Here is a 57,671-nt window from a genome sequence, read left to right on the forward strand (position 1 = left end):
ATTAGGGCGTGTCTTCAATTCATCTTACAATGAATGATAGTACACGCCAGATAAAGCATTGACTTAAAATTACGAGCCAACTTCTCATAGCGAGTGGCGATACTACGAAAGTGTTTAAGCCTTGCAAACATATTTTCAACAAGATGACGCAGTTTGTATAAGTAGCTATCAAATTCTGGATTAGGCTGTTTGGCATTCTTCCTTTTAGGAACGACAGGTATCATATTATGGCTTCGAGCTTTGTCTCTGATACACTCTGAATCATAGCCCTTATCAGCGATAAAGTAATCAGCTTGTCCAATCATGTCAATCAATTCACCTGCAATTTGACTGTCATGGACGTCACCCCCAGTGATTTTAAAATCGAGCGGATATCCATCGGCATCACAGGATAGGTGTATCTTTGTAGTTGCGCCGCCACGGCTTCGTCCAATTGCTCTATCTTCACCACGCCGAGCTCCACTTGCATGCTGGTGACAGCGAACATAGCTTCCGTCTGTGAATACCCATTCCGTATCAACTTCTTTTCGTAGGCTAAAAAAAAATCCTCCCATAAGCCAGTTTTCGACCATCGATTAAAGCGACTATAGGCTGTTTTCCACGAACACAATTCTTTAGGTATGTCACGCCAAGGCGCCCCTGTGCGCAGTTTCCACAGTATGGCTTCCATGATCTCTCGACTGTTTTGAGTTTGATAGCAGCCATGCTGTGTCATTGTTGATTGCAATTGATCCCAAAGCGTATCTGTTAGTGCTGTTCTTGCCATAACTTGTATTTCTCGCATCGTCTCAATAGATGCGGTATTGTAACTATTATTTATGGCTTATCCAATTGAAGACACGCCCTAATATTTTCAAAAAATTTACACCATAGTTATATGTGATAGTAAGTAAAATAATTTTTTGATATAGGATAAATACCAGTATAAACTTTTAAAGAAGAAAAAAAGCAGCACCCCAAAAGGAGTGCTACTATCATCTAAAAACCTTATTTCTAACCCAAAAACCTAACCCCGCACATTTACCACATAACGCCCAACCGTCTTGCTCGCCATAAAGCGATCTAAATACTCAGGTGTCTGCTCAAGTGTAATCTCCTCAGCATACTGTTCGAGATTAGGCAATTTCATATCAGTGGCGACGCGCTGCCAAATAGCCTTTTTATCAGCCAGTGGAATATAGACTGAATCGATACCGAGTAGGGACACTGCGCGAGTGATAAACGGCAATACCGTCATCGTAAACTCAGCACCGCCCGCTAAGCCACAACTGGTGACCGCGCCGCCCGCTTTGGTTTGTTTGAGTAAGTTTGCCAAATAGTCGCCGCCGATGGTATCAATAGCGTTTGCCCATAGCTCACGACCGACGGGTTTATCGCCGACCTCGTTAATGGTATCGCGATGACGGACTTCGCTTGCGCCAAGCTCTTTTAGATAGTCGCTTTGCTCAGGCTTACCGGAGAAGGCGATGACCTCATAGCCAAGCTGACTTAATATGGCGATGCTGATACTGCCGACGCCGCCCGTTGCACCCGTCACCGCAACTGGACCGTCTTTAGGTTTTGCGCCCATTTTTTCAAGCTTTTGTACGCTTAAGGCTGCGGTGAGACCGCCCGTACCATAGATCATCGCTTCTTTTAGTGTGAGCGATGACGGGCATTCGACCGCCCAATCGGCAGGGATAGAGATCATCTGACTGAGACCGCCATCGGTATCCATGCCCAAATCATAGCCAAAGACCACGACTTCTTGGCCTTCAGAAAACGTGCCAGACTTGTCGCTTACCACCACGCCTGCAGCATCAATGCCAGGAGTGTGCGGGTAGTTTTTGGTGATTCTTTTATTGCCCGATGCCGACATCGCATCTTTGAAGTTTAATGATGAGTAATACACTTCAATCAATAGGTCATTTTCAGGCAAGTCGTTGACACTGCACTGCTCAATGCTTTTTTCAAATTCACCGTTGCTAGTCTCGTGAACCACTAAGGCTTTAAAGGTTTTGTTATTCGACATGGTATTAATCCTTTTTTATTGCTTTTATAGTAAATGCTCTTTGCACAAGCAGCTTAAGGCTTAATCAATATCTTACCTTTTTTCTCTGACTGGACGTCTTCTGAAACCGCTTTTTGAATATCGTCTAAATCATAGATACCGCCAATAGGTAATTTTAGGATACCGCTTGAGGCACGCTCAATCAGCTCTTTAATTAAACGCTGCTTATCATCGGCGCTGATCTCTTGCATCAAATCGCTTGCCCAAAAACCTTTAACTTTAGTCAAATTAAAAATCAGATTGCTTGGGTTTAGCATTAGTGGTTCGCCAGACACTGATCCTAATGACGCCATTGCGCCATGCTTACCGAGTAGTGACAGCAGCTCACCGCCTGATTTGCCGCCGACCGCATCAACCGCGCCGCTTATTTTGGCGTCACCAACGATTTTTTGTACTTGCTCTTTCCAGTCGTCGTTATCGGTCACGATGTTATTTTCAGTGATACCAAGCTCGATAAGCTCTTGTTGTGACTCTTTACTGCGTACCAAATTAATCGTATTGATATGACGCTCAGGCGCCAGCATCGCCATCGATTCACCGACCGCACCATTGGCGGCGTTTTGGATAAGCCACTGACCGGGCTTAATATTTAAAAACTCAATCAGCAGCAGTGCACTCATCGGCATGGCAATTAACTGTGCGGCCATTTCATCATCGATGGCGTCTGGAATAGGGATAAGGCTTTTTGCCGGAGCGACAAAATATTCCGCCCAAGTGCCTGATATACCTGAAACAACAACGCGCTGACCTTTCTTAACCCCTTCAACATCTTTACCTAAAGCGTCGATCGTACCAACGGCCTCAGAGCCACCAGTGGCAGGTAATTGTGGTTTATTGCCGTATTCGCCTTTTATGGTCACGATGTCGTGATTGTGAATAGAGGACAGGATAGTTTTGATACGGACTTCATTATTTTTGGGTTCTGGGGTAGGGCTGTCGGTGATACTAAGTACTTCTGAAGGTTTGCCAAATTCGTTATAAGTTGCGTGGCGCATAATGATTTCCTTTATTATTTTAATTAAATGTTTTCAATTTTTAAGCGACGTCAGTAGATAAATGCTTATCAACCTTAACAAGCGGGTCTTGCTAGCCGCAACCTGACTTTGGTAAATGAACGTTGTTGCTGTTTATCAGTATATTGCCAAGCAGGGTAGAGCCGGTCGCCATAAAAAATGGCAGCGCTCTTAATAAAGAACGCTGCCATTGTCAATAAAACGAAGGTTAGCTAAGTTACAAGTTAACGATAGTTTAAGGCTTTAGCAATACCTTGCCTTTTTTGCCTGACTGTAATTTGCCATCGACCGCTTTCACGATATCGGCCAAATCAAATACCGCTTCCACGGGCAGTTTTAATTGTCCATCTACCGCTCTATCGATCAGCTCATTCACTAGGCGCTGCTTATTCTCCACACTCATCTCTTGACTGAGCTTACTGCCCCAAAATCCTTTCATCACGGCTTGCTTGAAAATCATATGGGTAGGATTGATGACCATAGGTTTGCCCGACATCGCCCCAAAGGCGGCGAAGATGCCACCATGACCGAGTAACGATAACAAATCGCCGCTATTTTCACCGCCGACAGAATCGACCGCCGCACTGATTTTATCATTATTGATGATCGCTTTGACTTGCTCTTTCCAGTCGTCATCTGAAGTGTTGATATTGTTTTTGATACCGAGAGTATCTAGCTCTTTTATGGCATCGTCACTTCTTACCAGATTAATGGTTTTGACGCCGCGCGCCGCCGCTAGCATGGCAAGCGACTTACCGACTGCACCGTTTGCCGCATTATGGATAACCCATTGACCGCTTTCTACTTCTAAGAACTCTAATAGCATCAACGCACTGAGCGGCATGGCAATTAACTGCGCAGCCATTTCATCTTCTAGACTATCAGGGACAGCAAATACCATATCGGCTGATGCGACAAAGTACTCTGCCCAAGTTGCTTGTACACTGGCAGCCGCTACGCGTTGACCGACTTTTAAGTCTTTAACCTCACTACCAACGGCATCGATAATGCCTAAGGCTTCGCTACCACCGATAGCTGGCATTTCAGGTTTAAAGCCGTACTGACCGCGAATGGTAAGCAGGTCGTGGTTATGGATGGAGGCGAGAATGGTTTTGACGCGTACCTCATTGGCTTTTGGCTCGGGGATAGGGCGGTCGCCTAGGCTCAATACTTCAGTTGGTTTGCCAAAATGATCATAGGTTGCACTACGCATAATAAATCCTTTTTTTAATTGTTACGTTTTTTCAAATGCTTTTAACGAGCGAATAAATTTGTAGCCATCAACAGTAGCAAACCCAGCTTGCTTATCGCAATATTACTTTGGTAAAGCAAAGTAGTCAGCGTTAAGTGAGCAGCATTTAGTTGGCTTCATTAATCATTAGCAGTTTGTTCTGTGATTATTTGTTCTGCATGTGCCTGCTTTGGACTAATAACCTTAAAATCGTCATCTACTAAATTGGTCAGTAGCGGCTCCCCTTTATCATTAATCCGAAATAGCCCATATTCTGCCGCTTCAAATGCTTCGCCATTACCTTCTTGGAAGAAAAAAGCATTGGTCGCTAATTGCATCGTACCGTTACGGATACGGTAGTGAATCGCCATCTCATTAGAGGCTAGATTTTTAGGCTGTTTAGCCGCTAAGCGCATAAACTGTGCGACTTTATTGTTATCTAAGGCAACAATGACATAGCCTTCTTCATTAGTAGGATAGCTACCGGGGTCTCTATTTAAGGCGGCAAATACGTCACGCTCTAGCGCATAGCTGAGCGTCATATAGTCGCCTTGCATAAAGCCGCGTGGATCAACGGGCGCAAGTGCTAATAAAATCGTATCGCCAGTCGTAAGATGGTTTTCGTATTTAATAATATTCCTCGTCATCACCACCAATACCAGCGCCAGTCCAAGGAGGGCAATAATAATCGTGACTGCCGGTTTTTGTAGCCAATGGGTCTTTGATGTGTCCTTCAGCAAGCGCTTGGTCAAAATTTTATTATTCATGACAGCCGCTCCTGATTGACGTTAGCGCATGGTTTTATCTTCGCAAAATAGCTTTTGATAAGCAGCCAGCGCAGCAGCAATAGCGTGATTCCAATAACAAACAGGGAAACGGATTTAACCAATAAAGACGTATCGAGCTGATAGTAGTACCAAAAGATATAACCGACCAAGGCAATAACGCCCAGTACTAACAGCACGCGTTGGCTATTGGCAGTAGCGATGATAATAATCAAACTGGTGGCCAATAAGCCTGAGACATAAATGGAGACCACGCCAAGGATGATAATCGCGGCGCTAATGAGCAGTCCTGCTGTTGATCGCAATTTGACCTGATAGCGCTTTAAAATGAGATAAGCGGCATAAAGGCTGGCAAGCGTTAATAGCCCTTGAGCAAGGTAGTAGTTATAGCTAAATGACTCACCGTAATTATCAAGGTTATTAAAGCTATTGCCATATTCCGTAGCGATAAAATAGACGGAAATGCTGAGCAAGACATAGGCGCTCGCATAGCCAATAGCACTCATAATTTCTAACGCATTCATTCGCCATTTAGTTGGAATAAAAGCAGCTAGCCTATAGCGTTGTAAATGAGTCACGCTAGTGATTAATGCCAATAATCCTAAGCTTATTTCAGATAAGTGATAATAATTTAATAAGTAAAACAGGCAGCTTAAGGCTAAGGTTGCGCTCAATAAACGATAGATAAAATTGGCTATCGCAACAGTCATCAACAGTTGCACAAGGAGCAATAGCACTATATTGAGTGGCTCTGCAATCTCACTCGCCAGTAAAGCATAGGCGATATATCCTTGACCTGCTAGCGTAATCGCAAAGGCTAAACTATCCCAAAAAGCACTGTGGCGACTACGCGCATTATGAAATAAGAATCCGCCGATAACGCTTAATACGCCGCCAATAATAAATACCGCTAGCGTACTATCAAGCAAACCGCTGCTATCTAATAACAAGGTTAAAAACCCTATAAAAAACAGACTGGCTAAAATACCGCTCATACCAAAAAGTAAGCTGATAAACCACGGGCTGCGCGCTTCAGATGCTGCATTATTCAAAAGCTTATAATTGACGTTTTGCGCCTCGATGAGTCCCTGCTGTTGTAATAGCAAAAGGTCATGATTTTGTTCGTTATGGTTGATATTATTATTCATCTCATTGCTCATCGCTGTTCCCCTTGATTACAGTATGAGGAGCAGTGTCATCGTTCTTGATACGGGCAACTTTGCGCAGCCACATAACTGCCGACGAGCTCATGCCAATAAGTAGCAAGGCTAATATCAAAAACCCACCTGCGTCAAAACCATCCAACAGCCATTTACCGACCCAAAACATCACTACAGTAATGATAGAAAACGACAAATAAGTCAGCATCAGTAAATCAAGACGGCGCTGATAAAAGTGCCAAAACATAAAGCCGCACCAACCTAACCACACTAGGATAGCGATAAGCGTTGCCCAGATATTGCCATTATCAAAGACCGTGACAATCGCCAGATACGTCATACAAAACGTACTTAATAAACCGACGACATAAGTGCTCCAGTGCAAGCTGGATTTGGTTTGAACGCTGTTTGTTTTAGAGTTATTTAGAGGATGTTTAAGGTCATTATCGGTTATATCAACAGTGGACTTTCCAGGATTAATACGATTGAAGAACTTGCTAGCAGAGAAAGGTTTTTTATTGTCGCAGCTAATAAGCCAACTATAAAAGGCAATAAAATTAAATAGCGCAAGGATGGCTACTTGGGAGATATTTTGCAGGCTATAGTTAATAAATTGTAGATTTGCGACATCTAAATAGAGTACCAAGCAGGCATTGATTAAGCCTAACCACAGCAGCCATAACGCAGGGAAACGGGCGATAACTACCCAAGGCGTAATCAATAGCGCCCAGCCAAAAAACAGCTGCCAGGTATCAGCGCCCGTTTGATACACTTGCCCAAATAGCGCCAATAAGCTGCCAGTAATAATACTAGCGATAAGCAATAATAACTGCCGAATCAGTTGAAACCGTTGTATAAGCTGCCTAAAAGACAGTGCTATATAAAGCGCGATGGTAATCACCAGCGCCCCTTCAACCAAGGCAAATTTGCCTATTTTGCCCATATTTTGCCAGTTATAAGCGATAAAAAACACCAAGGATAATACCAGTGCCACTGCACCAATCATTAGTAGGGCTTTATCAAAAAAGTCTAGCCACGTGCGTTTACTCGGATAGACTTCTAAGTGTATTGCTGCTGCCTCGGCATTTTTAAGAGGGAGAGTACCTTGCTGCAGTAACTGCTCGATAGTACGCCGTGCGTGGCTCATAGTCGCCTCTGATTAAAAACAGTTTGTCGCTTATCTTAGCTGTTTTTCACAAGGTAGCGTTATCTTTATTAAGAGTGCAATTAAGTGGGCTGAATAAAGAAGTCCATCAGTTTTAGTAGATGTAAATAGAATCAGGATACAATTAGTAACATCAAAATAGCTATTTGATGCGTGGTAAGTTTTCTACGATAAAAAACATCAAATCTAGGCAAAAAATTGCAAATTTGCAGGTTTTTTAATCTTTTTTACTTATTTTTATCATTAGTGCTAGAGTGGTTTCCTGTTCATCACTATGGATATAAGTTCAAATACTGTTGACATTGATAACTTTTTTTATTATTACTGTTAACAATAGTTTTCTATACTGTATGAGTTGTATGTTCAGTCTTTACTGATTGAGAACATCAAAGATATAGCCAATAGATACTAAATTTAAATAGACTTAATAAAAGACGAGGCCGACGGCCTGTCTTCTTCCCGCTAGGATGCCATATGACCCTCAACCCTACTTCCCTTCGTACTACCGTATTTTTACCTACTTCTCTTGCTCTCGCTATGTTTATGACAGGCTGTAGTGATAATACGGCAACTAATAATAATGCCAGCTCGTCAGCCAATATTGATCCAAGTGTATTAGCGGACACTCAAGAGATGGTCATTAATAATGGCACAGAGCCTGAGTCGCTTGATCCTCATAAAGTATCTGGAGTTCCTGAATCTAATATCGGTCGCCAATTGTTTGAAGGTTTGACCAACACAGATGCCGATGGCAAAACGATACCAGGAATGGCCACCGAATGGGAAAGTACCGATAATAAAGTTTGGACCTTTAAATTACGTGATGCCAAATGGTCAAATGGTGATCCGGTTACGGCACAAGATTTCGTCTATAGCATGCGCCGTTTGGTCGATCCCAATACCGCGTCACCTTATTCAAGCTATTTAGTCGATGCCAAAGTGGTCGGGGCTGACAAAATCGTCGAAGGCGCGGCGGGTATTGAGACGCTTGGTGTCAAGGCGATTGACGATAAAACCTTGCAAGTGACGTTATCAGAGCCTGTTCCTTATTTTCCAGACATGCTGATTCATAACTCGGTCAAGCCTGTCCATCAAAAAACGATCGAAGCTTTCGGTGATAAATGGACAGACCCTACCAATATTGTGGTCAATGGCCCTTATAAAGTCAGTAAATGGCAGATTAATGATGAGCTGGTTTTGACGCGTAATCCTTCTTATTATGACGATGCCAATACAAAGCTCGATACCATTACGATGCTACCCATTCCTTCTAGCACTACCGATGTAGCGCGCTATCAGGCCGGTGAAGTGGATGTCACCTACAATGAGATTCCAACCGAGCAATTTGCTTCCTTGAAGAAACAAAACGGCGATGAGCTTAGAATCTCACCTTACCTTTGTACTTATTATTATGAGTTTAATACCGTCAAACCTCCTTTTGATAATCCAAAAGTACGCCGCGCTTTAGCTTTAGCTTTAGATCGCGATACCATCGCGGACAAAGTGATCGGTCAAGGCCAAACGGCAGCTTATCAGCTCACCCCTAAGTCGACCAATGGTAAGGTGGTAAATACCCCAGAGTGGTCAACTTGGGACAAAGAGAAGCGTATTAAAGAGGCTAAAAAACTGCTGAACGAAGCGGGCTATAACGAAAATAATCCGCTTGCCTTTGAGCTCCTTTACAACACTAATGACAACCATAAAAAGGTCGCGGTAGCAGCCACCTCACTATGGAAGCAAGCGCTAGGGTTCGTCGATGTGACTTTGACCAACAAAGAGTGGAAAACTTACCTTGATACCCGCCGTAATGGTAATTATCAAATCGCTCGGGCTGGTTGGTGTGCGGATTATAACGAGCCTTCAGCCTTTTTGAATATCGCTAAATCTGACAATAGTGGTAACTATGGTAAGTATGCCAATGCCAATTTTGACAGTCTGATGGCGCAAACATTAAAAACGGGCGTGTCACCGGAGCAGCGTGCAAGCTTGTATCAAAAAGCGGAAGCGCAGCTCGATCAGGATATGGGGCTACTCAACATCTATCATTATGTTAGCCCTCGCTTAGTTAAGCCTTATGTTATTGGCTTCTCAGATAAAGATCCTTTAGATAATTGGCAAGGTAAAGATATCTCTATTGCTAAGCACTGATAGGCACTGATAAGTACATAGCTAAAACCCTAGTGGGCGCTATAAAGAAGACGGATTCTGACTTATAGCGCTTACTTATTTGAGTTGAAAACGTAGCAAGGCTGCGTTGAAAACAAGCACTTGAAAATAGGCATCCTTATAATAGGAACCTTAAAAGAGGCCTTATGCTAAAGCTCATCTTTCGGCGTATTTTGGAAGCCATTCCAACTATGTTTGTTCTAATAACCGTGTCTTTTTTTATGATGCGATTAGCGCCAGGAAGTCCTTTTACTTCTGAGCGCAGTTTATCTCCCGCCGTATTGGCCAATATCGAAGCTAAGTACAATCTTAATGATCCCATGTGGTTACAGTATGCCCATTATTTAAAACAATTGGCGATGGGTGATTTTGGGCCATCGTTTAAGTATAAAGACTATACCGTCAACGAGTTGTTATCACAGTCGTTCCCCGTTTCGATGGAGCTTGGTTTGTATGCTTTTATATTAGCATTGGTACTAGGCTTGATCCTTGGTATTGTCGCAGCGCTTAAGCAAAACTCGTGGCTGGATTACATATTGATGGCTTTTGCGATGACCGGGGTTGTGATACCAAGCTTTGTCAAAGCGCCATTATTGGTCCTTATTTTTGCGATTCTTTTGCAGTGGCTGCCTGCTGGCGGCTGGAATGATGGCGCTCTACGCAACCTCATATTACCAGTCACCGCTCTAGCATTAGCATACGTTGCTAGTATCGCCCGAATTATGCGCGGGTCGATGATCGAGGTTATGAATAGCCAGTATATCCGCACGGCCAAGTCTAAAGGTTTACCCATGCGCCAAATCGTTATGAAACATGCGCTTAGGCCGGCATTGTTACCAGTGATATCGTATTTAGGTCCCGCTTTTGTGGGTATTATTACCGGCTCTATTGTTATTGAAACTATCTTTGGTTTACCTGGTATCGGACAGCTATTTGTGAATGGCGCACTTAATCGTGATTATGGTGTGGTGCTGAGTTTGACCATTTTGGTCGGTGTATTAACCATTGCCTTTAATGCGATTGTCGATATTTTATACGCGATAATTGATCCAAAAATTCAGTATTAATGGCTGGTCAACAGACAGTGTTGAGCTTACTTATTACTTAAAAATGACTATCAGATTATCCATGAGATTACTAAAGGGACGACTATGAGCCTTCTCGTAGACCAGCCAACTGAGGCTATGACTCTGCCTATTAAAGAGATTAAAGGCCGTAGCCTATGGCAAGATGCTTGGCGCCGTTTTTATCAAAACAAAGCGGCTGTGACGAGCTTTTTTATCTTATTACTTGTCGGTATTTTTGTCATATTTATGCCAATGATTGCGCCTTTTGGCTACGCAGAGACCGACTGGAACTTTATGCAAGCTGCGCCTTCGATTGAAAATAAGCACTATTTCGGTACGGACTCGCTTGGTCGAGACTTACTCGTGCGCACCGCAGTCGGTGGCCGTATCTCTTTATTAGTTGGTATCGCTGGCGCCACGGTGGCAGTATTGGTTGGTACGGTGTATGGCGCAACGTCAGGCTATCTTGGCGGTAAAGTTGATATGATCATGATGCGTTTTTTGGAGATTCTAAGCGCCTTTCCATTTATGTTCTTCGTGATTTTGCTCGTGACTATATTTGGCCGTAACCTTATTTTAATCTTTGTCGCTATTGGACTGGTGTCTTGGCTTGATGTGGCTCGTATCGTCCGTGGCCAGACACTGAGCCTAAAGAGCAAAGAGTTCATTGAAGCAGCGCATGTAGGCGGGGTATCAGGGTTTAATATTATCCTGCGTCATATCGTTCCTAATGTGCTTGGGGTGGTGGTGGTTTATGCTTCTTTACTTGTGCCGACGATGATTTTGTTTGAGTCGTTCTTGAGCTTTTTGGGGCTTGGGGTACAAGAGCCGATGACCAGTTGGGGGGCATTACTGCAAGAAGGTTCTCAAACGTTGCAAGTCGCCCCTTGGCAGATTTTGATTCCTTCCGCTTTTTTGGTTATTACTTTATTCTGCTTCAACTTTATCGGCGATGGTCTACGTGATGCGTTTGACCCAAAAGACCGCTAGTCAAATATCGCTAAGAGAGCAAGACTATGACAACTCAACACATAAATGGTTCACCTAAGCAAACAGACTCTACTGTCCGTAAAGTAGGCTTTGATTCAGCGCTTAATAATCAGGGTCAGCAAGAGAATAGCCTATTATCGGTACAAGATTTATCGGTACAATTTACTACTGAAGATGGCCTAGTGACCGCCGTTAATGGTTTAAATTTTAACCTGCATGAGTGTGAAACTTTGGGCATTGTCGGTGAGTCAGGTTCTGGTAAGTCGCAGACAGCGTTCGCTATTATGGGACTGCTAGCAAAAAACGGTCGTACCACCGGTTCTGTAAAGTTTGAAGGTAATGAGCTGCTAGGTTTATCCCAAAAGGCATTGAATAAAATACGTGCTGAGCAAATCGCTATGATCTTCCAAGATCCGATGACCTCACTCAACCCCTATATGAAAATAGGGGATCAGCTCGCCGAAGTCTTGACACTACACAAAGGGCTGAGTAAAAGGGATGCCTGGGCAGAATCAGTTCGAATGCTAGATGCGGTCAAAATCCCTGAGGCCAAAAATCGTATTGGTATGTATCCGCATGAGTTTTCAGGCGGTATGCGTCAGCGAGTTATGATTGCGATGGCGCTGCTTTGTCGCCCAAAGCTACTCATCGCTGATGAGCCTACGACTGCGCTTGATGTGACTGTTCAAGCACAAATTATGGTGCTATTAAATGAGCTAAAGCGCGACTTTGGTACCACCATTATCATGATTACGCATGATTTGGGAGTAGTGGCTGGCATCTGCGATCGGATGTTGGTCATGTATGCTGGTCGTACTATGGCGTATGGCGAAACAGAAGAGATTTTCTACGCGCCTTCTCACCCCTATACGATCGGATTGTTAAAAGCCATTCCGCGTCTTGATGATGATAGAGGTAAGCTTGCGACCATTCCTGGCAGCCCGCCAAACTTACTCCATCTGCCAACCGGCTGTCCTTTTCATGAGCGCTGTTCACACGCCATGGATATCTGCCGTACAGTAGCGCCGCCACTTGAATTTTTACCCAACGAGCGTCAACGGGCTTGCCATTGGTATCCTGAAGCACAAGTGACTGATTCAGAAGTAGCGGCAAAGGGTATGACAACAGATACGGACGTTAATAACTTATTCAAGCTGGAGGGCTAACGCATGACAGTAGCAAACACAGGTATGTCTCAAAACCAAACCCAGGTCCCGCTATTGCAAGTGCAAGATGTCCATACTACGTTTAATATTAAGCAAAAAGGCACCTACTTTTGGCAAAAGCCTGATACGCTAAAGGCAGTAAACGGTGTATCGTTTGAGCTATTCCCTGGGGAGACTTTAGGGGTAGTAGGAGAGTCTGGCTGTGGCAAATCAACGTTGGCTAGAACGATTATCGGTTTGGTGCGCGCCAACTCTGGCAGTATTAAATTCGGTGACGAAGAGATAGTTGGTGCTTCCAAAAAAACCATGAGACTAAAGCGCAAAGACATTCAAATGATTTTTCAAGATCCGCTAGCCTCGCTCAATCCACGCATGACCGTAGGCGATATCATCGCCGAGCCGCTACGGACTTACTATCCAGAAATGAAAAAGTCTGACGTTCAGGATGCAGTACGCACCATTATGAAAAAGGTTGGGCTACTGCCGAATCAGATTAACCGCTATCCACATGAGTTTTCTGGTGGTCAGTGTCAACGAATTGGTATCGCTCGTGCGCTCATATTAAAACCTAAAATCATCATTTGTGATGAGCCAGTCTCTGCCCTCGATGTCTCCATTCAAGCACAGGTTATTAACTTATTACAAGACCTACAGCAAGAGATGGGTCTATCGCTTATCTTTATCGCTCATGATTTATCCGTTATTAAACACATCGCTCATCGGGTACTGGTCATGTATCTGGGACACGCGGTCGAATTGGGAATAGGTGAAGCTGTTTATAGCAATCCGACGCACCCTTATACCCAAGCATTGATGTCTGCTGTGCCATTACCTGACCCTATCGCTGAGCGTAATAAAACCATTCAGTTATTAGAAGGTGACCTACCAAGTCCGATAAACCCACCATCGGGCTGCGTATTCCGAACCCGCTGCCCAATAGCAGGAAGCGAATGCGCTCAAATAGAACCTGTATTAGAAGGCGTTTTAGACCATAGAGTCGCTTGCTTAAAAAATAAGGTTGAGATTATTTAATAAAACTCAATCCTACTCAGCAGGTGCTCTTGGATTAAATAGGCACAAATATACGCGCTCGGCCAAGCGACCATAAAGGCATATTTCCACGAGTTAAACAACGTGATAAAAAAGCCTTCGACAAATCCTACATTAATCAGTAGCAGGGCTGTCGAGATAATCGTCGACATCATCAGCGCCATTAAAAAGGTGAAAATCAGCCGATAGTATTTGCGCCGCGTGCGTATTCTGACGGTCGGGAATTTTGCCATAATATTCTATTGTCCTGCTTGATGAGAGCCACGTTTCATTACTGCTGTAAACGTGATGTTTTGCGATGAGAGAGGTTGATACAAAGCATTGCTCATGCTTAGCGGCGACTATGATAACGCGTGATGACGGCTAGGTAAAATGGTTATTATCAATCATCAAGTTCGCCTTATTATATTGTTATCATTCAGTTTTAATAATTTGTCGCCATTCATGCTGATGAAGTAAACAGACAGCCCCATCCTCGTATTTGATACCACTGCAATTCATGCAGCAGCAGCGGTGGACTTTTTATTAAGTCATTAAACTTAAAACAATTGAGCTTTAATCAATTCAACTTACTATCTGTAAACCCTTCTATCTGTAAACCCTTATAAACCGCGCGAGGAACGTTTATGTTTTCTTCTCATACGGTGTTTTTGCAGGCGTTTTTGTAGTCGACGACGTAGCCTTGTAATACGGCGTAAAGGCGAGAGCTTCCACACTGTGGTCGGTAAAATATCGCGAAACGAGGCACTAGTGCCGGTATGGGCGCGAAACTCCTCCGACCTTTGCGCCGCTTCTTCGGCGGGCATATTTTTACCTTTGCGCCAGCCGCCGTAGAGATATAATCCTGCACCCATCACAGCAGTCGCTACCATGCCAGCTGGAAACGACAGCCAAAGCGCATCGGTTCCAAGGAATGGATAAAGCCCGAATGCAAAGCCAAGGCGCACAGGGTACATGGAAATCACCATGACGATTAGCGGCCAAACCACATAACCGTTGGCACGCATGGTGCCAAAGAAAACTTGCGCGATGCCAAAAAAGATAAAGCCCCAAGTTGCCATCAACTGAATATGGCGCCCAATCGGCACTGCGGCGCTGTCACTACCAAGGAAAAGCCCCAAAATAGTTTCATCAAAAACACTCAGCACCCCGATCATAGCGCCCGTCAATATCACGTTAAAGATAAGCCCCCAGCGGGTGATGCCCGCCACACGGTTCCATTGATTGGCACCGATATTTTGTGCGACCATCGCACTGGCTGCAGCACTGAGCGCCATTGCTGGCATCTGTACATAGGTCCAAAGCTGCTGGGTTGCGCTATAAGCGGCCGTTGTTTGTACGCCCTCGCGGTTAATGAGCGATAGCATCGTTAATGCTGCTGATGAGATAACAATCATCTGTAGCCCCATCGGCAAACCCTTTGAAAACATCGACTTTAGGATATCTCGGTCTGCGCGTAAAAAACGCAGCTCGGGCAGCTTAAGTGTCAGCACAGAACCGTGCAGGTACATGGTGATAATCATACCAATCAGCGCTAGAGCATTGGCGACAGCGGTTGCAAAGGCCGAGCCAAAGATACCCCATTCAGGAAAGGGGCCGATACCCAAAATCAGCACCGGCGTCAAAATCAGGTCGATAATTACCGAAATAATGATAAACCAAAGCGGCGTGGTAGAGTCGCCCGTTCCGCGTAGTGCCATCATAATCAGCGTAAAGGTCAAGGTGACCGGCATCGCTACAAAAATCATCCGTAGATAAGTCAGAGCAAGCTCTACCGCACTTGCTGGCGTACCGAGCAGATTGAGCAGTAGGGGAGCAAATAGCCAGCCGATTGCCGATACCAATATACTGATTGGAATAATACTACCCAGCGCCGTGCCCATGGTTCTTTTCACCATGGTGTCGTTACGGCGTCCCATGGCTTGACCAATCAATATAGTCGCCGCCATACCAAAACCGAAAACGAAGGAGATTAGGATAAACATCAAGATGTTACCGTTTGCCGTCGCCGCCAGCGCTTCTTCCCCTAAAAACCGCCCTACCCAGACGGCATTAATCGAGCCATTCAGCGATTGCAAGGCTGATGAGCCAAGGGTTGGCAGAGCGAAAAGCAGCATGGTTTTGGCAATCGACCCTTGGGTGAGGTCACGGCTTTTAGCAGTGGAGGTAGTTGTTTTACTCAATGTTTATCCTTTTTCGCCATCCAAGTTGGCTGTATTTTATGACATAAAAACCCTTATTATAGATGACCTTGCCTATAGCATCTTGGTTAGACTGGTAACGTTTTTTTATATAATGTATTGATAGGTGATAGTATTAAAATTAATCGATGATAAATAAAGTACAGGTAAGACACATTAGCGAAAAATTTAGCCATTTTTAGCCCATTTAGATTGCTATCGGTTTAATTAAGGACATGCCCTAATATTCGTATGCTAAGATTGCGATTTTAGGCGTCTTTAACTTCTAATCTTTTCTACCTATACTCACCAACTATAACAAGGATGTTTCGATGCTCTTAAAACGCCTGTGCCTTGCTGCGCTTTTTAGTCTTTCTATGATCGGTTGTACCACCGCACCCAATCAATTAGCGGTCAATACCACGCAAAAGATTATTCAATATGAGCGTAACAAGTCTGATTTAGAAATCAAATCGCTGACATTGGGCTCTGGTGATAAGATGGTCTATGCCGAAAACAGCAATGTCGCTGGCGAGCCGTTATTGCTCATTCATGGCTTTGGCGGTAATAAAGACAACTTTACCCGTATCGCGCGTCAGTTAGAAGGCTATCATCTCATCATTCCTGATTTGCTTGGTTTTGGTGAGTCGAGCAAACCGATGAGCGCTGATTATCGCTCGGAGGCGCAAGCGACGCGCTTACATGAGTTGCTGCAAGCAAAAGGGTTGGCGTCAAACATTCATGTCGGCGGCAACTCGATGGGCGGCGCTATCAGTGTAGCTTATGCAGCAAAGTATCCTAAAGAGGTCAAAAGTTTATGGCTCGTCGATAGCGCAGGTTTTTGGTCAGCTGGCATTCCTAAATCATTAGAAGGCGCGACATTAGAGAACAATCCGCTGTTGATTAAGAGCAATGAAGACTTCTACAAAATGTATGATTTTGTCATGTATAAGCCGCCATATTTGCCAAAATCGGTCAAAGCGGTGTTCGCGCAAGAGCGTATCAAAAATAAAGAGCTGGACGCCAAAATCCTCAAGCAAATCGTCACCGATAATGTCGAAGAGCGCGCCAAAATCATTGCCCAATATAACATTCCGACGCTCGTCGTTTGGGGTGATAAAGATCAGATTATTAAACCTGAAACGGTCAATCTCATAAAAAAAATCATTCCGCAAGCGCAGGTGATTATGATGCCAGAGATTGGTCATGTACCAATGATCGAGGCGGTGGAACAAACGGCAGACGATTACAAAGCGTTTAGAAGTATATTAGAGGCGCAGCGTTAGGGATTGGTTGAAAGTATTTGTTTGAAAATAAAAAAGAAACATTAGATGCTCTGATGTTTCTTCCTTTTGGCTACAAGATGTTAACGACGTCGATCAAACTATAAATCTTTTACTAGTCGCTCGAGCAATTCAAGCGTACTTTCTTGTCTGACCAACGCGACCCCTTGTCCTGCCCATAAAGACTGATGTTCGGCATCGAGGTTATTTTTTGCATGAGCACGCAAGTTTTTGGTCATGGCATTTAATTGTGGGTAAGACGGTAACTCATGCGCGCTCTCAAATTGACCAAAATCGCGCAAATAATCATTTAACAATCCGCGTGCTTGCTTACCTGAAAACAGCCGCGTCAAACGTGTCTCACTACTGCGCTTACCCAGACTGGCATCAAGTAGCGCTTGTTTATACGTATCATTAATAGCGCATGTATCGGTGGTCAAAAACGCCGTGCCTATTTGCGCCAGCTCAGCGCCGGCTGTTTGCACCGCTTTAATCGCTTGCCCCGTCATAATACCGCCCGCTGCAATCAAAGGAATATCGGTGTAAGCACGCGTTTGACTAATCAGTGTCAATAAACCCAATGGATCGTTTGCGCTTTGTGGCAACCAACCACCGCGATGACCGCCCGCTTCCGAGCCTTGAAGACATACTGCATCGACACCAATCTCCGCCCATGCTTTTGCTTCCAACGGATGATTGGCAGTACCGATGACGCGTGTGCCCAAATCCTTTAAACCCTGCACCTGCTCGGCGCTGATAATACCAAAGGTGAAGCTAGCGACAGGAACGGGATTGTCGTACAGCACTTGTAGCTGTTCTGCAAAGCTTAGCGCGGGACATTCAGGTAACGCCATGTCTATGTTGTTTTTTTCATAATACGCGTCTAACCAAGCAGGAATTTTGCTATCCAAAGTAGTAGAATCGTGCTCGGATAACACCATTAGATTGATCATAAAGGGACGGTCGGTGAGCGATTTAAGGGTATTAATATGCTCATTTAAAACTGTTGGCGCCGTCGTCCCGCCTCCTAATGATCCCAGTCCACCAAAGTTACTTATCGTCGCTGCTAGCTCAGGCGTGGTTGCCCCTGCCATCGGTGCTTGCACGATAGGGTAGGTTAAATCAAAGGTATTAAGTAAGGTCATGACGGGCGTCCTTGTTATTTTATTAGGAGATTTGCATGACTTACTTTAGCAAAGCTGAACGGCGAGCGTGTTAGATAATGTGTATTTCGTTATTCGATAAAAGCAGTAGATTTTCACTCTAAAAGCGATGTTTTTCTAAGGTTAGTACCCAATAATTAAATAAAAAATAGGTTAGCTCCCAAACCATCAAAATGACGACTAGGAAACCAACCTATTTACTTAAACTTATTGCTTAGCTTAAACGCTTAATTCAACTGCAACGACCCTTTCGCATTCATCAGCAGCTCAACCACATCATCACCACTGATGACCGTAAAGCGCTTATCAATGACTGATTCTTCGACACCATTATGTTTCATACAGGCGCCGCAGACCAATACCTGGCCGCCTTTTTCAATAAAGGCTTCGAGCAATTCGCCCGCTGGCTCAAACGGCGCGCCAATATTGACGTCATCCAAGGCATTTGGTAATGCCAAATGCACCGCATCTACCATCAAAATCACGGAAGCAGAGTGCCCTTTCTTCAGGGCAATTCCTGCCATGGTAAAGGCTAAAGTGATTTTGCTTGGGTTTGAGTCACTATTATCAAATAGCGTGCCGACATATTCCGTATTATTAACCATATTTTTTCCTTAGTAGACTGTTTTTTATTTAAACATTATTAAGTTGAGTAAAAAACTCACTACCATCCTAACATTTAATATACTTATTTATATAATGTATTGTTAGTAAATAGTAGTTATAAGGTTACGTAGTTGTGCAGCGCTGCTTATGACTTATGAATATCATTGAGTGATTAGCTCTAAGCTTGCGGTGGCCACGGACGGTCGGCATCACTGATAATCCATTCTGCCACATAGCCGCTCGGCGGTAGCTCCCAATCTGCTTGATTTAGCGCCGCTAAGACACGCGAGGTTTCGATCACTTTGCCGCCTTCGGTGACGCCGGTGCGCAGTAGGGCAGAGGAGCAAGGCTTGCCTTTGACCCACATCGACTGCTCGATATAAATCCAGCGCTCATCGAAGCCGACGATACGAGTTTTCATGGTGACTTTATCGAAGGCGCGAATGCGTTTGCGATATTGGATGGTACTGCCAGCGACCACCAGACCCCAACGCTGCTTGAGCAGTTGGCTACCAAGTCCGCTCCGTACCGCAAAATCGGTACGTCCCATATCATAAAGCGTCAGCACGCGACCATTATTCATCTCCAAGAAATTATCAATATCGGTCAGACGACAGCGAAAGCTAATCTCGCTGGTATCTTTAAACGTTAAGGTGTTGCCCTTTTTTACTTGGAGCGCGGCGTGGGCGATGGTACTGGCATAACGAATAAATGGATACATGGCGCAATCTCAAAGAGGTGGAGGTTAAGTAAAAAGGCTATGGTTTGGTAGAGTAGCAAATGTCATCATTAATCGCTAGACGCGACGCCAATAGACTCAAAATAAGCGCTGACGGTTTCGGGTAACCAGTTGATATCAAACCTGGATTTTTTATAAAGATGCGTCGATTTGTCTTTATCAACGTTATAACGAATAAAGCCCACGTGCCCGCCATGCTCGGTGTCTAAGATAGTGACGCTGTCAGAGACATCGTTTGGCGTGGCGGTAAACCCAAGGAAAGGATCGTCTTTGGCGCTGATTAATAATAAAGGTTTGGTTACTTTTATCAAATAAGGCAGCGCCGATGAGGCGTGATAATAATGGTTGTTAGAGCGGTAGCCATGACGCGGAGCGGTAAAGATATCATCAAAGTCACTGATACGATTGACCGCTTTGATGGAGTCAATCTCATCTTTGGTAATGTCATTCGCCAAGGCTTTTTTGATAATGGGATTGAGCAGATACGGGGTATAAATACGATGACTCAAAAAGCTGTGCATACTAAGCGCCGCCGACGACATATCGACAGGTGCTGAAATCACCGCTGCGCCATCACAGAGCGCTTTGTCGCCATATTCGCCCATATATTTCGCCAGTGCATTACCGCCTAAGGACACGCCTACTGCATAGATATGGGCAAAGTTTTTGCGCAAATTCTCAAGCATATGGTGCAGCTCGCCCGTGTCACCGGCGTTATAAAAGACGCGACCGCTCGCAGGAATACCCCCGCAGCTACGAAAGTGCGCGACGACAAAGTGCCATCCTTGCGCATGCATCTGATAGGCCAACGCGCGCGCATAATGACTGTCGCTACTGCCTTCCATACCGTGAAACAATACGATTAATGGCGTTTGCTCAAGTTCGCCATTTTCTGCTGAGTTTATAGACTGGGGGTCTATAGGATGAGCATCATAAAAGTCATAAGCAATATCACTTTCATCCAAAGAGTCTTTTTCGACCACGCGGCGATAAGTCGGCGTTTTTGGAGCAAAAAATTTGGGTAAAATGCTTTGTAAGTGTGGATTGCTTAACCAAAATGGGGGTTTAAAAGGGGCAGGGGCAAAGGTTTTATGTGGTTTCGATGTTGGCATAAAGGTTTCTTATTTAGTGGTTATATGAATGATCGTTAAAATCGTCTTTAACAATCAATGCCTTATCATACCGACGGCGGTTGCCAAAACCAATGCTTTTCAGTGAACGCTCAGTGAACGAATGGTCACTCAAAGCAATTCATCTAGAACTACCACTCAGAAGAACTAAGAAAAATGGCTCTGCATACATACTTATCAATTATGGAGACTCTAAGACACGCCCATCCATCGCCAGCCGCTCTTTCAAGTGATCGATATCTGCTTCAGCAAGCGTCACGGTCAAGGTGACTTGTTTACTATAAGTCACATCATCAATATGACCGCCTAAATCTTCGACCACGTAGCGACACTGCGCTTCGGTGGCAAATTCAGCGATTATTTGCACTTGCGCCATCGGTACGTAGGGTAGTAGTATCATTTCATCAACAGCCGCCTGCGCAGAACCTGCATAAGCGCGAGTTAGACCGCCCGCACCCAGTTTGATACCGCCAAAATAACGGACGACAATGATAATCACGTTGCCGATAGATTTATGCTGTAAGACATTTAATATCGGTCGTCCTGCGGTACCACTGGGCTCGCCATCGTCGTCAAAACCTGCGCTGGTGGTGTTATCGGGGTCACCGATGATATAGGCCCAGCAGTGATGACGCGCATCGGCATATTGCGCGCGTAACTGTTCCACGTGAAACATCGCTTGTTCACGCGAGGTAACAGGATAGGCATGGGCAATAAACTCAGACTTTTTAATGTCTAAGCGTGCGCTGACCGCATGTTTTAGCGTTTGATAGCTCATATTTCATCAGGTCTAGGTTGGATATGGTAAACTTACTTAACTTTCACTGTCGCCTGTATTGGGCCCAGTGTTCATTTAATTTTTTATTATAGTACCACTTCTCATTATTTAAGATAGCGGACAAGCGCAATAGCCGTGCTTGTATGGTTGGCTTCTGATACGAAGTTGGTAATATAAAACGAATGGTAGTCAAGCGTATGCGTCTAGATAAATTTATAAGTAAAGCCACTGAGCTGTCGCGCAAAGAGTCAAAGCGGATCTTGCACGCCGGTGAAGTGACGGTAAATGATGCGGTGGTCAAAGATCCAGGGCTGCATGTCGATATCGTTAATGATGAAGTACTGTGGGCGGGCGAGCCATTGTCGGTTGCGACTGGCAATCGCTATATCTTGCTCCATAAACCTGAAGGCTTTGAGTGCACTTTAAAAGCCAAAGAATATCCTATCGTCACCGAGCTAATCGCTGTACCTGAGCTTGGCAGCTTGCGTATTGCAGGACGCCTCGATGTCGATACCACAGGCGCCCTGCTTATCAGTGACGATGGCAGCTGGTTACACCGCGTGACCAGCCCTAAACATGAGCATGCCAAAATATACGAGCTCACATTAGCAAGCCCAATGGACAGCGACGCGCAGGCCAATGCAGTCAAAGAAGTGGCTGAAGGTATCCTCTTAGAAGGCGACCATGAAGAAACCAAGCCTGCTACCCTTGAGTTTATCGATGAAACCCATGCACGCTTGACCTTGGAGCAGGGTAAATACCATCAAGTAAAACGTATGATGGGCTATTTTGGCAATCGAGTCACCGAGCTGCATCGCGCCAGTATTGGCCATATCACCTTAGACGGTTTGGATAAAGGCGACAGTCGTTTCTTAACGCCGGAGGAAGTGGCGAAATTCTAAAATTAGGCGTTGCTAACTTCTAAAATCAGCCACTCATCTCCTTTGCAAAAAAGCAGCCACCAAAAAGTGCGCTGCTTTTTTAATGTTTATTATTTACCTCTATGATCTCTGGCTGCTGTCTGTGTTGCCTATCTCTTAAAGCTCAGTAGCAGTTTTGCAAAATTGAGGCTTTTAAACTTTGCAAAAAATGTCTTTGTGCTAAAGTCTGCCTATCTTTTTTAATCTATTTTTTTACATAATATAGTTAGCTTTATTAATACTGAAAGTGTCTAACGTATTGCTATTAAAAACCAATAGGACTGTCTTCGTGAAACTCCCTATATTAAAATCTGTCAGCTTAATCAGTGCCATATTATTGACTACCACCGCTTGTGCGCAGCAAAGCACTTCTGACGTTATCAAAAACAACAGCAGCCAAACACCGCAAACTGGTGCCAATATACAAAGTACCCAAGCTGCTACTAGCAGCGTGAGCAAAGCTGTCGATAGACAATTACGTCAACTACTGAGCCAAGCTGATATCAAAACGCCAATCACTTCTATTGTGCCCTCACAGTTGCCCAATATGTATCGGGTGAATTTGGTAGGCCAGCCGCCGCTGCATATTACCAAAGAGGGCAAATATGTCATCCAAGGTGAGCTACAAAAAAATCCAAGTAAGCGCATCGTTACAAAAACACCAGCGCGTAGCAGCAGCTTGCAAGTGGGCAAGCCGGTCAGCGCCAGCCTAAAATCTGACCTACTGGCAAATATGGGCGCACTAAAAAATATGAGTGCCAAAATCCCATTCTTTTATACCGCCGTACCTGGCGTGATTTGGGGCGCGACGCTAGAGGGTGTGCCATTTCTATTATCAGACGATGGGCAATATATCACCGATGGTGAGATATCAGTGATTGAAAACGGTCAGTTTATCGGGCTTGATGGCAACTTTGAGCGCCTTAAAAACCAAGCGGTATTTGCAACTTTAGACGAAAGCCAATTGATTACTTATCCTGCGACCAGTCCTGAAAGAGCCATTATTTATGTCGCCAATGATGTCAATTGTCCGTACTGCCGCCGCTTGCATCAACAGTTACCCATGCTCAATGCCAGAGGCGTGACGGTAAAAACCATCGGTTATCCGATATATGAAAAGTCGCCTGAGCAAATGCGTGCTATTTGGTGTCAGGGCAGTGAGGATAGCCGCCGCATTGCTTTTGATAAAGCAATGCTACAAGGTAAAATGACGCCTGCACCAGCCAGTTGTAAAGCCGATTATGTAACGCCTAACCGTGAAAAATCAGCAGGGCTTGCGGTCATGGCAACGCCAGCAATTTACCGCGAAGATGGTGTCCTTTATCAAGCAAGCTTTGAGAGCCCAGAGTTTTTAGAGTTCTTAGGTGTAGAGTAAATGATTAAGAAGTCTGTTTATTAAGAGCTCTGATTATTAAAAAGTCTATAACATAGAAAGTAACTATTAAAAAACTGCCCTATGAGCTATGTCCATAGGGCAGTTTTTAGTGGTGCTTAAGGATGGATTCTATCCGTCTATCTCAGTGACAGCTATTGCAGTAATAGCTATTTCGGAAAAATGATATCGACGATTTTCCAATTGATCAAACCTTCGCGCTGCATCTCAATAGTCAGCAGATAACCTTTCACCTGACCGCTAATGGTAAAGCAGTTAATACCACAGTAGGCCAGTTTTGGCTTATCACTATCGGTGCCTTGCGCCGCTTGTTGCTCAAGCTCCGCTGCTTGCTTTTGCATGATTTGCTGCATTTGATTTTTGACCACGGCATTGACGTCGCCGCGCTGAATGATTAGATTTTGAATCAGGTTTTTTAAATCGACTTGATTACTAGCAATCGCCCATGCCGCCGCAAGCTCTTTGGTCGCGGCGTTGGCTTGACCTTGGGTATTAATCAATTTTTCGATATTTTGCGCGGTAATGGCGCCATCGACCGCTTGGATAATAAAGCCATTGGCCGCTTCGGTTAATGGCGCGCCGCCAAGTTCGGCGACCAATGGATATTTGGTCATGGTCACGGCAAACTGGCTGGTCAGCTGATTTTGGATACTGGGGCGCACTTGCTCATAATCAATTGCCGCTGCGATAGTCGCGCCATCTTTGGCGTCATAGGCATTTTTAAGCTGATAAGCGCTGTAATAAGGCGAGCCGCCATAGATAACCACGGCAATGACAATCAACAAAACAATCAGCTTTTTCATAAAAATACGACCTTATCGCAGACCTAATGGTTAAAAAGTGGCTAAAAATCTAAAAACAGTGTTTATATGTGCATTGATAGCGCGCTAAATATTAGCATGCCTACACCTTATAAAGGTATGGAAAGCTTTGTGCAATTCTTAATAAATCCTTTTTGAAAAGGTTTAAAGCGTCATAATTTATAATTTAGACGCCTCAGTGCTTGATAAATCACGCCGTCATCTCCATAAATAGCGCAAACTTTTAATAATTGATTTGGTTAAGCAGCATCCCGCCGTATTCGCTGGCAAGATTCTATAGTTATCCTCTTTTTGCAACCGATTCGCCACGTTTCATGTGAAACCTTTAAGCGTTTGCGGGTACTATAAAGGAGAGGATTGACTCGGGTTGATGAATCGGCCGACCGGTGGACTGTGAAGACGATAGGAGAGCCCATGAGTAAGCGCGATTTTTATGAAGTATTAGGTGTCAGTAAAACCGCCGACAGCAAGGAAATTAAGCGAGCTTACCGCAAGCTGGCCATGAAATACCATCCAGACCGTAACTCTGAAGATCCTGATGCTGAAGACAAATTTAAAGAAGCATCGATGGCGTATGAAGTATTGAGCGATGAAGACAAGCGCTCAGCCTATGATCGCATGGGGCACGCGGCGTTTGAAAACGGCATGGGCGGCGGCGGTTTTGGTGGCGGTGGCAACTTCCAAGACATCTTTGGCGATATTTTTGGCAACTTTGGTGATATCTTTGGCCAATCACGTGGCGGCGGTGGCCGTTCGCGCCGCGGTTCAGACTTACGCTATGTGATTGAGCTAACCTTAGAAGAAGCGGTGCGTGGCTGTAAAAAAGAAATCAGCTTTACGGCACCTGCGCCGTGCGATACTTGCGATGGTAAAGGCGCAAAAGATGCTTCTGATGTGGTCACTTGTCAGATGTGTCACGGTCAAGGCCAAGTGCGTATGCAGCAAGGTTTTTTTGCCGTGCAGCAGACTTGTCCGCAGTGTGGTGGCTCTGGCAAACAGATTAAAAATCCTTGTTCTGACTGTCATGGCAGCGGCGTAAAAGATAAATCGCGCACGCTTGAGGTTTCTATACCAGCGGGCGTTGACGATGGTGACCGTGTACGCCTAGCAGGTGAAGGCGAAGCAGGCGGCGCAGGCGTGCAAAACGGCGATTTATATGTCGAAGTACGCGTAAAACCGCACGATGTCTTTAACCGTCAAGGCGCTGACCTCTATATGGATGTGCCAGTGAGTATTACTGATGCGGCACTCGGTAAAGAAGTAGAAATTCCAACCTTAGATGGCAAAGTCAAAATCAAGGTCGCTGAAGGGACGCAAAGTGGTAAATTGCTGCGTGTGCGCGGTAAAGGCGTGACGCCGGTACGTACGACGATGAAAGGCGATTTGATTTGTCGTGTGGTCATCGAGACGCCAGTGAACCTGACGCGCGAGCAAAAAGACTTGTTACGTCAATTCCAAGATACCCTTGATGGTGATAGCAAGCATCAGCAGTCACCCCATAAAAAGTCATTCTTTAAAAAGATTGGCGAGCTATTTGATTGATAGCTGAGTACTACCGTTAAGTAATTTTAAGGCCTATTGTTTCACGTGAAACGATAGGCCTTTTTGTTGATACTATAAAAAACCATTTATCCATTATATTTGCTAAACTTAACCTCATACATTTAACAAACAACCTATCAAAAATAAAATATTTAGGACAAAGATATGAGTCAACAGGCAGAAGAGCAAGCTATTAAAGTCGGCGTTATCGGTGCTGGTGGGCGCATGGGGCGTATGCTTATCGAAGCGGTACAGGACAACGCGCAAACCACGCTGAATGCCGCGATTGAGCGTCAAGGTTCGAGCCTTGTCGGTGCCGATGCTGGCGAAGTTGCAGCGATTGGCCGCCTAGAAGTACAAATTGTCGATGATTTAAAAGCCGTTATTAATGACATTGATGTGCTGATTGATTTTAGCCTGCCTGATGCCACCGAACAAAATATGCAAATCTGCGCCGCGAACAAAGTTGCGATGGTGATTGGCACCACAGGCTTTAATGCGCAGCAAGAGCAAGTATTACAAGAAGCCAGTAAGCAGATCGCTATTGTCTATGCAGGTAATTATTCAACAGGCATTAATTTGTCCTTAAAGCTGCTGGCTATGGCAGCAAAAGCTTTTGGCAATGATGCTGATGTAGAAGTTATCGAAGCCCATCATAAGCATAAAATTGATGCGCCATCGGGCACGGCTTATATGATGGCAGAAGCGGTCGCAGAAGCGCGCGGACAAAACCTAAAAGACGTCGCTGTCTATGGCCGCGAAGGGCAAACAGGTGAGCGCGAAGCGGGTAGCATTGGTATTCATGCGATACGCGGCGGTGAAATCATCGGCGATCATACCGTGATGTTTATTGCCGACGGTGAAGTGGTTGAAATTACCCACCGTGCCCGAGCGCGCATGACCTTCGCCGCTGGTGCTGTACGTGCGGCAACTTGGGTAATTAAACAAGAAATTGGTCAATATAACATGCAGGATGTTTTGGGCTTAAATGACTAAAGCCTAAAATATTAAGGTTTCTTACTCATGGTTTGGTAGCGGTTACTTATTGATAAAGCAGAATGACTGCTAGGAGTCAGACATGAATAAGTTTAGCGAACATCTAAGAACACGTTTTGGTCGTACGCTGGCTATGATAAAAGCTACCAAAACCATAAGTTATACGTGTCCGATAGCATTTACCTTAAGTTTAACGGTATTGCCAATCGTCGTACAAGCGGCCGCTTATCAAACTTATGTGATTCATACCTATGGCGGTGAGGCGTTATTACCAGCCGTTCGTCAGCAGTTAAATAGTAGTCACGATGGCGGTACGGTGTCGAGCTATCAAGATAAATTAGTATTACATACCACGGCTGCTAACTATCAAAAAGTAAAGCAGTTACTCAATCAGATTGATGGTCAACCGCAAGCATTGACCGTTGCTGTGCGTGTTGGAAATAGTAGCCAATCCCAAGATAATAATCAGCAAGGTCGGGTTATTATTAGTAATCGCGGTATTCAAGGTGCAGGGATTATTAACCAGCGTAATAGCCAACAGCAAGGTAATAATCTATATCAAGTACAAACCCTCTCTGGCAGGGCGGCAAGCATCAGCACCGGCACGCTTTACTCATTAAACCAAAGCTATATTGCCAATAGCTATCCGACCTATAACCGTCCAGCGTGGCAGATTATTATTCAGCAGCAAGTATTACTGCCAACGACGCAAGGGATGGCGGTGACGCCAACACTACTGCCAAATGGGAAAGTAGAAGTAACATTAACCCAAGTAGAAGAACAGCTCGTGCGCGCTAATCCTTCTGATAATCGCCACGCTTATAATAATAACAGTAGCGTACAAGGTCAAAAATTGAATAGCACTATTATCGTCCCACGCGGACAGTGGGTGACTATCGGACAAATCTCACAAAACAATCAAAGCCAAAACTCAGGCTATGGCAGTAATAGGACGCTAAATAGCATGAATAGCGTACCGATTTCGCTCTTCGTGCAGTAACGAATGACTTTTTACTGCAACTGGTTAGTTAGTAACGTCAAGAAATAAACAAACATAAAAAAGCGCGGCACTACTTATCACAGTACTGCGCTTTTTTTATTGATATTGATTGGTTAAAAATTAATCAATATAAACCACGTCTAACGGGGGAAAACCATTGAACTCGACCGATGAATACGAGTTGGTATAAGCACCAGTCGTTAACCAATAGATTTTATCGCCAATCTCAAGCTCTTCTGGCAACTGGTAACCCGCTTCTTCATACATGATGTCGGTTGAGTCACACGTTGGCCCTGCCAATACAACGGTGCCTTCACTTGTTGAGGTTTCCATTTTAGGCGTATAGACAGGATACTTGATCGCTTCGCCTAAAGTTTCAATCAAGCCTTGGAATAAGCCCACATCGGTATAGACCCAGCGGGTCAAATCCGTATCTGATTTACGCGAAATCAGCACCACATCGCTGACCAAGACACCCGAGCCGCCAACCAATGAACGACCAGGCTCAAGGATAATCTCTGGCATCTCATCTTCATTGTAATCATCAGTCAAATAACTGGTAATCTCTTCTGCATAGACTTTGACCGGATTGACTTCGCTGATATAGTTTGCCGGAAAGCCGCCGCCCAAATTAATCATTTGCAGCTTAATGCCTTCCTCATTTCTCATCCAGTCAAACATATATTTAACCTTGGCGAGCGCATCATCCCAAGCGGCCACGTCTTTTTGCTGGCTACCGACGTGAAACGAGATACCATAAGGCACTAAGCCCAATTCGCGCGCTTGAATCAACAAGTCAATTGCCATATTTGGATGGCAACCAAATTTACGTGATAGCGGCCATTCAGCGGTTTCAGAGCCTTGTACTAAGATACGTACAAATATTTTTGAACCAGGCGCGTGCTTAGCGATATTTTTTAAATCCGCTTCAGAATCGGTTGCGTACAAATCAATCCCTTTTTCAAACGCATATTTGACATGCTGCGCTTTTTTAATGGTGTTGCCATAAGAGATACGCGATGGCTCAACGCCGCAATCAAGCACCCGATCCAGCTCATAGATTGACGCACAGTCAAAGTTTGACCCAAGCTCAGCCAGTAAGTTAATGACTTCAACCGCAGGGCTTGCCTTCATGGCATAATGGATTTTTGCCTTTGGAAAAAAACCAACCATTTCCGCATATTTTGCTTTAATGCGGCTCAAGTCGACCACCAAAAATGGCGTGTCGCGACCTTCGGCAGCTTTGGTGAACTTCTGCCAGCCGGCAGGGTCAAAATATTGGTCAATTTTGATCATGGTCATGGTGGGTAAACCTTTAATGAAGACAATTAATGTCGGAGAATAAGAAAACCAGAGAATAAAAACGTTAGGATATAAAAGCCAGTGTCATCATCATATCGTCATAAGACCCTCATTTTTAACGATAATAAGAGCAAAATAAGCGTGGCTTAAAATATAAATGTATTAAGAGTTGGTCGTTTGTAGCTGTTTATCCGCGATTTGCTCGCCCTGTTTTTCGCGTATTTTAAGGACTTTACGCACTTTATCACGCGCCCGCGTTTGTTTAAGACGCGATAAATAATCAACGAAGATGACACCATTTAAATGATCCATTTCATGTTGGATACAAACAGCAAGTAAGCCTTCGACTTCTTCATCAATCTTATCACCATTTTCATCTAAAGCTTCGATACGTACTTTGGTTGGACGTTCAACCTTATCATAGACTTCAGGCACCGACAAACAGCCCTCTTCATACGGCTGTTTTTCTTCTACCAACGGCGTGACTTTAGGGTTGATAAATACCCTTGGGCTGTCTTTATCTTCCGATAAATCCATGACGATAAGCTGAATATGACGGTCGACTTGGCTTGCCGCCAAACCAATACCTTGGGCATCATACATTGTCTCAATCATATCGGCGATTAAGGTTTTGATTTCAGCCGTGACTTCCTTAACAGGCTTAGCAATCGTGCGTAAGCGCGGGTCGGGATAGCTTAAAATAGGGAGTAACGCCATAAGGCTCACCTCAATGATAAAGATAAAATAGGACTGATATTATAAGATAAATGGGGGCAAAAGTAATGCTTATCAATACATAAGGTACTTTATGCTTAGGGAATAACATAAGAAAAACTGACTATTAATAATTCAGATAGAAAAACACAGCCAATAAAAAGGGCCTTACGTTGAGTAAGACCTTTTTTATGTTCTTTAACTTAGTGGGAGGAATGGCGCGCCTGCATTATACGCGGCGTTTATTCATAATCATCTCATAGATAAACAGTAAGATAATCGCACCGATGACTGAGAAGATAAGACCAGTAAAGCCACCATCAGCATTGATACCGATTAAGCCTGCGACAAAACCACCCAGCATGGCACCAACGATACCCAATACAATGGTCATAATCCAACCCATAGGGTCGTTACCCGGCTTAATAGCACGTGCTAATAAACCTGCGACCAAACCAACGATAATCATCCAAATAAAGCTCATTGTTATTCTCCTAATATTTTTAATTTATGCTGTTATTTATAATCTATTACTTATTTGATGAATCCATTGTAATCATTGGATGTCATAAAAAGTAACGACGAAATGTTATCTGTGTACGGGCTATGTGAGAAAAAAGCCATATTTGCTATCAAGCAGATGAAATAGGTAAACGGTAGGTTAAAACGGTAGTAAAGTCGCTAACGTGATAAAGCGTTGATTACTATCATGTGTAAATTATTCAAATAATTATATGGACTTATAAACGTTGGAGGAGCTATCTATGAGAAGGAAACTAGCTATAAAAAAAGCATAGTCCGTTTAACGAACTATACTTTTAGAGAAGGTATTGGTTTTAGAGGCTTCACATTTAAATGGAGATTTATTTATTGCGCAGCGCAGTCAATAGACGCTGGTGAATACCTTCAAAGCCACCATTCGACATAATGACAATCGCATCGCCCGCTTGGGCATGGGTCATGATATGTTCAATAATCGCCTCGGTACTAGACAGCACCTGCTGAGTTACGATATTAGAATTTTTAGCCTTGGCATTATCGATGACGTCTTTTAGACCCCATTCAAGTCCGGTTGGCTCATACCATAAAGTATGGTCGGCGAGGGCGGCGGATTCAGCCAAGCTGTCTTGGTGAATGCCCATTTTCATGGTGTTGCTGCGCGGCTCGATAATCGCCCAAATGCGTCTGTTCGCCAGTTTCTTTTTAGCGCCATCCAATGTAGTCGTAATAGCGGTTGGGTGGTGGGCAAAATCATCAAATATCAAGATGTCATTTACATCACCAATCAGCTCCATGCGACGTTTGATACCAGCGAAGGCGGATAATGCTGCGCAGGCGGTTTTGACATCAACACCAACATTATAAGCCGCTGCGACCGCAATCAGCGCATTATTGACGTTATGAATACCGCTCATCGACCAATCAACGACCGCTGTCGCTTCATCCTCCTCTACAAAACTGACGATAAATTGGCCACCATCAGCACTGATAAGCTCGGCTTGCCAGTCGCTATTATGCTGAGGGCTTTGCTCGTCTTTCCTATCGTTGTCTGACTTTTTATCAATAACCGCTGTCCGCCAAATGGGTGTCCAAACGCCTTTTGCCAACGTCTCTTCTAGGCTAATGGTCGCCGCTGGCATGATGATTTTGCCGCTACTTGGAATCATGCGCACCATATGATGAAACTGGGTTTGGATGGCGTTTAGGTCAGCGAAGATATCGGCATGGTCAAATTCAAGATTGTTTAAAATAGCGGTACGGGGGCGATAATGGACGAACTTTGAGCGCTTATCAAAAAACGCTGAATCGTATTCATCAGCCTCAATAACGAAGTAGCCGGTTTTTTCTACACTGCCATCAGCGACTTTTTCAGCACCCAAGTAGCTGCTATGGGCAAAGACTTGTTGCAAACGCTCGTCACTAGTATCAACCAATGGCACGCCGCCGATTAAAAATCCTGTGTCAATACCGGCATAATGCAATATCCACGCCAGCATGGTTGTCGTCGTGGTCTTACCATGCGTACCTGCCACGGCGATGACATGGCGTGATTGCAACACTTGCTCGGATAAGAACTGCGGCCCTGAGGTATAGCGCAGGCCGCTATCGAGCATATATTCGATAACATCCATGCCACGTTTCATAGCATTACCAACCACCACCAAATCTGGCGCTGGCTGCAAATGCTCTATGAGATAACCTTCGGCAATGGTCACGCCCGCATTTTCAAGTTGGGTCGACATCGGCGGGTAGACATTGGCATCCGAGCCTGTGACTGTATGCCCAAGCGCGCGCGCAAGTAACGCCAGCGAGCCCATAAAAGTACCACAAATACCAAGAATATGAATATGCATAGACGTTCCGTACGCGCTTAAAAAAAGGAGATTGAGCTTGAATATCAGCCAACCGTGATTAGTACAGCCAGCAGTTCGGTAGACAGCTCGATAAACAAAGACTCATTGTAAAGTAAACACCATAAGATGACCAATAAAAAACGCCCAGCAAGTAGGCGTTGTGTAGATTTGCGATTTGACTTATGTCGCTAGCTGTTTATTTACGAGAAAGGGTATAGTCATCATTAGGGTTGGCATCAGCGTCCATCATAATCAAATGGTTGTCACTGATTTTATAGGTTTCGATGTTTTTTCTCTCATAAACAATGGTGATTTTATCGTCATCTTGGCGATAAACCCCTGATTCTAGCAAAGGCGGATTGGTCGGCGCCGCATCATTAAAAACACTGGTTTTTAGCACAGAGCCATCAGCAAATAAATTTAAGGTGATATCAATATTATCGCAAGAAGCGCATGGCACCACGCCGCCATAATCACCCATCAAGGTTGCTTGTAAGCTGCTGTCGCTACTGGCAGCCGAAATCATCGGCGCGCGGCGACTGTTGTCATTTGAATTTGCTGCTGCTATCAGAGATTGACTTTCTGCGTTATTTGCCTCATCCGCTGCATCGTTGGCCAGATCTTTTTGAGCGTCATTATCCTGTAAGTCAGACGATGTGGCACTACTATTAGTAGCCGGTGCGCCCTGCGTGGTTTTATTATTGGCAGTCGTAGAAGATGACGCACTATCACAGCTCATGAGTAGCAGACAAAGTGGCAGCGCTAATAACGGACGCATACAGCGTCTCATAATAGTCACAGCAGCAGAAAAAGGGGTCGAGATAGTAATCATAGTGTTACCAAAAAACAATTTTTTTAATAGTGAGTTTAAACCTTGTCAGTAAAATAAATAATGAAAGTCTTGGTAAAAGTTAAAGAAATTGTGAGGGATAATCTTAGCGGTAATAGGTAGTGCTTACGACCCTAACTTCGTTAAGTTATGTGGCAAATCTGGTGATTTTGATAACAAACATCGCGGCTAGACATTACAAATACTATCTATATACGATTAAAGTGTAATTAAGACTACCGTTATTCCAATAGAGTAAATAAACATCTCAGACATATCAAAGTGTAAAAGTGACTAGAGCGTGTCGTCAATGAAAAGCTATGACTTTAATGGTGCTAAAAACGCCTGAAACAAAACCTAAAAAATAACCGTCAATGCAGGGTTGCGAGACGGTTATTTATCAGAATTAATAAGGATAATAAAAGCAGGTTAGCGGGCAGGGCGTACGATACGCCATAGAATGAACACATGTACCACTATCAAAATGCTAAATAAAATCAAAGATTGTTCAGGGATACTCAAACCCATAAACGTCCATTCGATAGACGCGCATTCACCAGAACCGGCAAATACTTCTTTTAATACTTGCTGCATCGGTAGGGTATCAAGCCAATAATCTAAACCGGGCCCACAAGAAGGCACCTGGTCAGCGGGTAAATGCTGTAGCCATACGTGACGAGCTGCAACTGCTGCTGCCCAGCCAATCCCTGCCAAACTGCCAAGCCATAATAACAGGCGGACGATTTTTGATTTTGGATCAAATATAGCGGCAATCAAAGCAAAGCCGCCCATAATCATCAGACCGATGCGCTGGAAGATACATAGCGGACAAGGTGAAAACCCCATATAACGCTGTAAGAAAAATAGCGCAAAGCTCATGCCTATCACGGCCATTATTACTAAAAACACTTGCAAATTACGATAAGTGGTTAGCTGTCGCATGGGGCGAATACTCTTATAAAGTGCTCATTGATAAAGGTTAAAATTGATAAAAGGTAAAACTTATAAAAGATAAAATCGTTTAACCATTAGCGATATTGCTGTAAAAAGTCCATAAAGTCTTCAGTTTCAGCAGCTTCAAGCTCGGCTTGTTGCAAGATGGATTTTTCAGCCAGTACTTCATATTTGGCTTGGGTGTTTGGGCTCAACGTCTGCTGTAATATCGACTCACGATGCTGCTCTGCTAAAGTAAAGCCAAGCTGCCATAAGCTGCCTAAACGCTTACTATCTGAGTTCACTTGCGCCGAAATAGTCGATTCAGGATGCCCCGCCTTACCTTGCATTAAAGCAACCGCTGTCCGATACTCATTACCACCATAGTGCGCATCAAGTAGCTCTGCCAATGGCTGCATACGGCTCAAGTGCATAAGCATCCAGCTTTCTAGGGTTTGCTCATCGCCATTATTAATGATTTGCAAGTTTTCGCGGCGACCTTCGTTGACCACGCGTTCTAAATTAACCGCCAACGCTTCTTCTTCTGCTGGCATGAGCTCTGGTGAATCACTGAGCAGGCAGTACAATGCCATCACTTCTAAAAAGCAGGCACTAGATAAACGAATGCCAATATCGCTATAAGGGTCGAGGTCGATAGCACGAAACTCAACGTAAGCGATACCGCGGCGCTCAAGCGCTTCGGTTGGGCTCTCGCCACTCATTGCGATTTGTTTGGGGCGAATCGGGCTATAGTATTCATTTTCTATTTGTAGAATATGATCATTGATTTGAATCGGATTGCCGTCGGCATCATCTAAGCCAAGTTTCTCAAAGCTTGCATGCGGGGTTTGAATCGCACGGCGTAGACCTTTAATATACTCGGGCAAATTATTATAGCGGATATCGAGATGTTCTTGCACGCTGTTGGTATAGCCAAGCTTACCCATGCGTAGGCTGGTTGCCGTCGGCCTATAGTAGGTTGAGTCATTAAGTCGCTCAAGGTCATGCTCGATGCCAGCCACAAAGCACGGACAGACGCTAGGACTGGCACCCAATAAATACAGTACCAAACTGGTCAGACGTTTAAAGTTACGAATGAGCCCTAAGTACTTATCATTTTTAAATTCGGTTAAAGTCAAATCTTGCGCCGTTGGCGTTTGTGCTTGCCATGCGCTAAATAAATCATCACCAAACGATAGGTTATAATGCAAGCCTGCAATGGTCTGCATACGGCGACCATAGCGGATACCAAGCCCGCTACGATAGAGTGTTTTTAGCTTACCAGTATTAGAGCTGCCATAGTCTGCCAACGGAATATCTTCATCTTTTGATGACAGCATACACGGCATTGACAATGGCCACATCAGCTCGCCTTCAGGCATACCTTGATAAACCAATAAATGCAATTGGCGTAGCATGGTTAGCGTTTCTTTTGGAGAGGTCTTTGGGTCAGTGATAAGCTCAAGCAGGCTTTCAGAGTAATCGGTGGTGATAAATGGATGCGTGAGCTTTGAACCAAGCTTGGCTGGATGTGGGGTTTGTGCCAAGTAGCCGTCAGGTTTAACCCGCAGGCCTTCTTTTTCGATACCGCGCAGCATGCCGCTTAAATGCTTGCTATCAAACCAGTTTGGAACTTTAAAATCGACAAAGCTGCTCGCAAAATTACTCATAATAGTCATCTGTTGTTATTAGTTATGGTCGGTTGCCACGCAATCACTGTGCAACCGCAAAAATGGGTTATAGAATCACGTCAGTTTAGCCCAAAGCCGCCCCAAAAACCACGTACAATTACAAATACAGTAAGCTTCACTGGCGCTCAGACGGCGGTTATTTGACTTGTAAAGGTGGCGGCTCCGTGCCGTTATTAACCAAATCTATTGGCTTAAAGTAAATACCTAGAAAACAAAAAAAACATCTACTTATCAGGTAGATGCTTTAGATAACTCATTGTTTTGTACCAACAGGCTTACGAGAATTCTAATTCAGTCTCGAAACCTTTTAAAATATGACGCGCCATTGCAAGGTTTGATTTTTGACGGTCAAGTACAAGGTATAAAAACAAATTGTCATTACGTACTAGTGGACGTAGCAAATGATACTGCTTGCTCAAAGTGATAAGAATGTCTTCGATGTTCTCATTTAAGCCTAACGCTGCTGCTACTTTGCGCTTAGAGCGTAGTACTTCGGTGTTGCCAGCCGCTGCTAGCTCAAGGTCGATACCAGAGCCAAGAGTAGCCATTGCAAGACCAGATTCGCTGTCTACTAGCGCAGCGGCGATAAAGCCGTCGATGTCGTTTAATGCGTCAAGAGATAACTTAGCCATGAGGGTGTACCTTAATAATTTGGGATAGAGATAGGATTATTTTTTAGTCATTATTCTTTATTAGCAAAATCCTTTAATAAAAAATCTTCTCACAAAAATCTTTTAATAAAAGGCTCAAAAGCGAAAGCTTGGCTAAATATCTTTAAAAGTGCGCCAAAAAACGGGACTGATTAGTTTAGCTACTCAAAAGAAGGCGGTATTTAAGCATATTCCCATAAAAAAACAATCGCAAACCGACTAAAGCCGCTTTTTACCAGATTATCGGTTAAAAACGTCTTTTTCAGTTTACGATTGTATACTTAGATTATTCCAACAGTACTATATTGCTTGACTAGGTTGCTTCTATAACGAAGCCATTATCTCGACTTATTTAAAGAGAAAACGATGAACCACAGCCACAAGTGGTGGTGGCATTTGGATTGGTGACGATAAAGCGTGCGCCTTCTAAACCCTCGGTATAGTCGACGGTCGAGCCTTGCAGATACTGATAGCTTAGCGAATCGACGACTAAGGTCACATCCTCATTATCAAAATTGGCATCATCTTCATTGAGCTCATTGGCAAAGTTAAAACCATAAGAGAAGCCTGAACAGCCGCCACCCGTCACATAGACACGCAGCATAAGATTGCTGTCACCTTCTTCTTCACGCAGGCGACGTACTTTTTTCGCCGCACTGTCGGTTAAGTTTAAGGCAGTTGGGTCGACTGGTTGACTTGTGCTTGGATTAAATTGATTGGCTGATTCGTTCATATCTACCTCAGTTGCTAAAATCAAATGATTTGTTTTTTATTTCTGCGAGGTCGTCTATTTATACTGGATAGGGCGACTGACAAGTAGCGGCTGTTAAGCATAGGCTACGTAAAGTTTTTTATACTTGGTTAAAGTGTCTGGCTGCTCATGTTGGATGTTCATCGCAGCATGGCGATATTTTTGCATGGCGACACTTTAGCATTGCAACATTGTGGCATGGCCGTTTGGTGAATAGCAATGCTGCCGTTATTTAACTTTGAACACTTAACTTCAGACACCTAACTGCATGATGTCAATAGTGTTTTACTAGTATATCATAATTGGGGTATTGATTGATTTGTCAAGGGTGACAGCAGCGTTTGCAACTATATAGTAGTTTTAAATGCCAAATAGTGGTTTTAAATACCAAATTTTTAAATCGTTGGCACATCATAATGGTAGTAAGTGGTTTTTAGCAGTATAAAGGATTGAATTTAAAATAGTTATTTAATCGTTTGCCTATGCGCCAAGCGTTTGAAATAATAGCCGCCTGTAAACATGCCAGACGTATGTTTTTATTGCCTTATGTTTTATATTATTGTTGAGATGAAGAAATTATATGATCGAATTTAAAGACGTTGGCGTTCGCCGTGATGGTCGTGAGTTGTTTGCAGGGGCAAGCTTTCAGCTCCATCCGGGCCACAAAGTTGGCTTAACGGGCAATAACGGCACCGGCAAATCCACCTTGTTTGCCTTATTATTAACGCAAATGGGCACCGGCGATACCGAAGTGACGCTTGATAAGGGCGAAGTCAGCATTCCTGATAGCTGGCAGGTGGCACACATGGCGCAGGAAGTCGGGGCGAGCACACAGACGGCGATAGATTACGTGCTAAGCGGTGATGAGCAGTGGTATGAGATTAATGCGGCGTTAAATGATTTAAGCAGTGTCAGTGACGATCAGATTGGCGTTTTGCATCAGCAGTTTGATGAAATTGATGGCTATCGGACGCCGACCAAAGCGGCGCAAATCATGGCGGGTCTTGGTTTTAAGACCAGTCAGCATGAGTTACCGGTTGAAGGGTTCTCAGGTGGTTGGCGCATGCGCTTAAACCTTGCTAAGACCTTGATGAGCCGGGCCGATTTAATGCTCCTTGATGAGCCAACCAACCATTTGGATTTGGACGCCATTCTTTGGCTTGAGACCTGGATTAATGCTTATACCGGTTTGGTGATTGTGATCTCGCATGACCAAGCGTTTTTGGATGCCACCGTCGGCCATATCTTGCACGTCGAACAACAAAAAATCACCCTCTATACAGGTAATTATCAGCAGTTTATCCGTACCCGTCATGAGCGTATGGCGCAGCAGCAGCAAGCGTTTGAGAAGCAACAAGCGACCAAAGCCCATTTGGATGACTTTATTCGTCGTTTCCGTGCCAAGGCCAGTAAAGCCAAACAGGCACAAAGCCGTATTAAGCAGCTTGAGCGCATGGCAGAGCTGTCGCCGATGATGGCGGACAATCCGTTCTCGTTCCGCTTTTATGAGCCGGCCAATATGAGCTCGCCGCTGATAGAAATGAGCAATGCTGATATCGGCTATAGCGAGACGCCGCTTTTGCATAATGCCAACGTCCAAGTAACGCCCGACACCCGCCTTGGTTTATTGGGGATGAATGGCGCTGGTAAATCGACCTTGATTAAAGCCTTGGTTGGCGAAATTGGTATTTTATCAGGCAGCTACCGCGTCTCTGACACCTTAAAGCTTGGCTACTTTAACCAGCACCAAATGGATACTTTAGACGCCGCGGCGACGCCGATGCAAATGCTGCGCCGACTAGCAGGTAAAACCTCTGATGCCGAACTGCGCTCGTTCCTTGGCAGTTTTGACTTTCGCGGCGACCGTATCGATACCGCAAGTGAGCTATTCTCTGGTGGCGAGCGCGCGCGTTTGACTTTGGCATTGATCGTTTGGCAGCGTCCAAATGTGCTGGTTCTCGATGAGCCTACCAACCATTTAGACTTACAAATGCGTCAGGCTTTGACCATTGCCCTGCAAGGGTTTAAAGGGGCAGTGGTACTGGTATCGCATGACCGTGAGCTGATTGCCAATGTCTGCGACGAGCTGTTTTTAGTGCATGACGGCCAAATCGACGAGTTCGATGGTGATATCAGTGACTACGGTAAATGGCTAGCAGAGAAACGCAAACAAGAAAATGCCTCGGACAAAAATACCAGTAAGAAAAAGAACAAAAAAGATAATAAAAAATCTGTTTCACGTGAAACAGATGCAGGTTCGGCAAACAGTCAAATAACCAAACCATCAACCAGCCAATCAGGCAATCAAGTGAGCAGTAATGCGTCGACTGCACCCGCAACTAACAAAGCCGCCCAGCCTTTAATTAGCAAAGAAGAGCAGCGCAAATTGGCTGCTGAGCAGCGTAAGCTCACCGCACCGATACGCCGTGAGATTGAAAATACAGAAAAGGCATTGGCCAAAATTGATGAAAAATTGGCCGGTTTAGAAACCAAGCTTGCCGATACTGAGCTGTACGAAGAAAGTCGCAAAGCTGATTTATTGCTATTGTTAGATGAGCAAACCGCGCTCCAGCAGCAGCATAGCGACAATGAAGAAAAGCTGTTGCTAGCGATGACAAATTTAGAAGAAATGGAAGCGCGTTTTCAATAAAAAGTTGTCACGGCAAGGTGACCGCTTGATTATTTAAGCGCTTAACATAGTGACTATATATAGCCACTATATATAGCCCCTATAAAAACTCGTCGATATAAAAAAAGGGAGAGCCTGAGCTCTCCCTTTTTTATGCCATTATTCCATACGGTATTTACCATCTCCATAAGACAGTATTTTCATAGTAGTTGTGCAAAGTTCACAGTTTATTTGACCAGCAGCGGCTTTCGATAAATCCAATATACGACCTTTAATATAAGGTCCTCTATCGGTAATTTTTACGATCACGCTCTGCTTTGTCTTTTTGTTAGTCACTTGTACCTTCGTACCAAACGGCAGCGTTTTATGCGCGGCGGTGAGGGAGTTCATATTGAAGATACTGCCACTTGCGGTACGTTTGCCGTGGAACTTACTACCATAATAACTGGTGTTGCCGGCAAAAACGGTCGTACTTAACAGCAGCGATAAAGTGATGACTAAAGACTTGATTAAATAAGACATTTAATACCTATTTCTTGTTGATGAGATAGACAGATACTCTTGCCTATGTTATCCATACTCCCTGCGAGTACAAATAATAAAGGCATTTTACAAGAAAGAGCTTGTTATACCCTTACAGGTATGTAAAAGAACTACTAAGGTCAAAAGTGCGCTGTTATGTCTGCAAATCTATGATTCACCATAGCTCAATCCTCTTAACCACTCTTTAATTTTGTTAACAATATCTCCATTATTACTTATAAATATAGCCTTTATACTTAAGGTAACTATTTATTTGTCTAACAGTTTGGGTTGGTATTGTTGGCCGTTTATTATTGTTATGATGATATGTAGATGACAATAATAATGTTAACGACCATACGTTATATGCGTTATATCGCTCTCATACAAACCGGTCCATCGTTTCGTTTACATTGGCATAGCAGTCTTATTCACAGGCTTTTATATTGAGGAAAAATAACATGGCAGAGAAAAATTACTATGACATTTTGGGCGTCAAAAAAGATGCCAGCGATGCTGAGATTAAAAAGAAATATCGTAAGCTGGTACGCCAATATCACCCTGACGTCAGTGATGATCCAGACGCTGATAACAAAATCGCGGAAATCAACAATGCTTATGAAACCATCAGGGATAAAGACAAGCGTGCAGAATACGATGCCATGCTAGACAATCCTTTTGCTGGTGCAGGCGGCGCTGGGGGCTTTGGCGGTTTTGGTGGGCAATCTGCGGGCGCTGGCGGCCAAGGTGGTTTCCGCTGGGAAGACATCAAAGATCAGTTTGGCGAAGGTCAAGCTTATGGCGACGGCGGTTTTCGCTTCGATGATATTTTCTCCGCTTTTGGCGGCGGTGCGCGCGGACAATCGCAGCAGGGTGGTTTTAGGTCGCAAAATAGCCAAGGTCAAGACCAACATGCGGAGATTACCGTGGATTTGGCTTCGGTCTATAGTGGCGATGATTACAGTATCAAGCTAAATGTGCCCGTGCGTCAGCCAAACGGTAGTGTCGATTATGAAAATAAAACCCTTAAAATCAAAATTCCTAAGGGCATCACTGACGGCAAACAAATACGCTTAGCAGGACAAGGAGCTGCTGGTATCGGCGGCGGTAAAAATGGCGATTTATTTTTAAAGGTTAAAATCAGTCACGCTGATAATATCCGCATTGAAGGCGCCGATGTTTATCAAACCGTCAATATTGCGCCTTGGGAAGCGGCGCTCGGTGAAAAAATTACCGTTAATACCCCAGCTGGCTCGCTTGGGGTGACGATTCCTAAAAACAGCAAATCAGGTAGCAATTTACGCCTAAAAGGTAAAGGTATTCCTGCGAAGCAAGCGGGCAATCTATATTTGACCTTAAACATCGTCAATCCTGATGTCAGCAGCGAAGCGGCTATAAAAGCGTATGAGCAGCTTAAAGAAGCGTTTGCTGATACCAATATCAGCCGTTAATGACGGGTATTAACGGCTGGTATTAACGATTGGTGCTATCAGTTTTTAACTGTGATGAATCATGAGTAATCGCCCTGTAATAGAGATAAAGACCATACGATAAAATAAAGCGCAAACGAGGATAATCATTATGAAACACTCGCCTGAATTTACCGACATTATCTTGAGCCTAGATGAGCTTGTATCTGCTTGTGGACAAGAGCGCCAATGGGTCATCGAATTGCTTGAAGAAAATATTATCGAATATGATGTACCAGAGCGTCAGCAATTTACCGGTTATCAGCTGACAACCGTACGCCGTGCCTCGCGCCTCAGCCGTGACTTTGAAGCCAGTGTGCCGGCAATTGGTTTGATACTGGAGTTACTAGATGAGGTTGAGCAGCTGCGTCAATTTAAGCGCCAGCTTGATATGCAGATGCCGGTGATTGAAATAGACGTCGAGCATTTAAAATAGCCAATGTCTTATCATTGTCCATAAAAAAGAGTCTCTAAATGAGACCCTTTATACTATTAAAAATACCGCTTTAAAAATGACGGTTTTTAATTAAAACCAACGTCAATAATTAAAAATTAACGCGCATATTTTGGATCAGCGGCAGCGGTAAATAAGACGTCCGTTGACGAGTTTAAGGCAGTTTCAGCGGAATCTTGTACCACCCCGATGATAAAGCCAATTGCCACCACTTGCATGGCGATGTCGTTTGGAATACTAAATAAGCTTGCCGCCAATGGAATTAACAGTAGAGAACCACCAGCCACACCAGAAGCGCCGCAAGCACTAATCGTTGCGACCAAACTTAGTAGTAGCGCTGACGCAAAGCTTACTTCGATACCAAGAGTATGCGCCGCTGCTAGCGTTAAGACGTTAATGGTAATCGCCGCGCCCGCCATATTGATGGTTGCGCCTAGCGGAATGGTGACTGAATAAGTGTCTTCGTGTAGACCCAATTTACGCGCAAGGTTCATATTAACCGGAATGTTAGCGGCTGATGAACGGGTAAAAAACGCAGTAATCCCTGATTCACGCAGGCAAGTAAACACCAGTGGGAAAGGGTTTTTACCCGTCTTAACTAAGACAATAATAGGGTTGACCACCATCGCAATAAACAACATACAACCGACCAGTACCATCAAGATGCGCGCATAACCTGCTAGGGCGGCAAAGCCTGTCTCAGCGACGGTATTGGCAACCAAGCCTAAAATACCAAATGGCGCTAGCGCAATGACCCATTTGACCACTTGCGAGATGGCATCAGAAAAATCACTGACCACGGCGCGCGCGGTATCGCTGGCTTGACGTAGGGCAAAACCAATGATGATTGCCCACGCTAAAATACCAATATAATTGGCATCAGCGATGGCCTGCACAGGGTTGGCAACCAAATTCATCAGCAGGTTGGTGAGTACTTCTTTAAGGTTAGCAGGTGGTACTTGCTCAATGGTGGCATTGACCAATATCAGCTCGGTTGGAAATAAGAAGCTTGCGCCAACGGCGGTCAGAGCTGCCAAAAAAGTGCCAAACATATACATAATCAGCACCGGTTTGACATACACCTCATTGCCACTGCGATGTTGGCTAATCGCTGCCATGACCAAAATAAAGACCAATATCGGCGCGACCGCTTTTAGCGCCCCAACAAATAGCGTCCCTAATAGGCCCAGCGCAATACCGATATTTGGTGCCAGCCAGCCAATCAAAACGCCTAATATTAAACCGATAATAATAAGCGGTACCAGCCCTATACGCTGGTACATCGCAATCAATGAACGCATCTATACACCCTCGACTTAGTCAATAAATATGAGATTTATTATAAAACGGAAAAGTAATCGAAGGATGGTAGCATTTTTTTAAGATAAACGCCTACCTTTAACCCATGCCTACCTAGGCACATAAGGTTAAGTAAAAGTGATTAATGAGAAAAAATGAAAGTGTTTTTTAGGACGAGAAATAAAAGGGTCTTATAGCTTAAACCTTAAAATGTGTCAGCTCGTAGCCCAATTGCTGATAAGTTTTATATTTACGCCGACCTTCTTGCGTACTCTCAAGGTCAGGTTTTATGAGCTCAAGCACCCGAGTAGGCTGGGCGTTATTGGTCGCTGCCATAAAATTATTGACAGGATGGATGGTGGTATTTAAGACAATGCCTTTAAAATCCGCTGGCATATAACTGCTAAGTAAAACAGGGGCTAATGGCTCACTATTATCTTGCACAGGTTTACTAGCATCTTTAGGCTCAGAAATAGTAGCGTGCAAAAGTCGCTGATGCGGTATAAAGCTTGCGGCATCATATGACCATAGTGCCTCATCAAGTGTCGATAGCAATTCATCATCTTTATCTATGAGAATCAACAGCGACTGAGCGCTTTTATTCAGCGCTGTTTGGGTCAATTGACAAATAAAGCCCAAGATATCTTGGGCTTTACTTTCACTTAAAATATAAAAACTGATGTTCATAAATTCATTTTCATAAATTGGTTTTTTACCGATAGATTATTGATAATGGATTAGGCATTGTTTGCGCTGTTTTTAAGGTATTGCATAAATAGCGGAACAGGGCGACCAGTTGCTGCTTTGTCTTGACCAGAATTCCATGCCGTACCAGCGATATCCAAATGCGCCCATGCTTGACCTTCTTCAACGAAGCGCGATAAGAAACAAGCGGCTGTGATAGCCCCGCCACCTTTGCCACCGATGTTTTGCATATCAGCGATAGGCGAGTCAAGCTGTGTTTGATACTCATCATCTAACGGCATATGCCAGATTAAATCGCCCGATAAATGGCTGGCGTTTTCTAATTCAAATAACACGTCTTCGTCATTACTAAATACCGCTGAGCGCACGTGACCTAAGGCAACCACACAAGCGCCGGTCAACGTTGCCACATCTATAATGGCTTTTGGATTATAGCGCTGTACGTAGCATAACGTATCGGCCAACACCAAACGACCTTCGGCATCGGTATTTAAGATTTCAACCGATTTGCCGTTCATGGCTTTGACGATATCGCCTGGGCGCGTGGCCTCACCTGATGGCATGTTTTCCGCACAAGCTAAGGCACCAACAACGTTAATTGGTAGACGCGCTTCACATAAAGCTTTAATGGTACCGAGTACCGATGCTGAACCGCCCATATCAAATTTCATCTCATCCATCGCCGCACCGGGTTTGATTGAGATACCGCCTGAATCAAAGGTCACGCCCTTACCAACTAAGACGATAGGCGCGTCATTATTGACAGTTTTTACATCGCTGTTTTTGTCAGATTTTTTGCTGCCAGCTTTGGTCGGTAATTTATCCGCCAAGGCTTTTAGACCGCCCGTTACTTTTGCACCACTATTGGCAATTTTGCTAGCGCCGGCTTTAGCGCTAAAGTTAGATTTACCGCGGTACTCTAACAATACCAATTTACCTTCTTTGGCAGAGCCTTGAGAAACCGCTAAGAAGCAGTTCATACCCAGCGCTGACATCTCATCTTCACCTAAGACGGTGACTTTTAATAAGTCAGGATAAGCTTTAGCAAGCGCTTCGGCTTGTTCAGCCATGTAAGCTGGGAAGCAGATATTGCCCGGCTCATTGGCGACATCACGGGTTAGGCTTTGACCAGCGAATACCGCTTCGGCAAATGTTAACGCAGCTTCTAATGACTCGTCAGCCAATAAATAGATGTCGGTTAAAACAGGCGTGCTTTGCTCAGATTTGTATTTATCAAAACGGTAGCTTGCTGCCAATAAATTAAGGGCAAACTGGCTGAAATGATTTTCTTCTAGAGCATCACCTAAAGCAACGGTAATAGAGTCAACACGTTTTTGCGTGCTTTGATAAATGGTATTGGCGATTTTTTGCAAACCGCTGTGACCAAGCTTATCAAGATTACCCACACCGACGAGTAATAGCTGTACTGGGTTTTCTTTCGTGGTTTTCTTGTCGCCCGCTAAGGCATAATCTGCCACAGTTTCGCAAGCTTTACCGTTAAAATGCGACACCTCAATTAATTGCTCAATCCGGCTTTGATAATCGCTCAATTGCGCTTCAGCTAAGATATTTTTCTTATCATCGATGAGCACCACCAAGCAGGCGGCATCTTTACTTTTGGCTTCTTTTTTAAGTATTTTTTGTGTATGCGTTTTTGGTAGCGTTTGGGTTAATTTAATATTCATATAATTATCCTTATTAGAGTTATGAAATTAGCGTTATGAAATTGGCATGATAACAACGACAGGTTTCATTTAAATTGCTGATACCTGTTCAAGCGCTATTATCTATTAGTGGATTTGTTAAAGCTTTAGACTTTATTAATGCTTAGAACTCACTAACCATCACCCTAGTGTAGCATATTGCACGCTAAGTGCGCAGTGAGCAAGTATTAGACATAAAGCAAGCCTATACTGCAAATACTTAATAGAGTTGCTCTGATATTAAGTGAGGCTTATAACTCATATACACTATACGCCTTTTTGGTTTTAGCTATTATCCACTAAATAATCTAGCGTTATAGCAAGATAGAGGCAATGTTTTCCAACACATTTCACAGCCATTTTTGAGCAAAATATGCTAGGATTAGCGGTTATCTTTATCGCTACTGTTTATAACATAGCGCCAGTCAAACGTCGCTAAATTGTGCGCATACCAACCTTTTTCTAAAGAGTGCCTATTGTGATATTACGCCGCTATATGACTCAACAAGTTGCCTCAACGACCGCCTTGGTCTTGGGGTTTTTAGTGGTGATGATGCTCGGCGGCCGCTTAATCCGTTACTTTGGCATTGCTGCAGAAGGCAATCTGGACATCAGCCTATTATTTACCATCATTGGTTATAACTTGCCTTACTTTTTAGAGCTAATCCTGCCACTGGCATTTTTTATCGCGCTGATGTTGGTATTTGGGCGCTTATACGTCGACCAAGAGATGGCGGTGATTAATGCCAGCGGCGTGTCGCGTGGTAAGCTTGGACGTTTGATGACGCCGCTGATATTGGCATTATTTGTTGGGGAAGCGGCTTTATCTATCGTTGGTAAACCGTGGGGCGTACGCTCATCGGAAAGTGTTTGGCAGCAGCAAGCGTTGACCAGCGCTTTTGATTTGATTCGTCCCAATCAGTTTATCAGTAGTGGTAATTATCATTTGTATGTCGGCAGCTTGAGTGATGATAAAAAACAATTGCAAGATGTGATATTGATTCAATCTGAGCCTAAGCCTAAAGGCAGTGCGGCAAAAAATGCGGCCGTTGATGTCAATAACAATATCGACCCAGAAACCGCTGAGCAACTCAATATCCCAGAGCTGCCAAAAGCCCTTATAGGCAAGAATAGTATCAGTAAAGATACCATTACCCTTGCCAAACGCGCTCAGCAAGTAGATACCGGCAGTAGCGGCGTCACCCAATTGGATTTATTCCAAGGTCGCCGCTATGAAGTCGGCGCAGGCAGCCTAAAATACAACCAAGTGGGCTTTGATCGTTACCGTATTACTTTGACCGAATCCTCCAAAGAAGTCATCACCGAAGCCAATATTGAAACCCAAGCGATTGGTCCATTATGGCAAGCCGCAACGGGCAGTACAGCAGTGAATAGTGAAAATGCACTTCGAGCGGCGCAAGGGGAGCTTGGCTATCGTCTGGCTTTGCCTTGGCTGATGATTATCGCACCGATGCTCGCCGTGCCACTGGCGCAAGTACGTCCGCGTCAAGGTCGCTGGTTGCGCTTGTTCCCATCGATTTTATTATTTGTCAGCTGTGCATTGGGTATTATTTCTCTCAAAAATGCGGTGAGTAAAGGCAGTGTTAGCGTTTGGGCGTATGCATGGTTGGTATTAGGCTTTATGGCATTGGCGCTTTATATGAATTGGGGCAGCCGCGTCCAACATCGTTTGCGCTTTCGCAAACCAGATGAGCTGTTAACCGTCAGCGAGCATCAAGGCAATATTGACCATAAAAGCAATGGCTCACAAGGAGGACAATCCTAATGAGCGCTTTATTCTCTAAATCATCATCGTCTAATTCATCAAAGCCAAATTCGCCAAGCCATAAGCTAAAACTTGCGCCAAAACCAACCAATCTAAAAGTGCTCAGCCGTTACGTTAAACTAAACGCTTTGCTTGCCATCATCGGCGCGGTTATAGGCTTGTGGGCATTGCAGCTGGTATTTTCTTATTTGTCTGAGTTAGATTCGTTAGATGATAACTATACGATGGGCGAGGCGATTAAATATATCTTTTATCGCTCGCCGTACTTCTTAGAGCAGTTTATCCCAACGGGCGCGTTACTTGGCGCCGTGGTCGGTTTGGGTTTACTTGCCAATAAAAGCGAGCTGGTCGTCATGCGCGCCGCTGGCGTCAGTGTTTATCGTATCGTCGGTTGGGTGTTGCAGCCTGCCTTGATTTTTGTGCTATTGGCATTGGTGATTAATCAGTTTGTCCTGCCGTATTCGAATCAATTGGCGCAAGAGATTAACGATCAAGACAATAGCTCGCTTGTCACCTCGGTACGTGGTTATTGGACGGTGCAACCACGCTTTGAGAGTACAAAAGACGGCAGTGCTAAGCCAGATGGCAGCGATATTTTGTATATCGATTATGCCGATGTGCAAGGCAATATCGGCGAAGTTAAACGCTGGCATTTGGATAATAATGGCAATCTGCAAACTGCCATTCATGCTGAGGGCGGCAAATATATCGGCCGCGAAGCGATAGATACTAATAGCAGCAAACCGAGCGAGCAATATCGCTACGAGTGGCAGTTGAATAATATGACCAAGCTGATGATTGGTCAGGGCTTTGAGAGTAGCCAAGCTATTGCACCGTCAGATACCTTGAGTTTGCCTTTTGCCCCTGAGTCGGTGTATTTACTCACTCGTAAAGCCGAAGATTTGTCATTGACTCAGTTATATGAGCATCGTCAATTTATGCGCAGGCAGGGCACGCGCTCGTTGAGTCATGAGTTGGCATTTTGGCAAAAGCTGCTCTCACCGTTATCGATTTTATCGCTGGTGATTGTTGCCTGTTCATTCGTCTTTGGCTCACTACGCACGCATAGCTTGGGCTTACGCATCGTGGTGGCATTACTATTTGGCTTGTTATTTAGTTACGTGCAAGACTTGGTTGGCTTTGTTGCACTCGCGACTGGATTTTCGCCGTTATTAATGGTGCTATTACCGATTATAGCCAGTGCGATGTTGGGTGGATATTTGCTGAAACGGCAAATGTAACCTTAAAAATGTAATTGTAAAAATATAGCTCTAAAAGTTTAGGTAAAAAAATCCCGCTAACATGATAATGTGTTAGCGGGATTTTTTGTGCAGCTTTTAAGCTGCTTAAGCTTAGTCTTTGGTCGCCATGGTAATGGTATAGGTTTTACCTTGTTTAACCTTTTCGCTATTGCCAAATACTTCGGTAAATGAGCGCTTCATAAACTGACGTAGGCCATTAATGGTCACCACATAAAAACGCCCACCTTGACGCATACGTGCATAGGCATCAAGGAAATACAGATAATGCTGCTCTTTACCTACTTTGGCCGGCAAGTTCGACATCACAAGGCTAAAGTCTTTATCCTTTGCCACATGATTAAAGCCGTTAGACAAATGCACATCGACATTTTTTAGACCGTTTTTCTCGCAATTACGGCGCGCATATTCTACCGCCATAAAATCTTTATCAATCAAGGTATGCAGACCATTCGGGCATTCACGCGCCGCCGTCATACCAAGCACGCCATAGCCACAGCCCAAATCTATCGAATCATCATCCGCTTGAAAATCCACATAATCAAGCAGCATCAAACTACCATCATCGAGCTTTTGCGGTGAAAAAATACCCCACGTGGTCGCAAAATCAAACGGCTTGCCCAGCACATCTTGACGAAAATGAATGTCTTCACGCCAGTGTTCGGCATTTTTTAGTAGGTCAGCAGGGGGTCTATGGCTCATGGAATTCTCGGATTATTTAATAAATAGAAGGTTAATATACTATGGCAGGTATTGTAACGAGAAAAGGGCAGGTTTGCAGCATCCTATTAATAGAATTGTATGGTGGGGAGTTGTTATTGCAAAAATTGTGATGGGAGTCAATCTTGCTATCCGCTACTATCAGGACTAAACCGCGCCGCAAGGCGACTGTTATATGATTGCGAATATATGATTGCGTCATTTGAAGATGGGTAGGGTGTGGCATGCGCACCTGAATCAAAATGATGTCTAAAATTGGTGCGCGAGGTGCACCCTACATCTTTATCTAACCCCTATTTCCCCAACCGCTTCTTTAATAAATGATCAAATATAAACGGACCAAATGGCAAAAACGAGCCAAGCACACCTGCAGGCATTGCCCATAGCGGCATTTTTATTTTGTTAGTTGCAATCAGTAGCATCAAAATATAGGCGATAAACAATCCCCCATGCGCCATACCGACATATTTCACTGCTTCAGGAATACCTAACATGTATTTTAGTGGCATGGCGACACCAAGTAATACTAAAAAAGAAGCGCCTTCCAAGTAACCCATGATGGTAAGGTTTTTGAGGGCAGAATTTTGCCCTTTTGTTAGGGTAGGCAAAGTAGATGGCTGAGCTTGCAACACGTTATATTCCTTTTACAATCATCAATAAATCTTTAATTTCAATTTTAACCGCGCGGATGATGCTCGGCATGCAACTTCTGCAATCTCGCCGTCGCCACATGGGTATAAATCTGTGTCGTTGATAAATCACTGTGCCCCAATAATAATTGCACGCTACGTAAGTCTGCGCCGTGATTTAATAAATGCGTAGCAAAGGCGTGACGTAAGGTATGCGGTGATAATTCTTTATCAATGCTGGCGATTTTGGCGTATTTCTTTAATAGATACCAAAAGTTCTGCCTTGTCATATAGCCGCCTTGCGCGGTCAAGAACACCGCTTGGCAATTACCCGATTTCAAATGCGCAATTAAGTCGCCACGAGCATGCGTTAGATAATCTTCTAGCGCCTCTGCTGCATATTCGCCGAGTGGCACTAAGCGGGTTTTATTCCCTTTACCGGTAATTTGTAGCCAACCAGAGTTTAGGTTCACTTGCTCAAGCGATAGGTTAATCAACTCACTGACGCGCAGACCGCACGCATAGAGCACCTCTAACATGGCTTTATCACGTAGACCGAGCGCTGTGCTGCTATCAGGTGCCGCCAATAGGTTATCGACATCTGCCTCGCTCAAATCCTTTGGCAGTGGACGACCTAATTTGGGGCTTTTGATACGCTCGCACGGATTGTCCTCGCGCAGATTACTAGCAATCATCCATAGATAGAACTGGCGCAAGCTTGACAGCATGCGTGCTTGCGTGCGTGGGGTTTTGCCGTCTTGGGTAAGAGTAGATAGACAGTGCAGAACGTCTTCAGGCTGCCATTTCGTCAGCGCAATAGGATTGGTCAACTCGCAAGAACGTAAATCGCGCACATAAGCGTTACGCGTCCGCGTCGCAAGTCCACGGGCAAGCATCGCTTGTCGAAACTCAGTGATATAAGTAGGTTCATCATCAACGGCTAGCGCTTTAGGTTGGCGCTGTTGCACAGCACGGTCGCGGCTCATAATTTGATACTCAATGATTAATTATCAATTATTAAAGTTTAGGCAGCTTCTAAGCACCATAAAGAAGTAACCTCGCTACTCCTCGCCGCAAATAGTGGATCGGTATTATCTTGGCTGCGACCATGCTTAGGTTTGGTATCGAGACGATATTTTACTTTCAAGCCACTATCTGCAAACCAGCCTAATAGTTCCTCACGAGTGCGCAGTTGCAGGTGCTCAGCCAAATCCGACAGAATCAACCAGACTTCTCCTTGCTCAGCTAAATGAGATTTCGCGCCCTGCAAAAATCCACGCAGCATCGCACTGTTGGCATCATAAACGGCATACTCTAACGGCGAGCTTGGCTTAGCAGGCAACCAAGGCGGATTACAGACAATCAGGTTGGCGAGCGGCGCATCAGTCGGATAAAGGTCTGCTTGCTGCAACTGTACATTAGCTAATTCTAATCGCATAAAATTTTCGCTGGCGCAGACCAACGCCCGCGGATTTAAGTCGGTAGCAATCACCTGTTTGACACCGCGCTGCGCTAAGATAATAGCCAGCAAGCCAGTGCCCGTACCAATATCATAAGCGACATCACAAGTATCTGGCAGCGGCGCATCGAGCAATAGCTGTACATACTCATGGCGGGTTGGCGCAAAAACGCCATAATGCGGGAATATCGATAGACCTAGGCTTGCAATTGAGACGCCTTTTTCGCGCCACTGAGCTGCGCCAAGCGCCCCTTGTAGGTCACGAAACGACAGTACACATGACTCTTTCAGCTCGCCAAAAGCAGCTATACAAGCTGCACTCATATCAGGGGCGCGGCGTAATTGGCTGACATAATTGGCATCAAGTTCTAATAGCAAACGGCTTAATATGCGCGCACGCTGCGCTTGGATTTGGCGCTGCTGATGAAATAAGTTGGGAATATCTTTGGATAACTCTGAAGATTCAGCTGCAGTTTTATTAGACTTAGCAGACTGATTTGCTGCTTTTTTTATTTTACGCTGCTCAGAGCGCTCATTGGTACGCTCGATACGTCGATTGAGCGCTTGTAGCAATTGCCGTGCATTATGAAAGTCACCGCGCCACAGTAGTGAAGTACCTTCGCACGCCAAACGGTAAGCCTCATCGGCGGTCGTCTTATCATCGACCAACACAATCCGCACAGGCGGCACATGATTGCTTTCTGATAACCAAAGTGCTTGATGTAAGGTTTCGTTTCCGTCTTTGTTTTCCTGCCACTGCACATACTGCTTTTGGGTTGCTAACACGCTATCTACCTTTAATTTGTGAATGATATATTTCGTACAAAGCAAAGATATCTTGATGCTATTAGTGCTATTACTTTATTAATGTACTGACGTTCTTAGTGCTGTTAGGGTACTAATGCTCTAGGCTTAATCAAATGCATTTAAGCATTCTTTTTCTTGACCAAATACCGATAAAGCGTGGCGTTAATAGGCGCGTTATTATCGTCAGCAACTGTGATTTCATCAGGATCAATATCTAACGGCACATTTTCAGCAAGCGTTTCTTGCTGCACAAGTTCATGCCCCAAATGACGGCAAAAATTAGGAATATCGCGAGTGGTCGCAGGGTCGGTGGCGAGTATTTCAATCACCGCACCGGCTTCGGCTTTACGGATGGTTCGATGCAGCATCATCACTGGCTCAGGGCAAATAAGCCCTTGGGTATCTAAATGATGTTGAATCATGCTATCAGATATTGAAGTTGTCATAGTCGTCGTTTTAAATTAATAAAAGGTTAAATTTTTTTGCTATCTATTGCTTAGCATTATTTTCTGTTCAGCTGTTTTACACTTCTTCAGCGATTTCAGACTCTTTTTCAGCGTCTAAGAAATTAAAAAAGCGTTTAAAGCTCACTTTAAATAAAAAAGCCACCCCAAGCCAACACGCCAAACCTAACCAAGCAGTATCGGCAAATAATAACCCGCCAAGTAATATCACCATCGATACGCCAATACTCATGGCAATCATCGATGGCTGATTTAAGCGATAACGATAAATCACCAGCGCATCATAAATAGTAATAGGAATCGTGAGCGCCACCAAAGCGTAGGGCAAGTTATAGAACAATTGATAAAGCAGCTGATTGTCATGAAAGGCTTTGATACTGGCAATGGTGCCAAAGACCATAAAGGCGAGAATAGCGGCATAAATAAGATAAATTGCTATCTGGTTTGCTCGCTGAGCGCCTTTGATACGCGCAATCGCGAGCGGCGCAAAGCCACGCTGAGAGCTGTTTTGCAACGATTGGTCTGAGACAGTGGTCATATTAATCAGTCATTTATTCGTTTAGATGATATAGCAAAGAGGGGCGGTATATTAGCAATGGACTTACTGCTATCTTAATCCGCTTTAATGGCGTCGATAGCGAGACTGCTACTCGGATCAGCAAAATACGTCGACATCAAGATACAGGCGGAGATATCATCAATCGGATCGCGCTCGTTTTTAATCCAACCGTTTTCCCACGCAATTTCGCGTGCTGCTACCGAGGTCAGGCGCTCATCGCAGAGAGAGACAGTGACGGGTAAATGCTGTTCCATAATTCTATGCGCTAAGCGGCGGGCAAATTTGTGCGCCCGCTTAGACAGCATCGAGCTGCTACCATCCATATTCAGTGGCAATCCGACCACCACTTTTGCCACGCCCCAAACTTTGATAATACCGAGCAGATTATCCCAATCAGGCTGACCGTTATTCATCGCCAAGATATCAAAGGCGCGCGCAGTTTCGGTAATGCTATTACCTAACGCCATCCCCATCTTTTTGACGCCATAATCGAGTGCCAAAATAAGATGCGGCTTAATCGCTGGTTCAGTAGCGTTATCAGCATTTATAACGTCTGTGCTATCAGTAGTTATAGCGCCCGCGCTATCTGCAAGAATACTATTGACCATAATTTGGGGTATTTCCTATTTCTGTCGTCATTAAGCAAATGCTGCTCAGTATATAGCACTTAATATATAACGCTAGGCATGACCAATATCGCTGCTCAAATAGTCAAAGTTAACGCCAATTTTATCGGCAGCGATTTGCCAACGCTCTGCAAATGGCGTATCAAACAATAAATTTAAATCAGCAGGACAGACCAGCCAGTCGCCACTTGCAAGCTCTTGGTCGAGCTGTTTTTTGCCCCAGCTGGCATGACCTAAGCACAGCTGATAATGCCCAACACCCTGACCGGCGCCGATGCGTTTTAGGATATCTTGACTGGTGGTGATACAGACGTTTTCTGATATGGCAAAAGACGACGCCCATTCTGGTTGACCAGTATGCAGGACAAAACCGACTTCTGGATACATAGGACCACCTTCTAACGCCATATCTTCCATCACTTGCGGGTCGGTCACTTCGATACCTAAATCTTCTAGCAGTTTGCCGACGCGCGCTTGCTCTATCGGACGATTGACCATCAGACCAAGCGCCCCATGTTTATCATGGCGACAGATATAAATCAGCGCCTGCTCAAACCGTGGGTCTGACAGCTCGGGCGCCGCGATTAAGAAGTGATGGGTCAAATTGGCTTTAGACATATAAACAAACGCAACCTAATATTAAAGGTGAAATTATTAAGAGGATAGACCACTATATGGCGTTTAGGCGTAAAAAATCAACTAAAGCAAATATTTAGCGATTGTTTGCTAAAAGACTGTACTCTCGACTGGTCATTATTTGCGAGTTATTTTCTACTAACCATGTACCTGCCAGCTATTTAGTAGCCATCACTCGATAATCATTATTTAACATCACTTAATAAGCTACGTGCATGGTCACGGGTGACATCAGTGATGGTCACACCGCCAGACATACGGGCCAGCTCATCGACTTGCGCGCTATCGGTCAAAATTAATAACTCGCTCTCAGTTTGCTCATCATGATGTTTTTGTACCAAGATATGCTGATGCGCTTGTGCCGCAACTTGAGCTTGGTGAGTAATGGCCAATAACTGCTGCGTCTGTCCAAGCGCGCGTAACAGCTCACCAACCACTTGCGCGGTGCCGCCACTGATACCAACATCGACTTCATCAAAGACGAGCATCGGCTTGGCAGCATTATTATCAGCATTGGTCGCTTGCAATACCTGCATGACCAGTGCCATCCGCGACAGCTCACCACCTGAGGCAATTTTATGCAGTGGTTGCATGGGCATACCGACGTTGGCGCTAAACAACAAATCGATATCATAGCAGCCTTGACCATTATACTGGCTAGGGTCGGTCTTTTTGGTAAAGACAAACTCGCAGCGCGCATTTGGCAGGGCAAGCGGTTGTAATTGCGCGATCAGCTGTTTACTGACTTTTGGTGCCGCTTTTGAGCGCTGTTTATTAAGCTCAGTGGCAAGCGCCAGATACGCCTGCCACGCTTGCTCGATTTGCGCTGCCATCGCATCGCTACTTGGCTCATTTTCTAACTGTTCTAATTGCGCTTGCCACTGTTTTGCTTCATCAATCAAATCGCTTGCGGGCAAGCTATGCTTACGCGACAAGCGGTGCCCAAGACTGATTAAGCTATCGAGTGTTTGCAAGCGCTCAGGGTCGGGTAATTGCTGCTCAGCATAATCCGATAGTAAGCCTGTGACCTCAGTGATTTGCTGCTGCGCCAAATGCAACTGTTCGGACGCCTGCTCAAAGGTTTGACTGACGCCCATTTGATTGTCGCAAAGCTTAATCGCTTGCCCGAGCAAGGTCATGACATCCGGCTCATCAGTGTCATTATCGAGCAGGTGCAAGCCGTGACTGGCTTCCGTCATCAACGCTTCGATATTAGACAGCTCTTCGTGCTCCGCTTCAACTTCTGCATAATCAACCGCGAGTAGCGGCGCAATGTCAGCAAGCTGGCTTTGCAACAATTGAATGCGATCTTGACGCTGAGCTTCGCGGCTGGCGATATCATCAGCGCGGCGTTTGAGCTGCTGATAAGCTTGATAGCTGCTTGTCGTGTGTACAGCAAGTGGCGTGATTTGTGCCATCTCGTCAAGCCACTGCACCACAAATTGTGGCTTTAGCAAGGCTTGCTGGGCATGTTGACTATGAATGTTTACCAATAAAGCGCCCAAGCTTTTAAGTTCCGCTAAGCTGACCGGCGTGCCATTTAACCAGGCTTTAGAGCGGCCTGTATTACTAAGCTGACGGCGAATCAGGACTTCAGGTTCTTCTAAAGGGCGCTCGTTTTTGGCAAACCATTCTGCCACAACGTCATTATTTTCTACATCAAACTGCGCATAGATATCAGCATATGCCGCGCCGTGCCTGACCATGGCACTATCAGCGCGCTCGCCTACGCACAAAGACAGCGCATCTAGTAATAATGACTTGCCAGCACCTGTCTCACCGGTGATGACATTGAAGCCTTCAGCCATGCTCAGCTCATGCTGAGCAATCAATGCAAACTGCTGTAAAGTTAATGATACGAGCATCAACGCCTCTCATGGCAGACAATAAATATCAGCAATTAGGCTGATTTTTAGGTCTACAATAGGATAAGTAAAGAAAAACAGCTTTGGTATATGGTGCTAATAAGATAAAGACAGTTGGCAAATATTATGGTGGCAAAAGGTAGGAAATACAAATTTTAAAGGTAATCAAAGCTAGGTATTCATTTAACAATAAGCGCAACTTTCCTAGTCGCTGTAACAAACTTTATAGATATAATGTGGTAGCATAATCTCACATAATGATAAACTCTTACCACCAGATTTTCATACAATCTGCTATCTATGATGTTTCTAGTAAAAGACGAGAGGTGAGTTCATGCTAGATAAAGTAAGCGTTTCATCATTACTTTTCATAGTGTATTCTCTATGCGAGTCTTTATTTGGTTAACAGTTATATCGAGCTAAATATAGAGTGAATCGTCAAAAAGTTGTAATAGAACTGTC

Annotated in this window: 53 protein-coding genes; 16 read left to right on the forward strand and 37 right to left on the reverse strand. The window is 44.4% G+C overall.

Translation table 11 applies throughout. The features are described from left to right. Positions 1-14 precede the first annotated feature (14 nt). The 7 genes from B2866_RS00080 to B2866_RS00110 form a co-directional block, all read right to left on the reverse strand. A protein-coding gene (locus tag B2866_RS00080; RefSeq protein WP_296189252.1) for an IS5 family transposase occupies positions 15-766 on the reverse strand; the annotation gives its coding sequence in 2 pieces (ribosomal slippage) (positions 15-559 and positions 559-766; 753 coding nt in all). 240 nt (positions 767-1,006) lie between these two features. Beyond that, positions 1,007-2,011 (reverse strand): YhdH/YhfP family quinone oxidoreductase, encoded by a 1,005-nt coding sequence (locus tag B2866_RS00085; protein WP_296189255.1) that lies wholly within the window; start codon positions 2,009-2,011, stop codon positions 1,007-1,009. A gap of 53 nt (positions 2,012-2,064) precedes the next feature. After that, entirely contained in the window at positions 2,065-3,045 is a 981-nt protein-coding gene (locus tag B2866_RS00090; RefSeq protein WP_296189258.1) for a zinc-binding dehydrogenase, read from the reverse strand. A 253-nt stretch (positions 3,046-3,298) separates the two neighbouring features. Next, a complete protein-coding gene (locus tag B2866_RS00095; RefSeq protein ID WP_296189261.1) occupies positions 3,299-4,276 on the reverse strand; it encodes a zinc-binding dehydrogenase in 978 nt (325 codons plus the stop codon). A gap of 158 nt (positions 4,277-4,434) precedes the next feature. Next, positions 4,435-5,061, reverse strand: a complete 627-nt coding sequence (locus B2866_RS00100) for a GDYXXLXY domain-containing protein (RefSeq protein ID WP_296189263.1) — start codon at positions 5,059-5,061, stop codon at positions 4,435-4,437. Then, positions 5,058-6,239 (reverse strand): DUF4401 domain-containing protein, encoded by a 1,182-nt coding sequence (locus tag B2866_RS00105; RefSeq protein WP_296189268.1) that lies wholly within the window; start codon positions 6,237-6,239, stop codon positions 5,058-5,060. The genes B2866_RS00100 and B2866_RS00105 overlap by 4 nt, the downstream gene beginning before the upstream one ends. Then, positions 6,229-7,386: a DUF2157 domain-containing protein gene (locus tag B2866_RS00110; RefSeq protein WP_296189270.1), complete on the reverse strand. Its 1,158-nt coding sequence runs from the start codon at positions 7,384-7,386 to the stop codon at positions 6,229-6,231. Before B2866_RS00110 ends, B2866_RS00105 begins: the two co-directional genes overlap by 11 nt. A gap of 492 nt (positions 7,387-7,878) precedes the next feature. Between B2866_RS00110 and B2866_RS00115 the strand changes: the two genes are divergently transcribed. The 5 genes from B2866_RS00115 to oppF all read left to right on the forward strand — a co-directional run bounded on the left by B2866_RS00115 (position 7,879) and on the right by oppF (position 13,825). Then, complete coding sequence (locus B2866_RS00115; protein WP_296189272.1) at positions 7,879-9,552, forward strand: ABC transporter substrate-binding protein; 1,674 nt, start codon at positions 7,879-7,881, stop codon at positions 9,550-9,552. 164 nt (positions 9,553-9,716) lie between these two features. Next, complete coding sequence (gene oppB / locus B2866_RS00120; RefSeq protein ID WP_296189275.1) at positions 9,717-10,637, forward strand: oligopeptide ABC transporter permease OppB; 921 nt, start codon at positions 9,717-9,719, stop codon at positions 10,635-10,637. Between the two features lie 84 nt (positions 10,638-10,721). After that, positions 10,722-11,627 (forward strand): oligopeptide ABC transporter permease OppC, encoded by a 906-nt coding sequence (gene oppC / locus B2866_RS00125; protein ID WP_201542446.1) that lies wholly within the window; start codon positions 10,722-10,724, stop codon positions 11,625-11,627. Between the two features lie 26 nt (positions 11,628-11,653). Next, positions 11,654-12,793, forward strand: coding sequence for an oligopeptide ABC transporter ATP-binding protein OppD (oppD, locus tag B2866_RS00130; RefSeq protein WP_296189280.1), 1,140 nt, complete (start codon positions 11,654-11,656; stop codon positions 12,791-12,793). A gap of 3 nt (positions 12,794-12,796) precedes the next feature. Further along, positions 12,797-13,825, forward strand: coding sequence for a murein tripeptide/oligopeptide ABC transporter ATP binding protein OppF (gene oppF, locus B2866_RS00135; RefSeq protein WP_296189283.1), 1,029 nt, complete (start codon positions 12,797-12,799; stop codon positions 13,823-13,825). Here the strand turns inward: oppF and B2866_RS00140 are convergent. Together B2866_RS00140 and B2866_RS00145 are read right to left on the reverse strand one after the other, a co-directional pair. Next, positions 13,822-14,076, reverse strand: a complete 255-nt coding sequence (locus tag B2866_RS00140; RefSeq protein WP_183619317.1) for a DUF2798 domain-containing protein — start codon at positions 14,074-14,076, stop codon at positions 13,822-13,824. The genes oppF and B2866_RS00140 overlap by 4 nt on opposite strands. Before the next feature lie 369 nt (positions 14,077-14,445). Beyond that, the gene (locus B2866_RS00145) at positions 14,446-16,026 is read right to left on the reverse strand and encodes an MATE family efflux transporter (protein ID WP_296189286.1); all 1,581 of its coding nucleotides are present in this window, start codon (positions 16,024-16,026) and stop codon (positions 14,446-14,448) included. 329 nt (positions 16,027-16,355) lie between these two features. Here B2866_RS00145 and B2866_RS00150 point away from each other — a divergent pair, with 329 nt between their 5' ends. Beyond that, a complete protein-coding gene (locus B2866_RS00150) occupies positions 16,356-17,309 on the forward strand; it encodes an alpha/beta hydrolase (protein WP_296189290.1) in 954 nt (317 codons plus the stop codon). A gap of 98 nt (positions 17,310-17,407) precedes the next feature. On the opposite strand, the gene B2866_RS00155 is transcribed toward B2866_RS00150, so the two are convergent. The 5 genes from B2866_RS00155 to B2866_RS00175 all read right to left on the reverse strand — a co-directional run bounded on the left by B2866_RS00155 (position 17,408) and on the right by B2866_RS00175 (position 21,722). Further along, positions 17,408-18,451, reverse strand: a complete 1,044-nt coding sequence (locus B2866_RS00155; protein ID WP_296189293.1) for an NAD(P)H-dependent flavin oxidoreductase — start codon at positions 18,449-18,451, stop codon at positions 17,408-17,410. Positions 18,452-18,696: 245 nt separating this feature from the next. Continuing rightward, positions 18,697-19,074 (reverse strand): DsrE family protein, encoded by a 378-nt coding sequence (locus B2866_RS00160; protein ID WP_296189296.1) that lies wholly within the window; start codon positions 19,072-19,074, stop codon positions 18,697-18,699. 179 nt (positions 19,075-19,253) lie between these two features. Next, positions 19,254-19,796, reverse strand: coding sequence for an acyl-CoA thioesterase (locus tag B2866_RS00165; RefSeq protein ID WP_296189298.1), 543 nt, complete (start codon positions 19,794-19,796; stop codon positions 19,254-19,256). Positions 19,797-19,864: 68 nt separating this feature from the next. Next, a complete protein-coding gene (locus B2866_RS00170; RefSeq protein ID WP_296189301.1) occupies positions 19,865-20,926 on the reverse strand; it encodes a YheT family hydrolase in 1,062 nt (353 codons plus the stop codon). A 199-nt stretch (positions 20,927-21,125) separates the two neighbouring features. Next, positions 21,126-21,722 carry a YigZ family protein gene (locus B2866_RS00175; RefSeq protein ID WP_296189303.1) on the reverse strand — a complete coding sequence of 199 codons (597 nt, stop codon included), beginning with the start codon at positions 21,720-21,722 and terminating at the stop codon, positions 21,126-21,128. Positions 21,723-21,919: 197 nt separating this feature from the next. Here B2866_RS00175 and B2866_RS00180 point away from each other — a divergent pair, with 197 nt between their 5' ends. Then, positions 21,920-22,624 (forward strand): pseudouridine synthase, encoded by a 705-nt coding sequence (locus B2866_RS00180; protein ID WP_296189305.1) that lies wholly within the window; start codon positions 21,920-21,922, stop codon positions 22,622-22,624. Between the two features lie 307 nt (positions 22,625-22,931). Beyond that, positions 22,932-24,017 carry a disulfide isomerase DsbC N-terminal domain-containing protein gene (locus B2866_RS00185; RefSeq protein WP_296189307.1) on the forward strand — a complete coding sequence of 362 codons (1,086 nt, stop codon included), beginning with the start codon at positions 22,932-22,934 and terminating at the stop codon, positions 24,015-24,017. A 167-nt stretch (positions 24,018-24,184) separates the two neighbouring features. Here B2866_RS00185 and B2866_RS00190 read toward each other — a convergent pair whose 3' ends face one another. Further along, a complete protein-coding gene (locus B2866_RS00190; RefSeq protein WP_296189309.1) occupies positions 24,185-24,838 on the reverse strand; it encodes a DUF2939 domain-containing protein in 654 nt (217 codons plus the stop codon). 432 nt (positions 24,839-25,270) lie between these two features. Here B2866_RS00190 and dnaJ point away from each other — a divergent pair, with 432 nt between their 5' ends. From dnaJ to B2866_RS00205, 3 genes are all read left to right on the forward strand, one after another. Beyond that, positions 25,271-26,398, forward strand: a complete 1,128-nt coding sequence (gene dnaJ / locus B2866_RS00195; protein ID WP_296189312.1) for a molecular chaperone DnaJ — start codon at positions 25,271-25,273, stop codon at positions 26,396-26,398. 165 nt (positions 26,399-26,563) lie between these two features. Beyond that, positions 26,564-27,394, forward strand: a complete 831-nt coding sequence (dapB, locus tag B2866_RS00200; RefSeq protein ID WP_296189314.1) for a 4-hydroxy-tetrahydrodipicolinate reductase — start codon at positions 26,564-26,566, stop codon at positions 27,392-27,394. An 82-nt stretch (positions 27,395-27,476) separates the two neighbouring features. Further along, positions 27,477-28,394: a hypothetical protein gene (locus tag B2866_RS00205; RefSeq protein ID WP_296189319.1), complete on the forward strand. Its 918-nt coding sequence runs from the start codon at positions 27,477-27,479 to the stop codon at positions 28,392-28,394. Positions 28,395-28,514: 120 nt separating this feature from the next. On the opposite strand, the gene B2866_RS00210 is transcribed toward B2866_RS00205, so the two are convergent. The 9 genes from B2866_RS00210 to erpA form a co-directional block, all read right to left on the reverse strand. Beyond that, entirely contained in the window at positions 28,515-29,690 is a 1,176-nt protein-coding gene (locus B2866_RS00210) for a type III PLP-dependent enzyme (protein ID WP_296189453.1), read from the reverse strand. A 168-nt stretch (positions 29,691-29,858) separates the two neighbouring features. After that, positions 29,859-30,413, reverse strand: a complete 555-nt coding sequence (gene def, locus B2866_RS00215) for a peptide deformylase (RefSeq protein WP_296189322.1) — start codon at positions 30,411-30,413, stop codon at positions 29,859-29,861. Between the two features lie 226 nt (positions 30,414-30,639). Further along, on the reverse strand, positions 30,640-30,894 hold the full coding sequence (locus tag B2866_RS00220) for a GlsB/YeaQ/YmgE family stress response membrane protein (protein WP_068408390.1): 255 nt from the start codon (positions 30,892-30,894) through the stop codon (positions 30,640-30,642). A gap of 379 nt (positions 30,895-31,273) precedes the next feature. Continuing rightward, complete coding sequence (gene mpl / locus B2866_RS00225) at positions 31,274-32,764, reverse strand: UDP-N-acetylmuramate:L-alanyl-gamma-D-glutamyl-meso-diaminopimelate ligase (protein WP_296189330.1); 1,491 nt, start codon at positions 32,762-32,764, stop codon at positions 31,274-31,276. 196 nt (positions 32,765-32,960) lie between these two features. Next, positions 32,961-33,596 carry a copper resistance protein NlpE gene (locus B2866_RS00230; RefSeq protein ID WP_296189334.1) on the reverse strand — a complete coding sequence of 212 codons (636 nt, stop codon included), beginning with the start codon at positions 33,594-33,596 and terminating at the stop codon, positions 32,961-32,963. A gap of 426 nt (positions 33,597-34,022) precedes the next feature. After that, a complete protein-coding gene (locus tag B2866_RS00235; RefSeq protein ID WP_296189337.1) occupies positions 34,023-34,535 on the reverse strand; it encodes a disulfide bond formation protein B in 513 nt (170 codons plus the stop codon). Positions 34,536-34,621: 86 nt separating this feature from the next. Beyond that, the gene (gene gshA / locus B2866_RS00240; RefSeq protein WP_296189339.1) at positions 34,622-36,196 is read right to left on the reverse strand and encodes a glutamate--cysteine ligase; all 1,575 of its coding nucleotides are present in this window, start codon (positions 36,194-36,196) and stop codon (positions 34,622-34,624) included. Positions 36,197-36,492: 296 nt separating this feature from the next. After that, positions 36,493-36,849: a roadblock/LC7 domain-containing protein gene (locus B2866_RS00245; RefSeq protein ID WP_200663882.1), complete on the reverse strand. Its 357-nt coding sequence runs from the start codon at positions 36,847-36,849 to the stop codon at positions 36,493-36,495. 370 nt (positions 36,850-37,219) lie between these two features. Next, positions 37,220-37,600 (reverse strand): iron-sulfur cluster insertion protein ErpA, encoded by a 381-nt coding sequence (gene erpA / locus B2866_RS00250; RefSeq protein ID WP_296189347.1) that lies wholly within the window; start codon positions 37,598-37,600, stop codon positions 37,220-37,222. A 598-nt stretch (positions 37,601-38,198) separates the two neighbouring features. Between erpA and B2866_RS00255 the strand changes: the two genes are divergently transcribed. Then, positions 38,199-40,268, forward strand: coding sequence for an ABC-F family ATP-binding cassette domain-containing protein (locus B2866_RS00255; RefSeq protein ID WP_296189348.1), 2,070 nt, complete (start codon positions 38,199-38,201; stop codon positions 40,266-40,268). Between the two features lie 138 nt (positions 40,269-40,406). Here the strand turns inward: B2866_RS00255 and B2866_RS00260 are convergent, their stop codons facing one another. After that, positions 40,407-40,769 carry a septal ring lytic transglycosylase RlpA family protein gene (locus tag B2866_RS00260; protein WP_102076714.1) on the reverse strand — a complete coding sequence of 121 codons (363 nt, stop codon included), beginning with the start codon at positions 40,767-40,769 and terminating at the stop codon, positions 40,407-40,409. Positions 40,770-41,230: 461 nt separating this feature from the next. Between B2866_RS00260 and B2866_RS00265 the strand changes: the two genes are divergently transcribed. Both B2866_RS00265 and B2866_RS00270 read left to right on the forward strand, forming a co-directional pair. Next, the gene (locus tag B2866_RS00265) at positions 41,231-42,220 is read left to right on the forward strand and encodes a DnaJ C-terminal domain-containing protein (protein WP_296189352.1); all 990 of its coding nucleotides are present in this window, start codon (positions 41,231-41,233) and stop codon (positions 42,218-42,220) included. A gap of 130 nt (positions 42,221-42,350) precedes the next feature. Next, on the forward strand, positions 42,351-42,674 hold the full coding sequence (locus B2866_RS00270) for a chaperone modulator CbpM (protein ID WP_296189354.1): 324 nt from the start codon (positions 42,351-42,353) through the stop codon (positions 42,672-42,674). 116 nt (positions 42,675-42,790) lie between these two features. On the opposite strand, the gene sstT is transcribed toward B2866_RS00270, so the two are convergent. The 3 genes from sstT to B2866_RS00285 form a co-directional block, all read right to left on the reverse strand. Further along, positions 42,791-43,993, reverse strand: coding sequence for a serine/threonine transporter SstT (gene sstT / locus B2866_RS00275; RefSeq protein WP_296189357.1), 1,203 nt, complete (start codon positions 43,991-43,993; stop codon positions 42,791-42,793). Between the two features lie 196 nt (positions 43,994-44,189). Then, positions 44,190-44,678, reverse strand: coding sequence for a DNA polymerase III subunit chi (locus B2866_RS00280; protein WP_296189360.1), 489 nt, complete (start codon positions 44,676-44,678; stop codon positions 44,190-44,192). A 50-nt stretch (positions 44,679-44,728) separates the two neighbouring features. Next, on the reverse strand, positions 44,729-46,381 hold the full coding sequence (locus tag B2866_RS00285) for a leucyl aminopeptidase (RefSeq protein ID WP_296189362.1): 1,653 nt from the start codon (positions 46,379-46,381) through the stop codon (positions 44,729-44,731). Positions 46,382-46,895: 514 nt separating this feature from the next. On the opposite strand from B2866_RS00285, the gene B2866_RS00290 reads away from it, so the two are divergent. After that, positions 46,896-48,185: an LPS export ABC transporter permease LptF gene (locus B2866_RS00290; RefSeq protein ID WP_296189364.1), complete on the forward strand. Its 1,290-nt coding sequence runs from the start codon at positions 46,896-46,898 to the stop codon at positions 48,183-48,185. After that, complete coding sequence (lptG, locus tag B2866_RS00295) at positions 48,185-49,426, forward strand: LPS export ABC transporter permease LptG (protein WP_296189366.1); 1,242 nt, start codon at positions 48,185-48,187, stop codon at positions 49,424-49,426. The genes B2866_RS00290 and lptG overlap by 1 nt, the downstream gene beginning before the upstream one ends. 111 nt (positions 49,427-49,537) lie before the next feature. Here the strand turns inward: lptG and B2866_RS00300 are convergent, their stop codons facing one another. From B2866_RS00300 to recN, 9 genes are all read right to left on the reverse strand, one after another. Continuing rightward, positions 49,538-50,146, reverse strand: a complete 609-nt coding sequence (locus tag B2866_RS00300; protein ID WP_296189367.1) for a class I SAM-dependent methyltransferase — start codon at positions 50,144-50,146, stop codon at positions 49,538-49,540. Positions 50,147-50,457: 311 nt separating this feature from the next. Further along, complete coding sequence (locus tag B2866_RS00305) at positions 50,458-50,796, reverse strand: DUF3817 domain-containing protein (protein ID WP_296189369.1); 339 nt, start codon at positions 50,794-50,796, stop codon at positions 50,458-50,460. 44 nt (positions 50,797-50,840) lie between these two features. Continuing rightward, complete coding sequence (xerD, locus tag B2866_RS00310; RefSeq protein ID WP_296189371.1) at positions 50,841-51,779, reverse strand: site-specific tyrosine recombinase XerD; 939 nt, start codon at positions 51,777-51,779, stop codon at positions 50,841-50,843. Positions 51,780-51,817: 38 nt separating this feature from the next. After that, the gene (locus tag B2866_RS00315) at positions 51,818-53,038 is read right to left on the reverse strand and encodes a class I SAM-dependent methyltransferase (RefSeq protein ID WP_296189372.1); all 1,221 of its coding nucleotides are present in this window, start codon (positions 53,036-53,038) and stop codon (positions 51,818-51,820) included. A gap of 140 nt (positions 53,039-53,178) precedes the next feature. Then, the gene (gene tusA / locus B2866_RS00320) at positions 53,179-53,505 is read right to left on the reverse strand and encodes a sulfurtransferase TusA (RefSeq protein WP_296189373.1); all 327 of its coding nucleotides are present in this window, start codon (positions 53,503-53,505) and stop codon (positions 53,179-53,181) included. Between the two features lie 76 nt (positions 53,506-53,581). Continuing rightward, positions 53,582-54,061: a hypothetical protein gene (locus B2866_RS00325; protein ID WP_296189374.1), complete on the reverse strand. Its 480-nt coding sequence runs from the start codon at positions 54,059-54,061 to the stop codon at positions 53,582-53,584. Between the two features lie 74 nt (positions 54,062-54,135). Further along, positions 54,136-54,690: a Holliday junction resolvase RuvX gene (ruvX, locus tag B2866_RS00330; protein WP_296189376.1), complete on the reverse strand. Its 555-nt coding sequence runs from the start codon at positions 54,688-54,690 to the stop codon at positions 54,136-54,138. 72 nt (positions 54,691-54,762) lie between these two features. Then, positions 54,763-55,326 (reverse strand): YqgE/AlgH family protein, encoded by a 564-nt coding sequence (locus B2866_RS00335; protein ID WP_296189378.1) that lies wholly within the window; start codon positions 55,324-55,326, stop codon positions 54,763-54,765. Between the two features lie 203 nt (positions 55,327-55,529). Continuing rightward, positions 55,530-57,209, reverse strand: coding sequence for a DNA repair protein RecN (gene recN / locus B2866_RS00340; RefSeq protein ID WP_296189382.1), 1,680 nt, complete (start codon positions 57,207-57,209; stop codon positions 55,530-55,532). Positions 57,210-57,671 lie beyond the last annotated feature (462 nt).

The sequence above is a fragment of the Psychrobacter sp. UBA3483 genome (assembly GCF_002377905.1).
Classification (GTDB): Bacteria; Pseudomonadota; Gammaproteobacteria; order Pseudomonadales; family Moraxellaceae; genus Psychrobacter.

Excerpts from the sequence above, each read along its gene's own strand:
- B2866_RS00140 (WP_183619317.1), bottom strand. The coding sequence starts at position 14,076 with ATGGCAAAATTCCCGACCGTCAGAATACGCACGCGGCGCAAATACTAT.
- B2866_RS00300 (WP_296189367.1), bottom strand. The coding sequence starts at position 50,146 with ATGAGCCATAGACCCCCTGCTGACCTACTAAAAAATGCCGAACACTGG.
- B2866_RS00265 (WP_296189352.1), top strand. The coding sequence starts at position 41,231 with ATGGCAGAGAAAAATTACTATGACATTTTGGGCGTCAAAAAAGATGCC.
- B2866_RS00325 (WP_296189374.1), bottom strand. The coding sequence starts at position 54,061 with ATGACCACTGTCTCAGACCAATCGTTGCAAAACAGCTCTCAGCGTGGC.
- B2866_RS00115 (WP_296189272.1), top strand. The coding sequence starts at position 7,879 with ATGACCCTCAACCCTACTTCCCTTCGTACTACCGTATTTTTACCTACT.
- B2866_RS00090 (WP_296189258.1), bottom strand. The coding sequence starts at position 3,045 with ATGCGCCACGCAACTTATAACGAATTTGGCAAACCTTCAGAAGTACTT.
- oppF (WP_296189283.1), top strand. The coding sequence starts at position 12,797 with ATGACAGTAGCAAACACAGGTATGTCTCAAAACCAAACCCAGGTCCCG.
- dnaJ (WP_296189312.1), top strand. The coding sequence starts at position 25,271 with ATGAGTAAGCGCGATTTTTATGAAGTATTAGGTGTCAGTAAAACCGCC.
- B2866_RS00100 (WP_296189263.1), bottom strand. The coding sequence starts at position 5,061 with ATGAATAATAAAATTTTGACCAAGCGCTTGCTGAAGGACACATCAAAG.
- recN (WP_296189382.1), bottom strand. The coding sequence starts at position 57,209 with ATGCTCGTATCATTAACTTTACAGCAGTTTGCATTGATTGCTCAGCAT.
- def (WP_296189322.1), bottom strand. The coding sequence starts at position 30,413 with ATGGCGTTACTCCCTATTTTAAGCTATCCCGACCCGCGCTTACGCACG.
- lptG (WP_296189366.1), top strand. The coding sequence starts at position 48,185 with ATGAGCGCTTTATTCTCTAAATCATCATCGTCTAATTCATCAAAGCCA.
- B2866_RS00180 (WP_296189305.1), top strand. The coding sequence starts at position 21,920 with ATGCGTCTAGATAAATTTATAAGTAAAGCCACTGAGCTGTCGCGCAAA.
- B2866_RS00255 (WP_296189348.1), top strand. The coding sequence starts at position 38,199 with ATGATCGAATTTAAAGACGTTGGCGTTCGCCGTGATGGTCGTGAGTTG.
- B2866_RS00220 (WP_068408390.1), bottom strand. The coding sequence starts at position 30,894 with ATGAGCTTTATTTGGATGATTATCGTTGGTTTGGTCGCAGGTTTATTA.
- B2866_RS00085 (WP_296189255.1), bottom strand. The coding sequence starts at position 2,011 with ATGTCGAATAACAAAACCTTTAAAGCCTTAGTGGTTCACGAGACTAGC.
- B2866_RS00150 (WP_296189290.1), top strand. The coding sequence starts at position 16,356 with ATGCTCTTAAAACGCCTGTGCCTTGCTGCGCTTTTTAGTCTTTCTATG.
- B2866_RS00245 (WP_200663882.1), bottom strand. The coding sequence starts at position 36,849 with ATGGCTAAGTTATCTCTTGACGCATTAAACGACATCGACGGCTTTATC.
- B2866_RS00290 (WP_296189364.1), top strand. The coding sequence starts at position 46,896 with ATGACTCAACAAGTTGCCTCAACGACCGCCTTGGTCTTGGGGTTTTTA.
- B2866_RS00270 (WP_296189354.1), top strand. The coding sequence starts at position 42,351 with ATGAAACACTCGCCTGAATTTACCGACATTATCTTGAGCCTAGATGAG.
- B2866_RS00160 (WP_296189296.1), bottom strand. The coding sequence starts at position 19,074 with ATGGTTAATAATACGGAATATGTCGGCACGCTATTTGATAATAGTGAC.
- B2866_RS00210 (WP_296189453.1), bottom strand. The coding sequence starts at position 29,690 with ATGATCAAAATTGACCAATATTTTGACCCTGCCGGCTGGCAGAAGTTC.
- xerD (WP_296189371.1), bottom strand. The coding sequence starts at position 51,779 with ATGAGCCGCGACCGTGCTGTGCAACAGCGCCAACCTAAAGCGCTAGCC.
- B2866_RS00095 (WP_296189261.1), bottom strand. The coding sequence starts at position 4,276 with ATGCGTAGTGCAACCTATGATCATTTTGGCAAACCAACTGAAGTATTG.
- B2866_RS00110 (WP_296189270.1), bottom strand. The coding sequence starts at position 7,386 with ATGAGCCACGCACGGCGTACTATCGAGCAGTTACTGCAGCAAGGTACT.
- erpA (WP_296189347.1), bottom strand. The coding sequence starts at position 37,600 with ATGAACGAATCAGCCAATCAATTTAATCCAAGCACAAGTCAACCAGTC.
- B2866_RS00285 (WP_296189362.1), bottom strand. The coding sequence starts at position 46,381 with ATGAATATTAAATTAACCCAAACGCTACCAAAAACGCATACACAAAAA.
- B2866_RS00280 (WP_296189360.1), bottom strand. The coding sequence starts at position 44,678 with ATGAACATCAGTTTTTATATTTTAAGTGAAAGTAAAGCCCAAGATATC.
- B2866_RS00170 (WP_296189301.1), bottom strand. The coding sequence starts at position 20,926 with ATGCCAACATCGAAACCACATAAAACCTTTGCCCCTGCCCCTTTTAAA.
- mpl (WP_296189330.1), bottom strand. The coding sequence starts at position 32,764 with ATGCATATTCATATTCTTGGTATTTGTGGTACTTTTATGGGCTCGCTG.
- B2866_RS00335 (WP_296189378.1), bottom strand. The coding sequence starts at position 55,326 with ATGTCTAAAGCCAATTTGACCCATCACTTCTTAATCGCGGCGCCCGAG.
- B2866_RS00235 (WP_296189337.1), bottom strand. The coding sequence starts at position 34,535 with ATGCGACAGCTAACCACTTATCGTAATTTGCAAGTGTTTTTAGTAATA.
- sstT (WP_296189357.1), bottom strand. The coding sequence starts at position 43,993 with ATGCGTTCATTGATTGCGATGTACCAGCGTATAGGGCTGGTACCGCTT.
- B2866_RS00175 (WP_296189303.1), bottom strand. The coding sequence starts at position 21,722 with ATGAGCTATCAAACGCTAAAACATGCGGTCAGCGCACGCTTAGACATT.
- B2866_RS00165 (WP_296189298.1), bottom strand. The coding sequence starts at position 19,796 with ATGTATCCATTTATTCGTTATGCCAGTACCATCGCCCACGCCGCGCTC.
- B2866_RS00155 (WP_296189293.1), bottom strand. The coding sequence starts at position 18,451 with ATGACCTTACTTAATACCTTTGATTTAACCTACCCTATCGTGCAAGCA.
- oppB (WP_296189275.1), top strand. The coding sequence starts at position 9,717 with ATGCTAAAGCTCATCTTTCGGCGTATTTTGGAAGCCATTCCAACTATG.
- oppD (WP_296189280.1), top strand. The coding sequence starts at position 11,654 with ATGACAACTCAACACATAAATGGTTCACCTAAGCAAACAGACTCTACT.
- B2866_RS00260 (WP_102076714.1), bottom strand. The coding sequence starts at position 40,769 with ATGTCTTATTTAATCAAGTCTTTAGTCATCACTTTATCGCTGCTGTTA.
- B2866_RS00205 (WP_296189319.1), top strand. The coding sequence starts at position 27,477 with ATGAATAAGTTTAGCGAACATCTAAGAACACGTTTTGGTCGTACGCTG.
- ruvX (WP_296189376.1), bottom strand. The coding sequence starts at position 54,690 with ATGGTCAATAGTATTCTTGCAGATAGCGCGGGCGCTATAACTACTGAT.
- dapB (WP_296189314.1), top strand. The coding sequence starts at position 26,564 with ATGAGTCAACAGGCAGAAGAGCAAGCTATTAAAGTCGGCGTTATCGGT.
- oppC (WP_201542446.1), top strand. The coding sequence starts at position 10,722 with ATGAGCCTTCTCGTAGACCAGCCAACTGAGGCTATGACTCTGCCTATT.
- B2866_RS00190 (WP_296189309.1), bottom strand. The coding sequence starts at position 24,838 with ATGAAAAAGCTGATTGTTTTGTTGATTGTCATTGCCGTGGTTATCTAT.
- tusA (WP_296189373.1), bottom strand. The coding sequence starts at position 53,505 with ATGACAACTTCAATATCTGATAGCATGATTCAACATCATTTAGATACC.
- B2866_RS00105 (WP_296189268.1), bottom strand. The coding sequence starts at position 6,239 with ATGAGCAATGAGATGAATAATAATATCAACCATAACGAACAAAATCAT.
- gshA (WP_296189339.1), bottom strand. The coding sequence starts at position 36,196 with ATGAGTAATTTTGCGAGCAGCTTTGTCGATTTTAAAGTTCCAAACTGG.
- B2866_RS00230 (WP_296189334.1), bottom strand. The coding sequence starts at position 33,596 with ATGATTACTATCTCGACCCCTTTTTCTGCTGCTGTGACTATTATGAGA.